This window comes from Roseovarius sp. TE539 (assembly GCF_003298505.1).
Taxonomy (GTDB): Bacteria; Pseudomonadota; Alphaproteobacteria; order Rhodobacterales; family Rhodobacteraceae; genus Roseovarius.
The window spans coordinates 110113-165904 of record NZ_QNGB01000005.1 but is presented as its reverse complement, the minus strand read 5'-3'; the positions used below and the strand labels follow the sequence as shown (position 1 = coordinate 165904).

Sequence of the window (55792 nt, the reverse complement as noted above, 5' to 3'; positions counted from 1 at the left end):
CTTTTCAAGAAAACGGCGTCTTATCGCCCTCCATCGCCAGTCTCTAAGGATTAGAAAAATGAACCAGGAACTCACGAACAACCCGTTCAATCCGAACGCCCCGGCCCAGGTCTTTGACGAGATCAAGGTCAGCCTCGCCAGCCCCGAGCGCATCCTCAGCTGGTCCTATGGCGAGATCAAGAAACCCGAGACGATCAACTACCGCACCTTCAAGCCCGAGCGTGATGGTCTTTTCTGCGCCCGCATCTTCGGGCCGATCAAGGATTACGAATGCCTTTGCGGCAAGTACAAGCGCATGAAGTATCGCGGCGTCGTGTGCGAGAAATGCGGCGTCGAGGTGACGCTCCAGAAGGTCCGGCGCGAGCGCATGGGCCATATCGAACTGGCCGCGCCCTGTGCGCATATCTGGTTCCTGAAATCGTTGCCGTCGCGCATCGGCCTCATGCTGGACATGACCCTGCGTGACCTCGAGCGTGTTCTCTACTTCGAGAACTACGTGGTGATCGAACCCGGGCTGACCGACCTGACCTATGGTCAGATGCTAACCGAAGAAGAGTACATGGACGCCCAGGACGCCTATGGCATGGACGCCTTCACCGCCAATATCGGTGCCGAGGCGATCCGTGACATGCTGGCCCAGATCGACCTTGAAACGGAAGCTGAACAATTGCGCGCGGATCTTGCGGAAGCAACCGGCGAGCTGAAACCAAAGAAAATCATCAAGCGCCTCAAGGTTGTCGAAAGCTTTCTGGAATCCGGCAACCGCCCGGAATGGATGATCATGACCGTAATACCGGTCATTCCGCCTGAGTTGCGCCCCCTGGTTCCGCTCGACGGCGGGCGCTTCGCGACCTCGGACCTCAACGACCTTTACCGCCGGGTGATCAACCGCAACAACCGCCTCAAGCGGCTGATCGAACTGCGCGCGCCCGACATCATCGTGCGCAACGAGAAGCGGATGCTGCAGGAATCCGTCGATGCGCTCTTCGACAACGGCCGCCGCGGCCGGGTCATCACCGGCGCCAACAAGCGCCCGCTCAAGTCGTTGTCGGACATGCTCAAGGGCAAGCAGGGCCGCTTCCGCCAGAACCTTCTGGGCAAGCGGGTCGATTTCTCGGGTCGCTCGGTCATCGTGACGGGCCCCGAGCTCAAGCTGCATCAATGCGGGTTGCCCAAGAAGATGGCGCTGGAACTGTTCAAGCCGTTCATCTATTCGCGGCTCGAGGCCAAGGGCCTCAGCTCAACGGTCAAGCAGGCGAAGAAACTGGTCGAGAAGGAGCGTCCCGAAGTCTGGGATATCCTCGACGAGGTGATCCGTGAACATCCGGTCATGCTCAATCGCGCGCCGACTCTGCACCGTCTCGGTATCCAGGCGTTCGAACCCACGCTGATCGAGGGTAAGGCCATTCAGCTTCACCCGTTGGTCTGCTCGGCCTTCAACGCCGATTTCGACGGTGACCAGATGGCTGTTCACGTGCCTCTTTCGCTGGAAGCGCAGCTTGAGGCACGGGTGCTGATGATGTCCACCAACAACGTGCTCAGCCCGGCCAACGGCGCGCCGATCATCGTGCCGAGCCAGGATATGATCCTGGGGCTCTATTACGTGTCGTTGATGCGCGAGGGCATGAAGGGAGAGGGCATGGCATTCGCCTCGATCGAGGAGGTGCAGCACGCGCTGGACGCGGGCGAGGTGCACATGCATGCGAAGATCACGGCGAGGATCCCGCAGATCGACGAGGAAGGCAACGAGGTGACGATCCGCTGCGAGACGACTCCAGGTCGCGTTCGTCTGGGTGCGCTGTTGCCGAAGAACACCAAGGCCCCCTTCGACCTGGTCAACAAGCTGCTGCGCAAGAAGGAAGTGCAGCAGGTGATCGACACCGTGTACCGCTATTGCGGCCAGAAGGAGAGTGTCATCTTCTGCGACCAGATCATGTCTATGGGTTTCCGCGAGGCCTTCCGTGCCGGTATCAGCTTCGGCAAGGACGACATGGTGATCCCCGATGACAAGTGGTCCATCGTGGGCGAAACCCGCGATCAGGTGAAGGGCTTCGAACAGCAATACATGGATGGCCTGATCACCCAGGGTGAGAAGTACAACAAGGTCGTCGATGCCTGGTCCAAGTGCAACGATCAGGTAACCGAAGCCATGATGGGTACGATCTCGGCCTCCGTGACCGGTGAGGATGGCGCCGAGGTGGAGCCGAACAGTGTCTACATGATGGCCCATTCCGGTGCGCGCGGCTCGGTCACCCAGATGAAACAGCTGGGAGGGATGCGCGGCCTGATGGCCAAGCCCAATGGCGACATCATCGAGACACCGATCATCTCGAACTTCAAGGAAGGCCTGACCGTTCTTGAATACTTCAATTCCACCCACGGCGCGCGTAAAGGCCTCAGTGATACTGCTCTCAAGACCGCGAACTCGGGGTACCTGACCCGGCGTCTTGTCGACGTGGCTCAGGACTGCATCGTGCGGGATCATGATTGCGGCACCGATCGCGGTATCACCGCGGAAGCGGCTGTGAATGACGGTGAGATCGTGGCCACCCTCGGGGAACGTGTGCTCGGACGTGTCGCGGCCGATGACATCCTTCGCCCGGGCACCGAGGAGGTGCTCGTGAAAGCCGGCACCCTGATCGACGAGCGCATGGCCGACATCGTGGAGGAAGCCGCGGTACAGACGGCGCGGATCCGTTCGCCGTTGACCTGTGAAGCCGAGGACGGCGTTTGCGCATTGTGCTACGGGCGTGACCTGGCGCGCGGGACGATGGTCAACACGGGCGAGGCTGTGGGCATCATCGCGGCCCAGTCAATCGGTGAACCCGGTACACAGCTGACGATGCGGACCTTCCACATCGGTGGCGTTGCGCAGGGGGGGCAGCAATCATTCCTCGAAGCCAACCAGGCCGGCACCGTGGTCTACGAAAACGCGCAGACGCTCGAGAATTCCAGTGGCGAAACCCTGGTGATGGGCCGCAACATGAAGTTGCGGATCATCGGCGAGGGCGACGCGGAACTGGCCAGTCACAAGGTCGGTTACGGCACCAAGCTTCATGCCCGCGACGGCGAACCTGTCGAGCGTGGTGACAAGCTTTTCGAATGGGATCCCTACACACTTCCGATCCTTGCCGAGAGAGGCGGCACGGCCAAGTTCGTCGATCTGACCAACGGTGTTTCGCTGCGTGACGAAACCGACGATGCCACCGGCATGACCCAGAAGATCGTCACCGACTGGCGCGCGGCGCCGAAGGGCAACGAACTGAAGCCCGAAATCCTGATCGTTGGCGATGACGGTGAGCCGGTGCGCAATGACGCGGGCAACCCGGTTACATACCCGATGTCCGTTGACGCGATCCTCAGCGTCGAGGAAGGTGATCGGATCGAGGCCGGCGATGTCGTGGCGCGAATTCCGCGCGAGGGTGCCAAGACCAAGGACATCACCGGCGGTCTGCCGCGGGTGGCCGAACTTTTCGAGGCGCGGCGTCCCAAGGATCACGCGATCATCGCCGAGATCGACGGCTATGTCCGGTATGGGCGCGATTACAAGAACAAGCGCCGCATCACGATCGAGCCGGCCGACGACACACTGGACCCGGTCGAATACATGGTGCCCAAGGGCAAGCATATCCCCGTCCAGGAAGGGGATTACGTGCTCAAGGGCGATTACATAATGGACGGCAACCCCGCACCGCATGACATCCTCAGCATCCTCGGCGTCGAGGCACTTGCAGAGTACATGATCAACGAGGTGCAGGACGTCTATCGCTTGCAGGGCGTCAAGATCAACGACAAGCACATCGAGGTTGTCGTGCGCCAAATGCTCCAGAAGTGGGAGATCCTTGACAGCGGGGAAACGACCTTGCTCAAGGGCGAACATGTGGACAAGGCGGAATTCGATGCCGCCAACGACAAGGCGATAGCAAAGGGCGGCCGCGCCGCGCAGGGGGAACCGATCCTTCTGGGCATCACCAAGGCCAGCCTTCAGACGCGCAGCTTCATCTCTGCCGCGTCCTTCCAGGAAACGACCCGCGTGCTGACCGAAGCGAGTGTTCAGGGCAAGCGTGACAAGCTGGTGGGCCTGAAGGAGAACGTGATCGTCGGTCGATTGATACCGGCGGGAACCGGTGGCGCCACCCAGGACGTGCGGCGTGTCGCGCAGAGCCGTGACAACGTCGTCATCGAGGCCCGGAAAGAAGAGGCCGAGGCTGCCGCGGCCCTTGCAGCGCCGGCTGAGGATGACGTGGTCGGTGGTGATGAGTTCGACACACTGGTGGAAACACCGGAAAGCCGCGACGACTGAACCGGCTCGGATACATGATCGAAGGCCCCGCTTCTGGCGGGGCCTTTGCTTTTCCGGGGGTGCGGTTTTGCGCTTGCCGAGGCTCGGGGCAGCTGTCTAACTCCGCGCGAACCGACAAGAGGTGAAGGATGCCACGTTCCGAGAATCTGACCGGCGCTTTGCTGATGATGGCCTCGATGGCCGCCTTCACGCTGAACGACACGTTCATGAAGGCGCTGGCAGGTGAGGTGCCGTTGTTCCAGCTTCTGTTCCTGCGTGGGGTGCTGACCTCTGTCGCGGTCGGGATCATGGCATGGCGCATGGGGGCCTTCGTGCGCGGGTTGCCGCGCAAGGATCTTCATGTGATCGCGCTGCGGACCCTCGGCGAGATCGGGGCGGCGTATTTCTTCCTGACCGCGCTTTTCAGCATGCCCATAGCCAATGTCACCGCGATCCTTCAGGCGTTGCCGCTGACCCTGACCCTGGCCGCGGCCGTGTTTCTGAAGGATCCGGTCGGTTGGCGGCGGATGGCGGCGATCCTTGCCGGTTTCGTTGGTGTCATGCTGATCGTCCGCCCCGGTGCCGAAGGGTTCACGATCTATTCGCTCTATGCCTTGACAGCGGTGGGTTTCGTCACTCTCCGCGATCTTGCAACCCGCCGTTTATCGACCGCCACGCCATCAATGCTGGTCACTTTCATCACCTCGGTGGCGGTCATGGTGTTCTTCGGGTTGGCCAGTCTTTCCGTCGACTGGGCGCCGATGGATGTCCGTGCGGCCGGCTTCACCATCGGCGCGGGCGTCATGATCATCGGGGGGTACCTGTTCTCGATCATGGTGATGCGTGTTGGTGAAATCAGCTTCGTCGCACCATTCCGCTATACAGGGCTGCTCTGGGCGCTGTTGCTGGGTTGGATCGCGTTCGGGGAATGGCCGGCGCCGATCACGCTGTTCGGGGCGGCAATCGTGGTGGCCAGCGGCATTTTCACCCTTTACCGGGAGGGACGGCTGGGGCGCCAAAAACCTCCTTTACCCGGCTCTCGTCCACGTTGAAGGCGCTCCGGAAGAGCGCACGCTTGTCGTCGGTCAGGGGCTCCAGCTCGCCGGGGTCGAACTTGTCCCCGGAATCGTTGTCGTCATGCTTGGCGCGCAGAAACATGTCCGGATCCGGATGAATGAGGGTCGGCATCTCGTGATGGAGCTTGTGATGAGCAAAGTTCATCACCGTCTTGGGATCGCCTGCCCGGAACAGGACCGCCAGCCCGCAGGCCCAGAATCCCGCAGTTACCGGAGCCGCGCGAATGCCCTGTGCTGACAGGATCACCGAATGCCCGCTGTTGAATTCCACTGCCATGTTTCTCGCATGACGGTGAATGCGTTCGCTCCGGCCCATCAGCTTGCGGCTCCTGCGCACGAAGTTCAAGTTCACCGCGTCGTCATCGTCCAGCCGGAATTGCAATGAGTCCGTCGTGTTGGACCCAAGCTCTTCCTGGATGGCCAATTGCATTGCCAGCCGGTGCTTCATGGGGGGGCTCGCGACCAGCCGGATCTGTGGCACCGGCGCGATCAGTGTCTCAAGCCGGCTACGCCAGATTTCCGGCAGGCTTTCTCCGACAAGAATCAGGAAGGTGAAATCCGGGTCCGACTGCGCGGCGATCGAAGGCAGGGTGAGGGTTTCGAAATGCCGGAACCGCAGATCCATGCGGGAGGACTGGTAGAGATAGGCTTCGCGGTCCTCGATGCTGTCATGCATGCGCCGGAACCCGCCGAGGGCAGGGTAGGAGAAGCGGCATATTCCGATCACGCGCATCAGAACCTCCCCGGCCTTATCCAGATGCGGCCTGTCACGTGGCGTAAAGCGCCCTGACATGCGCGGCGTCGATATTAAAGTTTTCCTTGAAATAGGCTTCGCCGCCCTTGTCGAGCAAGGAAACCCTTGGCGGTTTGAGGTCCCGGGTTTGGCGGGAGTCATTGAATTCGTTATGCCCGCGGACAAACATGAATTCGCCTGTCAGGCTCAGGACCGGCATGGACCGGCACAACTTGGCGTGGCTGAAATTCATCACCCCGCGAGAGGCCCGGGGCTTTACTGCCACCGCCAGCGCCGGGGTCCACAATGTTTCCACGACCGCCCGCACGCCGACGCCGTCCGCGCCGGGCCGCGCGACAAAACCCTGATTGAAATCAATTCCCACATAGCGGTTGCGTCGGATCAATGGCCGGATGTCATTTGCAGCCTCGCGCAGGCGCTCGACGAAATTTACCGAAACGGCATCGTCATCGTCCATCCTGAATTGCAGACTGGGCAGATCACTGGTTTCACGAACGGCATTGATCGCCGCCTTCATGACATCGCGGTGGCGTCCGGGCTCATGTTCCTGGATCACTGCTTGCGGCAGGTTGGCAAGCAATGCCGCAAGCCGTTGGCGATAGGGGTCCGGGAGGCTTTTTCCGATGATCACCAGAAAGGTGAAATCCGGGTCTGTCTGGGCGCGCAGCGGTGGAAGCGTAAAGGATTCGAAGGTTCGGAATCGTTCCTCCATACGTTCCGGCGCGTAGAGATACGCCTCGCGCTCGGGGACCGAAGCGTGCTCGACCTGGAAGCCCCCGATCGCGGGATAAGAGAACCGACAGAGCCCGATGACCTGCATGTTGCGACTGTTCATTTGTCGCCTTGCCCGATTACCTGTAACAGTCCGTGATCATTGCATTGCCGGCGATGCAAGGCAAGCCGCGGGGCCTGTTGACAACCCCGTCGACTCCGCCTATACGCGCGTCATCCCGGCCCGGGGCATTCCCCGCCGCCGATATCAGAACTGTAGTGGTCAAGATCCGGGCGCTCACGCCCCGATCCTCTGGAAACCCACCGCGTCGTGCCTGACGATCAGGATGCGGCGGCGGTGTTTGCGTTTTGCGGACGCGTAAGGCGCACGCTTAGATGAACCGCACGCGGCCGCGTGCAGACACATGTGTTGAGAGACGGGGAAAAACCGGAATGCCAACGATCCAGCAGCTGATCCGCAAGCCGCGGCAGCCGAAAGTCAGGTCACAGAAATCCATGCACCTGCAGGGATGCCCGCAAAAGCGTGGCGTTTGCACGCGCGTCTACACCACGACGCCGAAGAAGCCGAACTCGGCCATGCGGAAAGTCGCCAAGGTGCGTCTGACCAACGGTTACGAGGTGATCAGCTACATCCCCGGCGAAAGCCACAACCTTCAGGAACATTCGGTGGTCCTGATCCGCGGCGGACGTGTCAAGGACCTTCCGGGCGTGCGCTATCATATCCTGCGCGGCGTGCTCGACACGCAGGGCGTGAAGGACCGCAAGCAGCGCCGCTCCAAGTATGGCGCGAAACGCCCCAAGTGACGCCATTCGGCGTCATCCCCGCTAGGGTGGGGATCTCACTGGTTTGAGATTCTCGGGTCAGGCCCGAGGATGACAAGAGGAAAGAGAAACACATGTCCCGTCGTCATGCCGCTGAAAAGCGCGAGATTCTGCCCGACGCCAAATTCGGCGACAGGGTGTTGTCGAAGTTCATGAACAACCTGATGGTGGACGGCAAGAAGTCCGTCGCCGAAAAGATCGTCTACAACGCGCTCGATCGTGTCGAGAACAAGGTGAAGCGCGCGCCGGTGGAGATCTTTCATGAGGCGCTTGACAACATCAAGCCGTCCGTCGAGGTGCGTTCGCGGCGCGTTGGCGGCGCCACCTACCAGGTGCCCGTCGAGGTGCGCCCCGAGCGTCGCGAGGCGCTCGCGATCCGCTGGCTGATCGTCGCATCGCGCGGTCGCAACGAAAACACGATGGAAGAACGTCTGGCCGGTGAACTGCTTGATGCTGTCAACAGCCGTGGTTCCGCCGTCAAGAAGCGCGAAGACACTCACAAGATGGCGGAGGCGAACAAGGCCTTCAGCCATTACCGCTGGTAACCCTTCAGAGGCACACGACTCATGGCACGCGATTATCCGCTCGAACGCTACCGCAACTTCGGCATCATGGCCCATATCGACGCAGGCAAGACCACCTGCTCGGAACGGATCCTGTTCTACACGGGCAAGTCCCACAACATCGGTGAAGTGCACGATGGTGCGGCGACGATGGACTGGATGGAGCAGGAGCAGGAACGCGGCATTACCATCACCAGCGCCGCGACCACAACCTTTTGGGAGCGCACCGAGAATGGCAAGGAGCCTGACTCGGAAAAGCACCGCCTGAACATCATCGACACCCCCGGCCACGTGGACTTCACCATCGAGGTGGAAAGGTCGCTGGCCGTTCTCGACGGCGCCGTATGTGTCCTGGATGCCAATGCCGGTGTTGAGCCCCAGACCGAGACGGTCTGGCGCCAGGCGGACCGTTACAAGGTGCCGCGCATCGTTTTTGTCAACAAGATGGACAAGATCGGCGCCGATTTCTTCAATTGCGTGAAGATGATCGAGGATCGTACAGGCGCGCGGGCCGTGCCCGTCGCCTTGCCGATCGGCGCCGAGAACGAGCTTGAGGGCGTGATCGACCTCGTGACCATGAAGGAATGGGTCTGGCGCGGCGAGGATCTCGGCGCGACCTGGTTCCAGGAAGATATCCGTGCCGACCTCAAGGAGCAGGCCGAGGAATGGCGCGGCAAGCTCATCGAGAACGCCGTCGAGATGGACGACGACGCGATGATGGAATACCTCGAGGGCAACGAACCTGACGTGCCGACCCTGCGCAAGCTGATACGCAAGGGGACTCTCAGCCTGAGCTTCGTGCCGGTGCTGGGCGGATCGGCCTTCAAGAACAAGGGTGTGCAGCCGTTGCTGAACGCCGTGATCGATTACCTGCCCAGCCCGATGGACGTGGTCGATTACATGGGGTTCGCGCCGGATGACGAAACCGAAACGCGCGACATCCCGCGGCGTGCTGATGACACGATGCCGTTTTCCGGCCTGGCGTTCAAGATCATGAACGATCCGTTTGTCGGATCACTCACCTTCACCCGCATCTATTCCGGGATTCTCAGGAAGGGTGATACGATCCTCAACGCGACCAAGGGCAAGAAAGAGCGTATCGGCCGCATGATGATGATGCATTCGAATGACCGGACCGAGATCGAGGAAGCGTTCGCCGGCGACATCATCGCGCTGGCCAGCCTCAAGGACACCACCACCGGTGATACCATCTGTGATCCCAAGGCGCCGGTGGTTCTGGAAACCATGACCTTCCCCGACCCGGTGATCGAGATCGCGGTGGAGCCCAAGACCAAGGGCGACCAGGAGAAGATGAGCCAGGGTCTTCAGCGCCTCGCCGCCGAGGATCCGTCCTTTCGGGTGGAGACGGATCTTGAATCCGGGCAGACCATCATGAAGGGCATGGGGGAGTTGCATCTCGATATCCTCGTCGATCGCCTGAAGCGCGAGTTCAAGGTCGACGCCAACATCGGTGCCCCGCAGGTTGCTTACCGCGAGACGATCGGCCACGAGATCGAGCACACCTACACTCACAAGAAGCAGTCCGGTGGCTCGGGCCAATTCGCCGAGGTCAAGCTGATCATCTCGCCCACGGAGCCGGGCGAAGGCTATTCCTTCGAGTCCCGCATTGTCGGCGGCGCTGTTCCCAAGGAATACATCCCCGGTGTCGAGAAGGGTATCGAGAGCGTGATGGACAGCGGACCGCTTGCCGGGTTCCCGGTGATCGACTTCAAGGTCGCGCTGGTGGACGGCAAGTTCCACGATGTGGACAGTTCGGTCATGGCCTTTGAAATCGCCGCGCGCATGGGCATGCGTGAGGGGCTGCGCAAGGCCGGCGCCAAGCTTCTGGAACCCATCATGAAGGTCGAGGTTATCACGCCCGAGGAATATACCGGATCGGTCATCGGTGATCTCACCAGCCGCCGTGGCCAGGTTTCCGGACAGGAGCCGCGCGGCAACGCCATCGCCATCGAGGCCAACGTGCCGCTTGCGAACATGTTCGGTTACATCAACACGCTGCGCTCGATGTCCTCGGGCCGGGCCCAGTTCACGATGCAGTTCTCGCATTACGAACCGGTGCCGACCAACATCAGTGAAGAGATCCAGGCGAAATTCGCATAGGCAGCGGTGCGGGGACGGCCCCGCACCCTACTCACCCGTAGGGTGCGTGCTTGCACGCACCGCAACGAAAACAAGGAGGCCATCATGGCAAAGGAAAAGTTTGACCGTTCTAAGCCGCACGTTAACATCGGTACTGTTGGTCACGTTGACCACGGCAAGACGACGCTGACGGCGGCGATCACGAAGTATTTCGGTGATTTTCAGGCTTACGACAAGATTGACGGCGCGCCCGAGGAGAAGGCGCGCGGGATCACGATCTCGACGGCGCATGTTGAATACGAGACGGATGCGCGCCACTACGCGCACGTGGACTGCCCCGGTCACGCCGACTACGTCAAGAACATGATCACGGGCGCGGCGCAGATGGACGGCGCGATCCTGGTCGTGAACGCGGCCGACGGTCCGATGCCGCAGACGCGCGAGCACCTTCTTCTGGCCCGCCAGGTTGGCGTTCCGGCGATCGTGGTCTTTCTCAACAAGGTTGACCAGGTTGACGACGAGGAGCTTCTTGAGCTCGTGGAGATGGAGGTTCGCGAGCTTCTGAGCGAGTACGAGTTCCCGGGCGACGACATTCCGATCGTGGCGGGCTCGGCGCTTGCGGCGATGGAGGGGCGTGACCCGGAGATCGGGGAGGAGAAGATCAAGGAGCTGATGACGGCCGTTGACGATTACATCCCGACACCGGAGCGTGCGGTGGATCAGCCGTTCCTGATGCCGATCGAGGACGTGTTCTCGATTTCGGGCCGCGGCACGGTGGTGACCGGCCGGGTCGAGCGTGGCGTGATCAACGTTGGCGACGAGATCGAGATCGTGGGTCTGAAGGACACGCGCAAGACGACCTGCACGGGCGTGGAGATGTTCCGCAAGCTTCTGGACCGCGGCGAGGCGGGGGACAACATCGGCGCGCTTCTGCGCGGCATCGACCGCGAGAGCGTTGAGCGCGGCCAGGTCCTGTGCAAGCCCAAGTCGGTGACGCCGCACACGAAGTTCGAGGCGGAGGCCTATATCCTGACCAAGGAGGAGGGCGGGCGCCACACGCCGTTCTTCGCCAACTACCGCCCGCAGTTCTATTTCCGGACCACGGACGTGACCGGCACGGTGACGCTGCCGGAGGGTACGGAGATGGTGATGCCGGGCGACAACCTGAAGTTCGCGGTCGAGCTGATCGCGCCGATCGCGATGGAGGACGGGCTGCGCTTCGCCATCCGCGAGGGCGGCCGCACCGTCGGCGCCGGCGTCGTCTCCAAGATCATCGAGTGACCGCAAACCGCGGGCTGTCCCGGGGTCCGTGCGGAAATCATGAGGTCCCGGGTCATCCCCGGGACGTCTTCCCCCGGAAGAGCCCGGGGAAAAGGTTCGACGAGGACGGCGGAATGATCCGGCCGGCCTCCTATCAACTCAAACGCCGCGAAAGGCTAAGAAAATGCAAAGCCAGAATATTCGCATCCGGCTGAAGGCCTTCGATTTCCGCGTGCTGGACGCCAGCACCCAGGAAATCGTGAACACGGCCAAACGGACCGGCGCCGACGTGCGCGGGCCGATACCGTTGCCGAACAAGATCGAGAAATTCACCGTTCTGCGTGGCCCCCACGTGAACAAGAAATCCCGCGACCAGTTCGAGATACGCACCCACAAGCGGCTTCTCGACATCGTCGACCCCACTCCGCAGACCGTTGACGCGCTGATGAAGCTCGACCTCGCTGCGGGTGTCGACGTCCAGATCTCTGTTTAAGGGAGGGCACCGAGACATGTTGCGCTCTGGAGTGATCGCGAAGAAGGTCGGCATGACCCGGCTCTTCATGGAAGACGGGCGGCAGGTGCCGGTTACCGTGCTGCAGCTGGACAAGCTGCAGGTGGTAGCCCGGCGCACGCCCGAGGAGCACGGCTATTCGGCGGTTCAGCTGGGTGCCGGGACGGCGAGGACGAAGCGCGTTTCGAAAGCGATGCGCGGACATTTCGCCACCGCCAAGGTGGAACCCAAGCGCAAGGTTGCGGAGTTCCGCGTCGCGCCGGAAAACCTGATCGACGTGGGTGAGGAAATCACCGCGAACCACTACTTCGAAGGACAGTTCGTGGATGTTTGCGGCACCTCGATCGGCAAGGGTTTCGCCGGGGCGATGAAGCGGCACAATTTCCGGGGGCTGGAAATGACCCACGGTGTGTCGATCAGCCACCGCTCGCACGGCTCCACGGGTCAGTGCCAGGACCCCGGGAAGGTGTTCAAGGGCAAGAAGATGGCCGGCCACATGGGCGCGGCGCGCGTGACCACGCAGAACCTGCAGGTCGTCCGCACGGACGCGGATCGCGGGCTCATCATGGTCAAGGGCGCGGTTCCCGGTTCCAAGGGTGGCTGGGTCACGATCAAGGATGCGGTGAAGAAGCCTTTCCCCGAAAACGCGATCCTGCCGGCGGCCCTGAAATCGGAGGCGGAAGCCGCCGCGAAGGCGGCTGAGGAAGCCGCCGCCGCTGCCGCCGCCGAGGAAGAAGCCGAAGCCAAGCGTCTTGCCGAGGAGCAGGCCGCCGAGGAAGCGGCAGCCGCAGCCGAGGCCGAGGCCGATATCGAGGCCGAGAAGAAGGATAGCGACGAATGAAACTCGACGTCATCAAACTGGACGGCGGCAAGGCGGGCTCGGTCGAGCTGGGCGAAGATATTTTCGGACTGGAACCGCGCGCCGATATCCTGCACCGTGTCGTCCGCTGGCAGCGCAACCGCGCCCAGGCGGGCACGCACAAGGTCAAGACGCGCTCGGAAACCAGCTATTCCAGCAAGAAGATCTACCGCCAGAAGGGCACCGGCGGCGCACGTCACGGTGACCGCAACGCGCCGATCTTCCGCAAGGGCGGGATCTACAAGGGGCCGGTGCCGCGCAGCCACGGACACGAACTGCCCAAGAAGTTCCGCAAGCTGGGCCTCAAGCATGCGCTCAGCGCAAAGGCAAAGGCCGGTGAGCTGGTGGTTCTGGACGAGGCCGAATCGCAGGGCAAGACCCGTGAATTGGCCAGGCAGGTAAAGGATCTTGGCTGGAAGCGGGCGCTGGTGATCGACGGTGCCGAGGTCAACGAAGGGTTTGCCCGGGCCGCGCGCAACATCGAGGGTCTCGATGTGCTGCCCAGTATCGGCGCGAACGTCTATGACATCCTCAAGCGTGACACGCTGGTGATCACGAAGGCGGGTGTCGAAGCACTGGAGGCTCGGTTGAAATGAGCGCGAAACCTCAACATTACGACGTTATCCGTAAACCGGTGATCACCGAAAAGGCGACCATGGCGTCCGAGCATGGCGCGGTTGTCTTCGAGGTGGCGATGGACGCGGCCAAACCCCAGATCAAGGAGGCCGTCGAGGCTCTCTTCGGTGTGAAGGTGAAAGCGGTCAATACCACGATCACCAAGGGCAAGACCAAGCGCTTCCGGGGTGTTTCCGGCAAACGCAACGACGTCAAGAAGGCCTATGTGACCCTCGAGGAGGGAAACACTATCGACGTGACCACGGGTCTTTGATAGGAGGCTGCATCCGCGGTTCCGGATTCGTCCGGGGCCGGATTTTCCGGGTGGGATCACCACCCGTCCGCCAGGCATGATGCCGGCGTTTTCACCGGGGACCTTCGGGGCCCTGTACCCAAGCCGGGATTGCCCCCGGCCACCAACATTGGCGGGGCGACCCGCCGCTTGCTAAACGGAAGACAGAAAGCATGGCACTCAAGTCGTACAAGCCGACGACGCCGGGCCAGCGCGGGCTGGTGCTGATCGACCGTTCGGAGCTGTGGAAAGGACGTCCCGTCAAATCCCTCACCGAGGGTCTGACGAAATCGGGCGGCCGCAACAACACCGGGCGGATCACCTCGCGGCGTCGCGGGGGCGGGGCGAAACGCCTCTATCGCGTTGTCGATTTCAAACGCAACAAGTTCGACGTATCGGCAATCGTCGAGCGTATCGAATACGATCCCAACCGGACCGCTTTCATCGCGCTTGTGCGCTATGAAGATGGCGAGCAGGCGTATATCCTTGCTCCGCAGCGCCTTGCTGAGGGCGACAGGATCGTCGCCGGGCACAAGGTGGACATCAAGCCGGGCAACTGCATGCCGTTCTCGGGCATGCCGATCGGGACGATCGTCCACAACATCGAACTCAAGCCCGGCAAGGGCGGCCAGATCGCGCGCGCCGCGGGCACCTATGCGCAGTTCGTTGGCCGTGACGGAGGTTACGCCCAGATCCGGCTCAGTTCGGGCGAGTTGCGCATGGTGCGCCAGGAATGCAAGGCGACCGTCGGCGCGGTGTCCAATCCGGACAACTCGAACCAGAATTTCGGCAAGGCCGGACGGTCGCGCCACAAGGGTGTTCGGCCTTCTGTACGCGGTGTCGTGATGAACCCGATCGATCACCCCCATGGCGGCGGCGAGGGCCGTACCTCGGGCGGGCGTCACCCGGTCAGTCCCTGGGGCCAGCCGACAAAGGGTATGCGCACCCGCAACAAGAACAAGGCGTCGCAGAAGATGATCCTGCGCTCGCGTCACGCCAAGAAGAAGGGCCGCTGATACATGGCACGTTCTGTTTGGAAGGGCCCCTTCGTCGATTCTTACGTCCTCAAGAAGGCCGAAGCATCGCGCGAGTCGGGGCGTAACGAAGTTATCAAGATCTGGTCGCGCCGGTCGACGATCCTGCCCCAGTTCGTGGGGCTGACGTTTGGTGTCTATAACGGGCACAAACACATCCCGGTTCTCGTCTCCGAGGATATGATCGGCCAGAAGTTCGGTGAATACTCGCCGACCCGGACCTATTATGGCCACATGGCCGACAAAAAAGCGAAGCGGAGGTAAATCTGATGGGCAAGGAAAAGAACCCCCGCCGCGTGGCCGAGAACGAGGCGATGGCAAAGCTGCGCATGCTTCGCACAAGCCCGCAAAAGCTCAATCTGGTGGCGGCAATGATCCGCGGCAAGAAGGTGGATACGGCTCTCAACGATCTCACTTTCTCGAAGAAGCGGATTGCCGAGGACGTGCGCAAATGCCTGCAGTCCGCGATCGCCAATGCCGAGAACAACCACAATCTCGATGTGGATGAACTGGTCGTTGCGGAAGCCTATGTCGGCAAGAACCTTGTGATGAAGCGTGGACGGCCTCGTGCGCGAGGCCGCTTCGGCGCCCTGCGCAAGCCGTTCTCGGAACTGACCATCAAGGTGCGTGAAATCGAGGAGCAAGCCTAATGGGTAACAAAGTCAATCCGATCGGCATGCGCCTGCAGGTCAACCGCACCTGGGACAGCCGCTGGTACGCCGACACGAAGGATTACGGCAATCTTCTTCTCGAGGATGTCGCGATCCGCGAATTCATCAATCGCGAATGCAAGCAGGCCGGCGTCAGCCGGGTGATCATCGAACGGCCGCACAAGAAGTGCCGTGTTACGATACACACGGCGCGTCCGGGTGTCATCATCGGCAAGAAGGGCGCTGATATCGAGACGCTGCGCAAGAAACTCTCGAAGATGACGGACAGCGAACTGCATCTCAACATCGTGGAGGTGCGCAAGCCCGAACTTGATGCGGCACTCGTCGGTGACAGCATTGCCCAGCAACTCGAGCGGCGGGTCAGTTTCCGTCGTGCGATGAAGCGTGCGGTTCAGAACGCCATGCGCATGGGTGCGCTCGGCATCCGGGTGAACGTGGCAGGGCGACTTGGCGGTGCCGAAATCGCCCGGACCGAATGGTATCGCGAAGGCCGTGTGCCGCTTCACACCTTGCGTGCGGATATCGACTACGCCCATTCCGAGGCCGAAACCCCTTACGGGATCATCGGTATCAAGGTCTGGATCTTCAAGGGTGAGATCATGGAGCACGATCCGTCGGCCCGTGATCGCAAGGCCCAGGAGCTTCAGGATGGTCCCGCGCCCCGTGGCGCCGGCGGCCGCCGCTGAGGAGGGATAACAGATGCTTCAACCAAAGCGTACAAAGTTCCGCAAGCAGCACAAGGGGCGCATCAAGGGCGTCGCCAAGGGTGGCTCGGATCTCAACTTCGGGTCTTACGGCCTCAAGGCGGCCCAGCCCGAGCGCGTGACTGCGCGTCAGATCGAGGCGGCCCGCCGTGCCATGACCAGGCACATGAAACGTCAGGGCCGGGTCTGGATCCGGATCTTCCCCGATACGCCCGTGACCTCCAAGCCCACCGAGGTGCGGATGGGCAAGGGCAAGGGGTCCGTCGATTTCTGGGCCTGCAAGGTCAAGCCAGGCCGGGTGATGTTCGAGATCGACGGCGTCAGTGACGCCATCGCCAAGGAGGCCCTGCGCCTTGCGGCGATGAAACTGCCGATCAAGACCCGCATCGTTGTCCGCGAGGACTGGTGATCGGGAAGATGGGGGCAAGCACCCATCCTACGAGATGACAAACCCCCGTCGAGTGATCGGCGGGGGTTGTCCGATTGACAACTGCAAGGCGCATCGCAGGGAAGACACCATGGAAGGTATCGCCCGCCACGAGGCACGCACGGACCGGGCAGCGGATTCGCCGTCCCTTCGCCTTGAGGATCCCGGACGTCACTTGCACACTTTCCCTGTCCGGAGCTAGATCCTTCCCATGCCACGGATCGACTCACTCTTCGTCACCCGTCTCTACCGCGCGGCGCTTTCGGAACACGGCCCCGTCATTGACGCATCGGAATTCGAGGCGTCGTGTTATTCCATTGCCGAGGACGACGAGGCGGGGCAGGACTGGTGCGCGGAAAACGGCTATCCCGGCTACACCTCCTACGCTTCGCTCACCGATCTGCCCTGGCGCTTTCCGGTTTTCTCCGACCTGGTGAAATCGCTTGATGCCCATGTTGCGGCGTTCGCCGAGGATCTGGAATTCGACCTCGATGGCCGTGACCTGAAGCTGGAGGATATCTGGATCAACATATTGCCCGAGGGCGGCTCGCATTCATCTCATATTCATCCTCATTCGGTGATTTCGGGAACCACCTACGTGGCCATGCCGGAGGGCGCGGCGGCGTTGAAGCTGGAGGATCCGCGCTCGGCCCGGATGATGGCAGCCCCTGCACGGCGCCGGGATGCGCGGCGCGAGCAGCGGAATTTCGTATATGTTGCTCCGGCGGTTGGTGACGTGCTGCTTTGGGAAAGCTGGCTGCGCCACGAGGTGCCCATGAACATGGCCGAGGATGACCGGATCAGCGTGAGTTTCAACTACGGATGGGGCTGAAAGGGCCGGGGCTTGCGCAGCATGGCACATGGCCGAAACTATTCCTTGCCCTCCCTGCCGATGTCCCTTATAGAGCGCCAATTCGCGCAGCCCCGGAATGCCCGGGGATTCGCGTATCTGCAATTCATCCACCAGGTGCCGGGTGACCCTGAATGAACCGTCAGGGGCCTGCTGGTGTTTCGAGAAGGGAAAGAGGCGATGAACGCCCAGGAACTACGTGACAAGACCCCGGATCAGCTCCGCGAGGAGTTGGCGAGCCTGAAGAAAGAGCAGTTCAACCTGCGCTTTCAGTCGGCCACCGGGCAGCTGGAAAACCCCGCCCGCATGAAGATCGCCCGCCGTAACGCGGCGCGTGTCAAGACGATCCTCAACGAAAAGGCCGCCGCGGCGGCCGGCGACCAGTAAGGGAGCGAACGCGATGCCCAAGAGAATCCTGCAAGGCACCGTGACGAGCGCCGCCAACGACCAGTCCATCACGGTCTCGGTCGAGCGCCGCTTCACGCACCCTGTCCTTAAGAAGACCGTGCGCAAGACCAAGAAATACCGCGCGCACGATTCCGAGAACGCTTTCAAGAAGGGGGATTTCGTCCGTATCATCGAATGCGCCCCCTACTCGAAATCGAAACGCTGGGAGGTGTTGGAAGCCTGACCGGGCGTTCGCCGGGCCCCAGCCCGGATGAACGGACCAGAAAGCGGAAAACACATTCCGGTTTGATCGAAACCCTGGGGTCGTTACCCCAAAGGTCGGGAGAAACCTAATGATCCAGATGCAGACCAATCTGGATGTTGCTGACAACTCCGGCGCGCGCCGGGTTCAGTGCATCAAGGTCCTGGGTGGTTCCAAGCGCAAATATGCGTCCGTCGGCGACATCATCGTCGTGTCGGTGAAGGAAGCCATTCCGCGCGGCCGCGTCAAGAAAGGCGACGTCCGCAAGGCCGTTGTCGTGCGCACCGCCAAGGAAGTCCGCCGCGAGGACGGCACCGCGATCCGTTTTGACCGCAATGCAGCTGTCATCCTCAATAATTCCGGTGATCCCATCGGTACCCGTATTTTCGGGCCGGTGGTGCGTGAATTGCGGGCCAAGAAATTCATGAAAATCATCTCGCTCGCCCCGGAGGTGCTGTAAGATGGCCGCAAAACTGAAAAAGGGCGACAAGGTCGTCGTGCTGGCCGGCAAGGACAAGGGCAAGGAAGGCGCGATCCAGTCCGTCGATCCCAAGTCCGGCAAGGCCGTGGTCGATGGCGTCAACATGGCGATCCGTCACACGAAGCAGAGCCAGCAGAGCCAGGGCGGCCGCATCCCGCAGCCCATGCCCATCGACCTTTCCAATCTCGCCATCGTCGACAAGAACGGCAAGCCTACGCGAGTCGGCTTCCGGATCGAGGACGGCAACAAGGTCCGCATTGCCAAGACAACGGGGGACGTGATCGATGCTTGATACTGCCGCATATGTCCCGCGCCTGCGCGCGCAGTTCCGCGAGACGATCAAACCGGCCCTGCGTGAGGAGTTCGGCTATACCAACGACATGCAGATCCCGCGCCTGGACAAGATCGTCCTGAACATCGGGTGCGGTGCCGAGGCGGTTCGTGATTCCAAGAAGGCCAAGTCGGCCCAGGAGGATCTTTCCACGATCGCTGGCCAGAAGGCCGTGATCACCAAGGCCAAGAATTCCATCGCCGGTTTTCGCGTCCGCGAAGGCATGCCGATGGGCGCCAAGGTCACTCTGCGCGGTGATCGAATGTACGACTTCCTTGACCGTCTGATCACGATCGCCATGCCGCGCATCCGCGACTTCCGTGGTGTCCCGGGCAACAGCTTCGATGGTCGGGGAAACTACGCCATGGGCATCAAGGAGCATATCGTTTTCCCCGAAATCGAGTACGACAAGGTCGACGAGGTCTGGGGACTCGACGTCATCATCGCAACCACGGCGCAGACCGACGCTGAAGCCAGGGCGCTGTTGAAGCATTTCAACATGCCCTTCAACAGCTGATCCGGCGGGAGAGAGTATTATGGCTAAGAAAGCAATGGTCGAACGCGAGAAGAAGCGTCAGCACCTGGTGGAGAAGTATGCTGCCAAGCGCGCGGCCCTGAAGGGAATAATCAACGACGAATCCAAGCCGATGGAAGAGCGTTTCCGCGCCTCCCTGAAGTTGGCGAAACTGCCTCGCAACAGCTCGGCGACGCGGCTTCACAACCGCTGCCAGCTGACGGGTCGTCCGCATGCGTATTATCGCAAGCTGAAGGTTTCGCGGATCGCCCTGCGCGATCTGGGGTCGAACGGTCAGGCTCCTGGCCTGGTCAAGTCGAGCTGGTAAGGGAGAATTGGAATGAATGATCCTATCGGCGATATGCTCACCCGGATCCGCAACGCGCAGATGCGCGGGAAATCCACCGTGATGGTGCCCGCCTCCAAGCTTCGTGGCTGGGTTCTCGACGTGCTCGCGGATGAAGGCTATATCCGCGGTCACGAAAAGATCACCGGCAAGAACGGCCATCCGGCCTTCGAGGTGAGCCTCAAATACTTCGACGGCGCCCCCGTCATCCGCGAGATGAAGCGGGTTTCCAAACCCGGTCGTCGCGTCTATGCGGGCGTCAAGGACATCCCCTCGGTCCGTCAGGGCCTCGGGGTGTCGATTGTCTCCACACCCAAGGGTGTGATGTCCGATGCAGCAGCCCGCGCCGCCAATATTGGTGGTGAAGTGCTCTGCACGGTATTCTGAGGAGGTCTGGAATGTCTCGTATCGGAAAACAACCCGTGGCGCTCCCGGACGGTGTCACCGCCGAGATTTCGGGCCAGACCGTCGCGATCAAGGGGCCGAAGGACACCAAGTCCTTCACCTTTACAGACGATGTCACCCTGGCGGTGGAAGACGGGCAGATCACCGTGACGCCGCGCGGCAACTCCAAGCGTGCGCGCCAGCAATGGGGCATGACCCGTACGGTTGTGGCCAACATGGTGCATGGTGCCAAGGAGACCTTCAAGAAAGAGCTGGAAATCCGTGGCGTGGGTTATCGCGCACAGGTCCAGGGTGACATACTCAAGCTCAATCTCGGCCTGAGCCATGACGTGGATTTCCCGATCCCGGATGGCATTACGGTGACGGCTGCCAAGCCCACCGAACTTGTGGTCGAGGGAACCAACAAGCAGCTCGTCGGAGAAGTCGCGGCCAACATCCGCGATTGGCGGCGCCCCGAACCCTACAAGGGCAAGGGCATCCGCTACAAGGACGAGTATATCTTCCAGAAGGAAGGCAAGAAGAAGTAAGGAACGCGAGAGATGGCAAACAGCAAGAGACAACTGTTCCTCAAACGCCGCCTGCGCGTTCGGAGCAAACTTCGCAAGGTCAATGCAGGGCGTCCGCGCCTGAGTGTTCACCGGTCCAGCAAGAACATGAGCGTCCAGATCATCGACGACGTGAACGGTGTGACCCTGGCTTCGGCGTCCACGCTCGAAAAGGATCTGGGGTTCTACGGCAAGAATACCGTCGAGGCTGCCACCAAGATCGGTGCCACGATTGCCGAGCGGGCCAAGAAGGCCGGTATCACCGAGGCGCAGTTCGACCGGGGGGGCTTCCTCTTTCACGGGCGCATCGAGGCGGTGGCCGACGCTGCCCGCGAGGGTGGCCTGAAAATCTGAGTGCAGGCGGCCGGGCCTGGCTTTGGCCGCCTCGATGATCCGGGTTCGCGCAGGCGTGCGGGAACACCAGGGTTGACACGCTGAAGGCGCCGTCGTGTGCCGCAAGGAAAGGATGCCAAATGGCAAGAGATGACAACCGCCGTGGAGGTCGCGACCGCGACGAAGCGCCGGAATTCGCCGATCGCCTCGTCGCGATCAACCGCGTTTCGAAAACTGTTAAGGGCGGCAAGCGGTTCGGCTTTGCGGCACTCGTTGTCGTGGGCGATCAGAAGGGTCGTGTCGGTTTCGGCAAGGGCAAGGCCAAGGAGGTCCCGGAGGCGATCCGCAAGGCCACCGAACAGGCCAAGCGCCAGATGATCCGCGTGCCCCTGCGTGAGGGCCGCACGCTGCATCACGACGGCATGGGCCATCACGGCGCCGGCCGGGTGGTCATGCGCTCCGCGCCGCAGGGTACCGGAATCATTGCCGGTGGCCCGATGCGTGCCGTTTTCGAGATGCTGGGCGTACAGGACGTGGTTGCCAAGTCGAACGGGTCTCAGAATCCCTACAACATGATCCGCGCCACGCTTGATGCACTGCAGTTCCAGTCGAGCCCGCGCATGGTTGCTCAGCGCCGTGGCAAGAAGGTGGCGGACATCCTCAAGAAGGACGAGCCCGCCAAGCCCGAGGCCCCTGCCGAGACGGCAGCGGAAGCGTAAGGAGACAAGCACATGGCAAAGACCATCGTCGTCAGACAGATCGGTTCTCCGATCCGCCGCCCCGAGAAACAGCGCCAGACGCTGATCGGGCTGGGCCTGAACAAGATGCACAAGACCCGCGAACTCGAGGACACGCCCGCAGTGCGTGGCATGATCGCCAAGATCCCGCACATGGTGGAAATCGTCGAAGAAAAGGGCTGATCCGTTTTCTTGAAAAGAAAACGGACCGGAAATTTTCAAAATTTCCGTCGCCACCGTTCAAGCGCCCCGGTCAGCGATGGCCGGGGCATTTTCATGGGCTGTCACCGGCTCCACCGGGGCCGCACGGTGGCCGGCGCCGATCACAGCACAGCCCAGCGTTTCGCGGAGTGCCGCCACCAGCTCGTCCACCGTGTCCGTCGAAACATATTTTCCACCTGTCCGGTCGGCCAGGCATTTCGCCACCGTGCGGCCTTCGCCGTAACTTTCCTGTTCCGGGGTGTTCCAGCCGAAGAAATCGACATTCACCCGGAAACCGATCACATGCACGGTCAGGTCGCGCGCTTCTGTCATCAGCGCCGCGCCCAATGCGCAGGGGCGCCCGCCACAGGTCTCGTTGCCATCCGTGACGAGCACCACGATGCCGGGCCGCGTACGGTAGTCCAGTGCCTGTGCCGCCGCGAGGACCGAGTCCGCGATCGGCGTCAATCCGCCCGGTTGCAGCGCCTGCGCGCCGGCGATCACCGGTTCCGCAGCATCCGCTACAGGACCGAAGCGCAGGTCGATCCCCGAACACGCATCGGCGCCTCCCGGTCCGTAAACGAGCAACCCGACCCGGCGCAGCGGCGCGATCTGCGGCATCGCAAGGCGCAGGGCTGCCCGCGCTTCGATAATTCTTGTGGGCGCCGCAGGGTCATGCCCGACCTCCGCCATCGAGGCGGACCCGTCGAGCACGAGCATCGCATCCCGCGCGCAGGCCGCCGCAGCCGGGTGAACCAGCGACAGCACCAGGGCCGGCATGCAGCAGAGGCGGGCAAGGGGATGGCGAATGAAACCCGTCATGAATGGAATGTCACACGGGCCGGGCGGAAAAATCAATCCGCGCGGCCGGAGCTGGACACTTGCACCGGCCCGGCGCAACGTCTATACGCCACCGGTGCCCCCGCAGGGCGCATCTGAATCACATCAAGAAATGCCGTGGTCGGCCACTCCCGTCGCTGGGGGCTGCATCCGGCTCAGGAGAAGCGACATGAAACTGAATGAACTGCACGACAATCCGGGCGCGACAAGACCGAAGAAACGGGTCGGGCGCGGCCCCGGCTCGGGTATGGGCAAGACCGCCGGGCGCGGTATCAAGGGGCAGAAATCCCGCTCCGGCGTTGCCATCAAGGGCTACGAGGGCGGCCAGATGCCGATCTATCAGCGCCTGCCCAAGCGTGGCTTCAACAAGCCCAATCGCAAGAAATACGCGGTCGTCAATCTGGGCCTGATCCAGAAATTCATCGAGGCGGGCAAGATCGACGCGGGGCAGCCGATCACGGAAGACGTGCTTGTCGCAAGCGGCCTGGTCCGTCGCAAGCGCGACGGTGTGCGCGTGCTTGCAAAGGGCGAAGTCAGCACCAAGCTGGATCTCCACGTGGCCGGCGCATCGAAATCCGCCGTCGACGCGGTCGAGAAAGCAGGCGGGTCTCTTTCGGTCACAACCGCGCAGGCTGCCGATTAATAGGTTGTGAGCGGCGCGCGTGCCGCTTACATACCTTTGAGTTTTCCGAAGATGCCGCCTGAGCTGGAAAACGGCTCCTGGCGGCGTCGTCATTTAAGAAAAGAGACCGCGCATGGTATCTGCAGCAGAACAAATGGCCGCCAACACCAGCTGGTCCGCGTTAGGCAAGGCGACCGACCTCCGCAAAAGGATCCTTTTCACGCTCGGGCTCTTGATCGTCTACAGGCTGGGCACCTTCATTCCTGTGCCCGGAATAGATGGCGCCGCACTCAGGGAATTCATGGAAGGGGCGCAATCGTCGATCGGCGGCATGTTGTCGATGTTCACCGGTGGCGCCTTGGGGCGGATGGGAATCTTCGCCCTTGGCATCATGCCCTATATTTCGGCCTCGATCATCGTGCAGCTTCTGACGGCCATGGTACCCAAGCTTGAACAGCTCAAGAAAGAGGGTGAGCAGGGGCGCAAGAAGATCAACCAGTATACCCGCTATGGGACGGTGGCACTGGCCACGCTGCAATCCTACGGCCTCGCTGTCAGCCTTCAGTCGGGCGATCTGGTCACCAATCCCGGGCTCTTCTTCATCGCCTCGTGCATGATCACGCTGGTCGGCGGTACGATGTTCCTCATGTGGCTTGGCGAACAGATCACAGCGCGCGGTGTCGGCAATGGCATTTCGCTGATCATCTTCGTCGGGATCATCGCCGAGGTTCCAGCGGCATTGGCCCAGTTCTTCAGCCAGGGGCGGTCCGGTGCGATAAGCCCGGCCGTGATCATCGGGGTTCTCCTGATGGTGGTGGCCGTGATTGCCTTCGTTGTGTTCATGGAACGGTCCCTGCGGAAGATCCATATCCAGTATCCGCGCCGTCAGGTGGGGATGAAGGTTTATGATGGCGGGTCTTCGCACCTGCCCGTCAAGGTCAACCCGGCAGGCGTGATCCCGGCGATCTTCGCGTCCTCGCTCCTGCTCCTGCCGACGACGATAAGCACGTTCTCGGGCGGCAACGAGGCCAGTCCCTTCATGTCGACGCTGCTGGCCTATTTCGGGCCCGGTCAGCCGCTCTATCTTCTGTTCTTCACGGCGATGATCGTGTTCTTCACCTTCTTCTACACCTATAACGTGTCGTTCAAACCCGATGACGTGGCCGACAACCTTCAGAAGCAGAACGGTTTCGTACCCGGAGTAAGACCGGGCAAGAAGACGGCGGAATACCTGGAATATGTCGTCTCCCGAATCCTTGTTCTCGGATCGGCTTACCTTGCGGCAGTTTGTCTCCTTCCGGAGATTCTGCGTAGCCAACTGGCCATACCTTTCTATTTTGGCGGCACTTCGGTTCTCATTGTGGTATCGGTGACAATGGACACGATCCAGCAGGTGCAATCGCATCTTCTGGCGCATCAGTATGAGGGCCTGATCGAGAAATCGCAGCTGGGCGGCAAGGGCAAAGGCAAAAAGCGCGCCCGCAGAAAAGGGACAGGACGCAAATGAACATCATTCTTCTGGGACCGCCGGGCGCGGGCAAGGGCACGCAGGCGCATTTCCTCGTCGAGGATCGGGGCATGATCCAGCTTTCCACGGGCGACATGCTTCGCGAGGCCAAGGACAGCGGCACCGAGATGGGCAAGAAGGTGGCCGAAGTGATGGCGCGCGGTGATCTGGTGACCGATGATATCGTCATCGGCCTCATCCGCGAAAAGCTGGAAGGCGAAAATGCCAGCGGCTTCATATTCGACGGGTTTCCGCGCACCCTGGCGCAGGCGGACGCGCTTGATACCCTGCTGTCGGAGACCGGCGAAACACTTGATGCCGTGATCGAGATGCGGGTCGATGACGAGGCGCTGGTCAGCCGGATCACCGCACGTTCGACCTGCGGTGGCTGTGGCGAGGTCTACAACGACATCACCAAGCCTTGGCCGGAAGACGGCAAATGCGCAAACTGCGGCAGCACCGACATCAAGCGCCGCGCGGATGACAACGAGGAAAGCCTGCGCCAGCGCCTGATGGAGTACTACAAGAAAACCTCGCCGCTGATCGGCTATTACTACGCGAAGGGCAAACTGCGCAGCGTTGACGGTCTGGGTGAGATTGACGAGGTCAAGGCGGCCATTGCCGACGCACTTGCGTGAGGCACCTGGCGCGGGGTGTAAGCATGGTCCGAGATCGGCCGCCCCGACCCGTGAAATCGGCGTTTCCCGCTCCGCATCCACAAAGTGCTTGACACGGGGTTGACGGCGGGTGCGCCACCCAATAAATAGCGGCATCCCGCAAGGGGGTCCGGGAATCGCCACAGCTTCCGGCGTCCGGACGAAATCACCTTAATGACAGCGGCCCGGCGGATCATCCATCGGGCCTCCGTTGTGAAAAAAGGGTCTGGAGCTACGGACCCGCAACGAAAGGACATGACACTTGGCACGTATAGCCGGCGTTAACCTGCCCACCCACAAGCGGGTTCCCATCGCCCTCACTTATATTACCGGAATCGGGCCTTCCAGCGCGAAGTCGATCTGCGACGCGGTCAACATCGACGGCAGCCGCCGCCTGAACGAGTTGTCGGACACAGAACTCGTCGCGGTCCGCGAACACATTGATTCCAACTACACGGTCGAAGGCGATCTGCGTCGCGAAGTTCAGATGAACGTCAAGCGCCTGATGGATCTTGGCTGCTACCGTGGCCTGCGCCACCGTCGCAACCTTCCGGTTCGCGGTCAGCGCACCCATACCAATGCCCGCACCCGCAAGGGCCCGGCGAAACCCATCGCCGGCAAGAAGAAGTAAGGGAGGGCACAGAGAATGGCACGAGATACCCGCAAGGCTACCCGCGGCAAGAAGAAAGTCTCCAAGAACATCGCCACGGGCGTGGCGCATGTCAATTCCTCCTTCAACAATACCAAGGTTCTCATTTCCGACGTTCAGGGCAACGCGATCGCGTGGTCCTCGGCCGGCACGATGGGTTTCAAGGGGTCGCGCAAGTCCACGCCGTATGCCGCGCAGCTCGCGGCCGAGGATGCAGGCAAGAAGGCGCAGGATCATGGTATGCGTACCCTCGAGGTCGAAGTTCAGGGCCCCGGTTCCGGGCGTGAATCCGCGCTGCGCGCATTGGCGGCGGTGGGGTTCAACATCACTTCGATCCGCGACGTGACGCCGATTGCTCACAATGGCTGTCGCCCGCCGAAACGCCGTCGGGTCTGAACGGGATTTTCCAATGCGGGGCCCTGCCGTGGTGCAGGGCCCCGCAATCGTCATTTTAAACCTCGGGAGTTCCGGACCTTCGGACATGGGGACGGGACAGGAATGGAGGGACGCATGATCCACAAGAATTGGGCCGAACTGATCAAGCCGACGCAGCTTGACGTGAAGCCGGGCAATGACCCGCTGCGTCAGGCGACTGTCGTTGCGGAACCCTTGGAACGGGGTTTCGGCCTGACGCTCGGCAACGCGCTGCGCCGCGTTCTGCTCAGCTCGCTTCAGGGCGCCGCGATCACCAGCGTGCAGATAGATAACGTCCTGCACGAGTTCTCGTCGGTTGCGGGTGTGCGCGAAGACGTCACAGACATCGTACTCAACCTGAAGGGCGTGGCCCTGCGCATGGAGGTCGAAGGGCCCAAGCGGCTGTCGATCAATGCAAAAGGGCCGGGCGTCGTCACCGCGGGTGACATATCCGATAGTGCCGGAATTGAAATCCTCAACAGAGACCATGTGATCTGCCACCTCGACGAGGGCGCGGATGTTTACATGGAACTGACCGTCAACACCGGCAAAGGCTATGTCGCGGCAGACCGCAACAAGCCGGAGGATGCACCGATCGGAATGATACCCGTCGATGCGATCTACTCACCGGTCAAGAAGGTCAGCTACGATGTTCAACCCACCCGTGAGGGGCAGGTTCTCGATTATGACAAGCTGACCATGAAGGTTGAAACCGACGGCTCGCTCACCCCTGACGATGCCGTTGCATTCGCCGCCCGCATCATCCAGGACCAGCTTTCGATTTTCGTCAATTTCGAGGAACCCGAATCGGCGGGTCGGCAGGACGAGGATGACGGGCTCGAATTCAATCCGCTGCTGCTCAAGAAAGTGGACGAGCTGGAACTTTCGGTTCGCTCCGCCAATTGCCTCAAGAATGACAACATCGTTTATATTGGTGACTTGATCCAGAAGACCGAGGCCGAGATGCTGCGCACGCCGAATTTCGGCCGCAAGTCGCTCAACGAGATCAAGGAAGTTCTTTCGGGCATGGGCTTGCACCTGGGCCTTGATGTCGAGGACTGGCCCCCCGACAATATCGAGGAACTGGCCAAGAAATACGAGGACCAGTTCTGAACCATGACCTGATGGCAGGCGCGTGTGCGCCTGGCATATCTATCCTTGCCGAACGCGGGCCTGATCCCGTATCCGGCTCATCAAACCCCGGGCATCCCGCCCCAAGGAGAGGGTGAGACACGCATCTCGCCCCTGACAAAGCATAAACACGAAGGAGAAAGAAAATGCGTCACGCCAGAGGTTACCGGCGCCTGAACAGAACCCACGAGCACCGCAAGGCGCTCTGGGCGAACATGGCCGGTTCGCTGATCGAACATGAACAGATCAAAACCACCCTGCCAAAGGCGAAGGAGCTTCGCCGCGTCGCCGAAAAGCTTGTGACCCTTGGCAAGCGCGGCGATATTCACGCCCGCCGCCAAGCCGCGTCTCAGCTCAAGCAGGACGCCCACGTGGCCAAGCTCTTTGATGTTCTGGGCCCCCGCTACAAGGATCGGCAGGGCGGATATATCCGCGTTCTCAAGGCCGGGTTCCGTTACGGCGACATGGCCCCGATGGCCATAATCGAATTCGTGGATCGCGACACCGATGCCAAGGGTGCGACCGATCGTGCCCGGGTTGCCGCCGAAGAGGCCGCGGAAGAGTAACAGCGCCCTGCATCAGCAGCGTTACGGACCCCCGGCCGGGCCTCGGCCGGGGGTTTTTCGTTTTCGGTATACCGCTTTGCCGCTTCCGGAGGGATTGCAAGCGGATCATACCGAGGATCCGCCTGCCGCGGCAGGCGGCCGATGTGGCGCGCTTGCAATCAGCCGGGCGGTTCCGCATATGCTGTGGCAGGTTCACAATCGGGGGCGCCATGATCCGTGCAATCCTCGTCTTCCTCGCCCTGGCCGTCTTTCCGGCAACCGCCGAGGAAATGCGCGTGCCGCAAGGTGAAGCGGAAATCAGGACGGGTTTCGTTCCGGTGGTTCGCGTTACGGCGCCGGCGGTCGTAAACATATACGCCAAGCGGATCGTGCGCGGGCGCCGCAGCCCCTTCGAGGATGACCCGTTTTTCGAAGGTCTGTTCCGCGATTTCAACGAGCCGAGGCCACGCATCCAGAACTCCCTTGGTTCGGGTGTCATACTCGGGGAAGACGGACTCGTGGTCTCGAATTTTCATGTTGTCGGGCGGGCAACTGATATTCGCGTCGTGCTCAACGACCGTCGCGAATTTTCCGCGCGAGTGCTGCTTTCGGATGAGGAAAGTGACCTTGCAGTCCTGCAGCTCGAAGACGCCGGACAGATGCCGGCCCTTGAGCTGCGTGACAGCGACACGGTGGAGGTGGGCGAACTTGTACTGGCCATCGGCAACCCGTTCGGCGTTGGCCAGACGGTTTCCAGCGGGATCATTTCCGGTCTTGCGCGGTCGGGTACCGCAACCGGCAATGCACGCGGATATTTCATTCAGACGGACGCGCCGATCAACCCGGGCAATTCGGGCGGCGCCCTGGTCGATGTGAACGGGCGACTGATCGGTATCAACACATCGATTCTGACCCGGTCGGGCGGCTCTGACGGGATCGGGTTTGCGATACCGTCCGCTTTGGTGCGTCAGGTCCTGACGCAGGCTCGGGCCGGCAATACGCGTTTTGAAAGACCATGGGCAGGGCTTGGTGGCCAGACTGTAACATCCGACATGGCAGATGGTCTGGGTCTTGATCGGCCCGGCGGCGTTGCCGTTTCCCAAGTGCATCCGCAAAGCCCCTTCCGTGACGCCGGACTCCGCCCCGGCGACGTGATCACCGAGGTGGATGGCGAACCTGTCAATACACCTGCCGAGATGATCTTCAGAATGTCCGTCGCGGGGCTGGGCACAGATGCATCGGTGTCGTTCTATCGGCAGGGTCGGGTCCGGACGGTTTCAGTTTCAATGATCGCGCCACCGAACATCCCGCCGCCCGATAAGGTGGAGACCGGGCCGGCGGCTGCCATCCCCGGGCTGGTTCTGTCGAGGATCAATCCGGCCATCGTGGCGCGGTACGATCTTCCGCTGAGTGCCGAAGGCGTCGTGGTTGAGGATCCCGGCGCAATCGGCACGCGCGCCGGTCTGCGAGAAGGCGATGTGCTGCGCGCGATCGACGGCGTACCAGTCCGCACCCCGGCTCAGGCCGGTGAGCTTCTGACCGAAGCGCGTGGGCGGCTGGCGCTCGAGGTGCAGCGCGGGACCCGGCGGGCGGTCCTGCGATTCAGGTTATAGCAAGTGACTGATCTGTTCGATACCGCGCCGGGAACCCCGACCGCCGGCAAGGCGCAGGACGACGGGCATCAGCCGTTGGCGGACCGGTTGCGCCCCGGCAGTCTGGGCGAGGTGATCGGTCAGGACCGTTTGCTGGGATCGGATGCGCCGCTTGGTGTGATGCTCGCGTCCGGGCAGCTTGGATCGCTGGTTTTCTGGGGACCGCCGGGTGTTGGCAAGACCACAATCGCGCGCCTGCTGGCCAAGGAGACTGATCTCCATTTCATCCAGATCAGCGCGATTTTCACCGGTGTGCCGGAGCTCAAGAAAGTGTTCGAAGCTGCCCGCCACCGTCGCGCGAACGGGCAGGGCACGCTGCTTTTCGTGGATGAGATTCACCGCTTCAACAAGGCGCAGCAGGACGGGTTCCTCCCGCATATGGAGGACGGCACGATCCTGCTCGTGGGGGCGACGACCGAAAACCCGAGTTTCGAACTGAATGCCGCGCTGCTGTCGCGTGCGCAGGTTCTGGTGCTGGCGCGGCTGGAACTGGCGGACCTGGAGCTGCTTGCGCAACGCGCGGAACAGGAACTGGGCCGCACCCTGCCGCTTGACGGAGAGGCACGCGAGGCCCTGCTCTGCATGGCTGACGGCGACGGGCGCGCCCTTTTGAATCTGGTCGAACAGATTGCCGCCTGGAAGGTCGAGGGGCGGCTAGGCACGGATGCCCTTGCCGAAAGACTGATGCGGCGCGCCGCCAAATACGACAAGAGCGGCGACGAGCATTACAACCTGATTTCCGCACTTCACAAATCGGTGCGCGGATCAGATCCGGACGCGGCGCTTTACTGGTTGGCGCGGATGTTGAAGGGGGGTGAGGACCCACGGTACCTCGCGCGCCGGATCACGCGCATGGCGGTGGAGGACATCGGACTTGCGGACAGCCATGCGCAAACCCTCTGCCTTCATGCCTGGGAACTCTATGAGCGCCTGGGAAGCCCGGAAGGAGAGCTGGCGCTGGCCCAGGCGGTGATCTACCTGTCACTGGCGCCCAAGTCCAACGCGGGATACGCCGCCTTCAAATCCGCGATGCGCGCTGCTGAAGAAACCGGCTCGACCCCTCCGCCAAAGCATATCCTGAACGCGCCAACCGGCCTGATGAAACAAGAGGGCTACGGGGCCGGCTATGCCTATGATCACGATGCCGAAGACGGTTTCTCGGGACAGAACTATTTCCCTGACGGGATGACACGACCGGTGCTGTATCAACCCGTGGAGCGTGGGTTCGAACGTGAACTCAGGAAACGGCTGGACTATTTTGCGAAATTGCGCACGCGGCGCGGTTGATCCCGCTGTCGGGTTTAAAGACGCTTGAGCATGGGCGCCGGCGAAGGCGACAAGAAAATCTGTTCCGATGTGTGCAAGTGCATACCGAATGAAATGCGCGGTATTCATAACCGGCAAGGTCAAAACGTTGCTGATCCCGAAACAAATCTCCGTGAACGACCGACATAAAATTTTCTGAATCGCCAAACTAGAGGGTAGCAGCATCACGGATTTCGTGTTTTGTTACTGACATGTCGCAAACAAGCTGCTCAACACTGCGATGAACGTGGAAGCTTATGACGAGCCCCGCAAGACGCTGCGGTCTAATGGCCAATAAGCAACAACCTCAGGGAGATAACATGACCAAGAAATCCGATCCGATCCTTATTGACAAGCTGGCCGACGCGGCCAGGAGAGGCAGCATTTCCAGACGATCTTTCATGCACCACTCCCTGGCTGCAGGGATGACGGCTTCGGCCGCCACCGGCCTGTGGACACGCAGCGCGAACGCGCAACCCCGCAAGGGCGGAACCTTCAAGGTCGGCATGCATGACGGGAACTCCTCGGATACACACGATCCGGGCACATATGTGTCGCGCCAGCAGATCTATCTGGCGCATCAGTACCGCAGCTATCTGACATTGATCGAACCCGACGGGACGCTGGGCCCGGATCTGGCAACCGACTGGAGCGCCAACGAAGACGCCTCCGTCTGGACCTTCGAGCTTAACCCGAATGCAACGTTCCACAGCGGCAAGCCGGTCACGTCGACGGATGTGGTGGCTTCACTGAACCACCACCGCGGTGATGATTCGACTTCAGCCGCGAAGGCCCTGCTGACATCGGTGACCAACATCGAGACCGACGGCGACAACACCGTGGTTGTCTCGCTCGAAAGCGGACTGGCCGATCTGCCTTGGCTGTTGACGGACTATCATCTCGCGATCGTTCCGGCCAACGAGGACGGCACGGCCAACTGGCAGAGCGGGGACGGCTCCGGTCCTTACCGGATTGATGACGGCGAATGGGGTGTGAGCTGGAAACTGAGCCGGCACGAAGGCTGGCACCTGGAAGGCGCCTATTTCGACAAGCTGGAAATGCTTGTCCTGAACGATCCGAACGCGCGTCAGACCGCCTTGGTGACAGGGGATGTGGATGCGGTGTCGCTGATCGATCTCAAGACATCGGCCCTGCTTCAGCGCGATCCCAACATCGAGGTCGAGAACGTACCGTCCGCCGCGGCGATCACCATGCCGATGTTCTGTGACACCGCGCCCTATGATGACGTCAATGTGCGCAACGCGCTGAAACTTGCGATGGATCGTGACGAGATCATCGAGAAGATCGCCTTCGGTGCGGCCACGAAGGGCAATGATTTCCATCATTCGCCGGCGATGCCTTACTGGCCTGAAGATATCCCGCAGCGCGAATATGATCCCGATCAGGCGAAATCACTGCTCAAGAAGGCCGGTCATGACAGCCTGTCGGTCAACATTCACACCGCCGACAGTGTATTCTCCGGTGCGGTGGACATGTGCGTGCTTTATTCGGAGCAGGCCAAGCAGGCCGGGATCGATGTCAAGGTCATTCGTGAGCCGAACGACGGATACTACTCGGATGTCTGGCTCAAGGAGTCCTTCACGGCGGTTTCCTGGGGTGCAAGGCCCACGCCGGACGTTATGTATTCGCTGGCCTACAAGTCCGATGCTGACTGGAACGAGAGCCGCTGGCAGAACGAACGCTTCAACGAGCTGCTGATCCAGGCCAAGGCGGAACTGGACAACGAACTTCGCGCGGAAATGTACCGTGAGATGGCCCTTCTGGCCCGCAATGACGGCGGGACGATCATCCCGATGTTCAACAACTTCGTCTATGCGCGCCGCAGCAATGTCATGCGGGGCGAAAGCCTTGCGGCGAGCTGGGAGCTGGACGGTGCCCGCGCGCCAAGCCGCTGGTGGTTTGCCGGCTGATACACGAGCGCCAATGCGCAGCGCGGCCCCCGGATCGGGGCCGCGCGATCGCGGGTCAGGTTTCGGAAGAAATGTTACCGCAAGAACATGGGACCAATTGAAACAACGTCATGGCATCACTGCACCGCATCAGAAAAAGAAAGCCGTGCCTTACGGGATTGCCATGCAATGAAATTCCGGGCCACCGGGGGCCTGGAACAGAAATGATCCACGAAAACTCAGGGAGAAGTTATGACAAAGATCAAGGACCAGGTACTCATTGACCGGTTGGCGGATGCTGCCCGCGAAGGCAAGATCTCTCGCCGGTCGTTCATGAACTATTCGATGGCGGCAGGCCTGAGCGCCTCTGCCGCGACCGGGCTGTGGGGCACATCGGCAAAGGCGGCGCCGTCGCGTGGGGGCCATTTCCGCCTCGGGTCGCATGACGGCAACACCGGCGACACGCATGATCCGGGCACATACGTCACCTACTCGACGATCATGCTGGCGCACACATTCCGCAGTTACCTAACGCTGATCGAGCCCGATGGCTCCCTGGGGCCGGACGTGGCAACCGAATGGTCGGCGACGCCGGATGCGAAGGAATGGACCTTCAAGCTCAATGACAGGGCGACCTTCCACAATGGCAACAAGGTTACCGCGAATGACGTCATCGCGTCGCTCAACCACCACCGCGGCGAAGACACGACCTCGGCAGCGGCGGCGCTGGTCTCGGACATCGAGGAGATCGTTGATAACGGCGACCATTCGATCACCGTCAAGCTTGCGGGCGGCAACGCGGACCTGCCCTGGTTGATGACCGATTACCACCTGGCAGTCTGCCCTGCCAACGATGACGGTTCGATCGACTGGAAGTCGGGTCAGGGCTGCGGTCCGTACAAGCTGATGGAGACCGAGTTCGGCGTTCAGTATCATCTTGTGCGCCACGACGACTGGCACCTTGACGGGGCCTATTTCGACGAGGTCACCATTACCGTACTGAATGACCCGAATGCGCGCCAGACCGCGTTGGTCACAGGCGACGTGGATGCGATCACGCAGCTCGAGCTCAAGACGCTCAGCCTGCTGGAACGCGATCCCAATATCGCCATCGACAACGTTCCATCGGCGTCGGCCATTACTATGCCGATGTTCTGTGATCAGGCCCCCTTCGACAATGTTGATGTCCGCAATGCCCTCAAGCATTCGATCGACCGCGAAGAAATCATCAAGAAGATCACCTTCGACACGGCGACGATGGGTAACGACTTCCATCACTCACCGGCCATGCCTTACTGGCCCGACGATATTCCGCAGAACGACTATGACCCCGAAAAGGCCAAGTCTCTGCTGAAGAAGGCGGGCGCCGAGGGGCTGAGTACCGAGATCAGCGTCGCGGATTCGGTCTTTTCCGGCTCCGTGGACATGTGTGTTCTGTTTGCCGAACACGCCAAGGCCAGCGGGATCGACATCAATGTCAAGCGCGAACCCAATGACGGATATTATTCGGACGTTTGGCTGAAGAAACCCTGGTGCGTGGTTCAGTGGGGCGCGCGTCCGACGCCGGACGTGATGTATTCGTTGGCCTATAAATCGGATGCGGCCTGGAACGAGAGCCATTGGCAGAACGAACGGTTCAACGAACTGCTTCTGAAGGCCAAGGCGGAACTGGATGACGAAAAGCGCGCTGAAATGTATCGCGAGATGGCCATGCTCGCCAATAACGACGGCGGCACCATCATCCCGTTCTTCCCCAACTTCGTCTATGCACGCCGGAAGAATGTGCAGCACGGTCCCGAGCTGGCGGCAAGCTGGCAGATGGACGGTGCCCGGGCTACCAGCCGCTGGTGGTTCGAAGGCTGAAGAATCGAGATCGGCCCGGCGCCCGTTGCGGCGCCGGGTTATCGCATTCCGGAACGGCGCGATCGCAACTGTCGCCTGCTTCGGAACAACTGCCGCGAACGATGGGCCGGTTTCGTCCAGTCATGCGTGAACGGCCAAAAAAACTGTAAGGCTGGCAAGAGTCAGGGACAAACGCCCGAGAATTGCCGGCATTTCAGCAGGAGGGACAAATGGGAGACATTCTAGGGCTGATCGGACGAAGGCTCGGCCTTGGCCTGATCATTCTTTTGGTGATCTCGGTCATCATCTTTTTCATGGTCGAGTTGCTGCCGGGCGATATCGCCCAGGCCGTTCTCGGACAGGGTGCAACAGAGGAAAACCTGAGGGCGCTGCGCAAGGAAATGGGCCTCGATCAACCCGCGATCGTGCGTTACCTTGAGTGGCTCGGCGGGGCCGTGACACTGGATTTCGGCAACTCCATCGTGACCGATGAACGTGTTACAACCCTGATCGGCGACCGTTTCATGAACACGCTGTTCCTGGCGTCCTACGCGGCCGTGATCGCGGTCCCGTTCGCCATCATTCTGGGTGTTATCGTGGCGCTTCTGCGCAACTCGATCTTCGACCGGGTGGCGAACGTCATGACGCTGACGTCGATCTCCTCGCCGGAGTTCTTCCTCGGCTACATCCTGATCCTTTATTTCGCGGTCAAGTGGAGCATGTTCCCGGCAATCTCGAGCCTGAGCGAAGGCATGAGTTTCTGGGCGTTGCTGGAAAGGACGTTCCTGCCGGCACTTACACTGGTTCTGGTCGTGACGGCGCACATGATGCGGATGACACGTGCCGCAATCATCAATCTGCTGGCGTCTCCGTATATCGAGATGGCACGACTCAAGGGCACACCGCCCTGGAAAGTGATCGTCAGGCACGCGCTTCCCAATGCATGGGCACCGATCATCAACGTGGTCGCCCTGAACCTCGCTTACCTGATCACCGGCGTGGTGCTTGTGGAGGTCGTGTTTGTCTATCCCGGTATCGGTCAGGCGCTTGTTGACGCGGTCAGCAAACGTGACTTCCCGGTTGTTCAGGCCAGCTGTCTGATCTTCGCCGCGACTTTCATCCTGCTCAATCTTGCAGCGGATGTCGGCGCAATCCTGACAAATCCGCGCCTGCGGCATCCGAAGTAAGGGAGCAGACAGATGAGTTTTACAGTCTTCGTATTCGGCTACTACACCGTGCTTCTGGTCGCCTCCTGTATCGCGGCATACTTCAACAAGCGTGCGGTGTTCATGCTGTTGTTCTCGCTGACATTGGTGTCGTTCATTCTTGGCATCGTGGGTGGCGTCGGCGCATTGCAGACGGTGGCCGCCCTGGCCGGGCTGCTGGCATTGGCCGGGATGATTTCCTACGGGTTCCGTGAGTTCCTGGTCTATCTTGCGGAGGGCGATGTTGGCGCGCCACTACGTGGCAACAACACGTTGTTCCTGAGCGTAGTGGGCCTGTTCACCGTGCTTGCCTTCGCGTCAAGCGCCTATGGCTGGGGTCTGACCGAGATCTTCGTGTTCCTTGCGGTCGCGATGATCATCCTTCTTCCCCTGTCTCCGGACACGGCCAAGGAGCTTCGGACCGCGCCGATGACGGCTGCCTTCGGGCTGTTCGTGATCTTCACCTACCTGGTGATGGGCGTGTTCGCGTCCTATATCGCCCCGCACGGCGAGGCCGAGGTGATCTCCTCCGCATTCGCACCGCGGGGCGAGGACATGTTGCTCGGGGCCGATCAGCTGGGTCGCGACATGTTCAGCCGGATCATCTACGGCGCGCGCAACTCGGTCGGCCTGGCACTGGTGGCCACGGTCGCTGCCTTCATCCTCGGGGCCTCCGCAGGGTTGCTGGCGGCCACCAAGGGTGGGTGGCTGGATCAGTTGTTGGGCAGGATCGCTGACGTGATCATGTCGATCCCGTCCCTGATCTTCGCGTTGCTGATGCTGTCGATCTTCGGTCCTGACATCTCGGTCATCATCGTCGCGGTGGCAATCATCTATGCACCGCGCGTGTTCCGCCTGACGCGGTCCGTTGCGGGCAACGTGGTGGTCATGGACTACATCGAGGCGGCGAAATTGCGCGGAGAAGGCAATTGGTACCTGATCCGCCGTGAAATCCTGCCGAACTCGACAGCGCCCCTGATCGCGGAGTTCGGGCTGGAATTCTGTTTCGTGTTCCTGCTGGTGGCAGGCCTTTCGTTCCTGGGTCTCGGTATTCAGCCGCCCACGGCTGACTGGGGGTCCATGGTCCGGGAGAACGCGACACTAATCTCTTTCGGTGACATCACGCCCCTGATCCCGGCGGCGGCGATCGCCCTGTTGACCGTCTCGGTCAACTTCGTGGTCGACTGGATGCTGCACCGTTCCTCCGGTCTCAAGGAGTAATCAAAGATGAAGAGTAACAAGAAGGAAGTTCTGCTGGAGATTCACGATCTTCAGATTCAGGGCTACTCGGACGAGCAATGGGTCGATATCATCAAGGGTGTCGACCTGACCCTCCATCGCGGAGAGGTAATGGGCCTGATCGGTGAGTCCGGGGCCGGAAAATCGACCATCGGAGCGGCCGCGATGGGCTATGCCCGTGACGGCACGCGCATCTCCGGCGGCTCGATCGAATTCGACGGTATGGAGCTGTCGACCGCAACCGAGGCCGAGAAGCGCAGCTTGCGCGGGGCGCGCATTGCCTACGTCGCGCAATCCGCGGCCGCGTCTTTCAACCCGGCGCACAAGATCATTGATCAGCATACCGAAGCCCCTCTGCATTACCGCTTGCAGAAACGGACGGAAGCGCAAGAGGACGCCATGGTCCTCTACGAAAAACTGCGACTGCCCAACCCTGATGAGATCGGTTTCCGGTATCCTCACCAGGTTTCGGGCGGGCAGCTCCAGCGGGCGATGACGGCAATGGCAATGTCGTGCCGGCCGGACCTGATCATCTTCGATGAGCCTACGACGGCACTGGACGTGACGACCCAGATCGAAGTGCTTGCCGCTATTCGCGATATTGTGGACGAGTACAACACCGCTGCCATCTATATCACCCACGACCTCGCGGTCGTGGCGCAGATGGCGGACACGATCAAGGTGCTTCTGAAGGGCAACGAGGTTGAGGAAGCGCCAACCGAGCAGATGCTCAAGAGCCCCAAGGAAGACTATACCAAGAGCCTTTGGGCGGTCCGGAGTTTCAAGCGCGAGCAGAAGGCGCGACCGAAGGATTCCGTGCCCCTGATATCTGTCAAGAACATCGACGCTTCCTATACAGGCGGTGAAAAGGTTCTGGATGATGTCTCGTTCGATGTCTATGAGGGCATGACCGTTGCGGTTGTGGGTGAATCCGGTTCGGGAAAATCAACCACGGCACGTTGCATCACGGGCCTCTTGCCGCCGTCCAAAGGCGAGATCCAATTCAAGGGTGAGGCGCTTCCGCCCGACTACCGCAACCGCAGCAAGGACCAGTTGCGCCAGGCCCAGATGATCTACCAGATGGCGGATACGGCGCTGAACCCGAAGGTCAAGATCCATGAAATCATCGGCCGGCCGGCCCAGTTCTATCAGGGCCTGCATGGTGGAGACCTGAAAAGCCGGGTTGACGAGCTTCTGGATCTCATCGAACTGGAGCCCGCACAATACTACAACCGCTATCCTCCCGAGCTTTCCGGCGGCCAGAAGCAGCGGATCGGTATCGCAAGGGCCTTGGCAGCGAACCCGACCTTCATCATCTGTGACGAGGTGACCAGTGCGCTGGACCAGTTGGTTGCAGAAGGTATTCTGAAGCTGCTCGACCGGCTGCAGCGGGAACTGAACCTCGCTTACATGTTCATCACGCATGACCTTGCGACGGTCCGTGCGATCGCCGACGAGGTGGTGGTGATGCAGTATGGCAAGGTTGTCGAGCAGGGGCCGAAGGAGGATATGTTCACCCCGCCACACCATCCCTACACCGACCTTCTTCTGTCGTCGGTTCCGGAGATGGATCCGAATTGGCTTACGACGCTGCTGGAAGAGCGCGGAGTTGACAATGTGGGTGACGCGGCTTCGACCAAGATCGACCCGAATGACGAAAAGGTTCAGAGCTGACGGTCGAGGCTCCGGTGAAATGAAAACGGCGGATACCATTGGGTATCCGCCGTTTTGCCATTTACTTTCGGGACCACGGTCGTGCCACCGGGAGGAAGTGGCACCTATCCGTTAATGTGCGCCTGGATCAGGTGATGGACATCGCGGTCAGGACCATCGTTCCGATGATGAGCCCGTACACCACGAGGACCGCCGGCCAGGAAGCACTGTGCATACGAAGTTCGCGGTTCAGTTCGTCGCGGGTCATGTTTGCCTCCTGATTTTGAGGGTTGGGTTAGCGGCCAGAGCTTCGCGCTCCTGATTTCCATCTAATGGATCGCGGGAAAAACGCAAACACCAATCCGCAGTTTATCCATGCAGGGATTGCAATCCCGTTCTCCCGCGACGTCATGGCTGGCGGCGAGAGGGATGTCAGGGCATGCCCTGTAGCGGCGTGACGTGCACGGATCCCTCCAGACGCGTTTTCATCGCAAGGGCCGTGGCATGGGCACCGGCGGCGGTGGTATAGTAAGGGATCTTGTCGTAAAGTGCGACAGAGCGGATCTCGCGGCTGTCTTCAACCGATTGCGCGCCCTCCGAAGTGTTCATGAGAAGATGGATCCGCCCGTCCTTGAGCATGTCCACGACGTTCGGGCGGCCCTCGTAAACCTTGTTGACCACCTCGCAGGAGATGCCGTGACGTTCGAGAAACTCTGCCGTCCCCCGTGTTGCAATGATCGAGAAACCAAGGTCCACCAGCACTTGCGCGGTTTCGGCAAGTTGTTCTGTCTTGTCCGAGTCCCTGATCGAAAAGAAAACGTTACCGCCGTCTGGCAGGGTATTTCCGGCCCCGATCTGCGCCTTGAGGAAAGCCCGCGGGAAGGACACGTCCCAGCCCATGACCTCGCCTGTGGAGCGCATCTCCGGCCCCAGGATCGTGTCGACGCCCGGAAAGCGCGCGAAGGGAAGCACCGCCTCCTTGACCGAGAACCAGGGCATTGCCGGATCGGCCAGCGTCATCTGATCCGCCATCGGCAGGCTTCCCGGCGTCGCACCGGCGGGATATGGTCCGCGATGCGTGAACTGATCAAGGGTTTCCCCGGCCATGAGACGCGCCGCAATTGACGCGATGGCGGAATCCGTGGCCTTTGCAACGAAAGGAACCGTGCGCGAGGCCCGCGGATTGACCTCGATCAGGTAAATCTCGTCCCCCTTGACGGCAAATTGCACATTCATGAGCCCGACCACGTCCAACCCGCGTGCCAGCGCTATGGTCTGGCGTTCGATCTCGGCGATGGTTTCGGGGCCGAGCGAATAGGGCGGGATGGAACAGGCGCTGTCCCCCGAATGCACGCCGGCTTCCTCGATATGCTGCATGATCCCTGCGACATGAACGTTCTTTCCGTCGCAAAGCGCATCGACATCGCATTCGATCGCACCGGACAGATACCCGTCCAGCAGTACAGGACTGTCGCCGGAGACAATCACCGCCTCGGCGATATAGCGTTCCAGATGGGCCATGTCGCGAACGATTTCCATGGCGCGTCCGCCAAGAACGTAAGAGGGCCGGATGACCAGCGGAAAACCGATATCATCGGCAATGCTCAGGGCCTGGGAATCGGTGTAGGCCAACCCGTTCTTGGGCTGCCGCAGATCCAGTTGATTAACCAGTGCCTGAAAACGTTCCCTGTCCTCCGCGAGGTCGATCGCATCTGGTGAAGTTCCGAGGATCGGGATGCCTTCTGCCTCCAGAGCGTTGGCGAGTTTGAGTGGCGTTTGCCCGCCGAACTGCACGATGACGCCGTGAAGCGTACCGTTTTCCTGCTCTGCGTTGAGAATGCCCATCACGTGTTCGAATGTCAGCGGTTCGAAATAGAGTCGGTCGGACGTGTCGTAATCGGTGCTGACCGTTTCAGGGTTGCAGTTGATCATGATCGTCTCATAGCCGGCATCCGTGAGCGCGAAACATGCATGGCAACAGCAGTAATCGAACTCGATGCCCTGACCGATCCGGTTGGGTCCGCCACCCAGGATCACCACCTTCTTGCGGTCAGAGGGTCGCGCCTCGCATTCCGCCTCGCCCATCACCGGCGCCTCGTAGGTGGAATACATGTAGGGGGTCTGCGCCTCGAATTCGGCGGCGCAGGTGTCAATGCGTTTGAAAACCGCCCTGACACCCGCCGAAAGACGTGTTCTGCGGATGTCTTCCTCGGCAAAGCCGGTAAGCGCGGCCAGACGCGAGTCGCTGAACCCCATCATCTTGAGCGCGCGGAGGCCCTCCTGATCGGTCGGCAACCCGTGTTCGCGAACCTGTTCCTCGGCGTCCACTATTTCGCGTATACGAGACAGGAACCACGGATCGTAGGCGGTGGCGGCGTGAATGTCATCATTGCTGAGCCCGTGACGCATGGCCTGCGCTATGGTCCGCATCCGGTCCGGTGTCTGACGGCTGATGGCGCGGGTGACCGCCGCCTTGTCCGGCGCGCCATCGATGGCGATTTCATCGAAACCGCTAAGGCCGGTTTCCATGCTCGAAAGCGCCTTTTGCAGCGACTCGTGGATCGTGCGGCCTATCGCCATTGCTTCGCCAACGGATTTCATGGCGGTTGAGAGGGTCGGCTCACTGCCCGGAAACTTCTCGAATGCGAAGCGTGGAATCTTGGTGACGACGTAATCTATCGTGGGCTCGAAGCTGGCAGGCGTCACCTTGGTGATGTCGTTGTCGAGCTCGTCCAACGTGTAGCCGACCGCGAGTTTTGCCGCGATCTTGGCGATCGGAAAACCGGTTGCCTTGGACGCAAGTGCAGAAGAGCGGCTGACGCGCGGATTCATTTCGATCACCACCATGCGACCGTCTTCGGGATTGATGGCCCACTGCACATTCGATCCGCCGGTTTCGACGCCGATCTCGCGCAGGACGGCGATGGAACCGTTGCGCATAGCCTGATATTCCCGGTCAGTCAGGGTAAGAGCCGGTGCGACGGTAATGGAATCGCCGGTGTGAACCCCCATCGGATCGACGTTTTCGATGGAGCATACGATGATCGCGTTATCAGCCTTGTCGCGTACCACCTCCATTTCGAATTCCTTCCATCCCAGAAGGGACTCGTCGATCAGGATCTGGTTGACCGGCGAGGCGTCCAGCCCCGACTTGCAGAAGTGAATGTAGTCGTCGCGGTTATAGGCGACGCCGCCACCAGTTCCCCCGAGGGTGAAGGCCGGACGGATGATCGCCGGAAGCCCCACATGCTCCAGCGCGGCCATGCATTCATCCATGTCGTTCGCGATCGTGGCCTTGGGGTTCTCGATTCCCAGACGATCCATCGCCTCACGGAAAAGCTTGCGGTCCTCGGCCATCTCGATCGCCGCGCGGTTCGCTCCGATCAGTTCCACGCCGAATTTTTCCAGAACCCCCATATCAGCCACCGCCAGCGCGGTGTTGAGCCCGGTCTGTCCGCCCATTGTCGGCAGCAGCGCATGGGGCTTTTCCAGTTCAATGATGCGGGCCACGACCTCGGGCGTGATCGGTTCGATATAGGTTGCATCGGCCAGCCCCGGGTCCGTCATGATCGTTGCCGGATTCGAGTTGACCAGGATGACGCGGTAGCCCTCCTCGCGAAGGGCCTTGCATGCCTGCGCGCCCGAATAGTCGAACTCACAGGCCTGACCGATTATGATGGGGCCCGCGCCGATGATCATGATGGAAGAGATATCGGTTCTTTTCGGCATGGTTTTCCCCGGACAGCGGCAAAGGACGCGACATTCGCCGCGCACGCAAATTGAAGCGGGTTATATCCATCACGCGACGCGGTGCAAGGGGCATCGCAATTCTGTCGCGAAGGGACGTTTTGAGGATGGCGCGGGATGTGTTCGGCGCTAGTTTCCGGGCAACTGAGGAAGGATACGTTCTTGCAGATTCTCTTCGACAAGGGCCCGGACGGAGAGCCGTGCGGTTTCGACCGGCCGCAGCGCATGATCACGGCCATCGAACCCGATGAAGTGCCCGCGGCGCTGGCTGCGATCGACGACGCGCAAGCGCAGGGCAATTGGCTTGCAGGTTATGCGAGCTATGAACTTGGGTTCGCGCTGGAACCGCGGCTTCTGGCCCTCACGCCGCAGAGGCGCCGCCTGCCTCTTCTGCGGTTCGGTGTCTATTCGTGCCCGGACGATTCGCCCTCCGCACCGGGCGGTCGGGCGGCGCTTGCGGATTTCGTGCCGTGTTGGGACCGAGCACGTTATGCAGATGCCTTCGAGGCGGTGCATGATTACATCTCCGCCGGAGATATCTATCAGGCCAACCTCACCTTTCCGCTGAAGATGTGCGCAGACGGGGAGGCGGGGGCGTTGTATGCTGCGCTTTGCCGGGCGCAGCCGGTTCGGTACGGTGCCATGATCCGTCAGCCCGGCTTGCCCGACATCCTGTCGCGTTCTCCCGAGCTGTTCTTTCGCACCGATGCCGAAGGTCAAATCGAAACACGCCCGATGAAGGGAACGCAGCCCCGCGGCGAGACTCCGCAAGACGATGCCCGCCGGCGCGCATTCTTGATCCAGGACGAAAAGAACCGGGCCGAGAACCTGATGATCGTCGATCTGCTGCGCAATGACCTGTCGAGGATCTGCCGCCCCGGAACCGTTCGGGTTCCAGAGCTTTTCGCGGTCGAAAGTTTCAGCACCGTTCACCAGATGACATCGCTCATCTGCGGTCGGATGCAGGAAGATACCGGGCTTGCCGCGATCTTCCGGGCCCTGTTTCCCTGCGGGTCGATAACGGGAGCGCCCAAACTGAGGGCGATGCAGATCCTTGCCGGACTGGAAGACCATGCACGCGACATCTATTGCGGAACAATCGGATGGGCGGCTCCGGATGGACGCGCCGAGTTCAATGTCGCGATACGCACGCTTATGCTTGAAGACGGGCAGGCAACGCTGAATGTCGGCGGCGGTGTTGTCCATGACAGCACGGCCGACAGCGAATACGAGGAGGCGCTTTGGAAGAGTCGTTTCGCCTGCCGGCTGATCCCGGCTTTCGCCTGATCGAGACATTCCGCTGGACCCGGGCCGGCGGGATTAGGCATGGCGCGGAGCATATCGCGCGGTTCCGGCATAGTGCCGCCGCTCTGGGTCTGGATCCCTCGGGGGCGGAGGCAGAGCTTGACCGGCTGACGGGCGAAGGGCCGTTGCGGGTGCGATTGACCCTCGATGCACGGGGGCAGGCGGAGATTTCCGTGCAGAGCTTCGAAATCCTGCCTCCCGATACGGTTTGGCGGGTCGGCCTGGCCGAGGAAAGGCTGCGCGCCTGCGATCCCTGGCTCAGGCACAAGACCACCTGCCGAGGGGCCTATGACGCGGCGCGGGCCGCACTGCCCCCGCATCTGGACGAGGCGATCCTGCTGAACGAGGCGGGACAGGTCTGCGACGGGACGATCACCACGGTTTTCGCCGATCTCGGTGACGGCCTTCTGACGCCGCCGCTCCGATGTGGCCTGCTGCCCGGTGTGCTGCGGGAACGTTTGCTGGCCGCTGCCAAGGTCCGCGAAGCGGTGCTGACCCCGGATGATCTGCACCGGGCCACACGCCTTTTTGTCGGAAATTCGCTGCGGGGCCTCATACAGGCGGAAATGGCCTGAAAGGCGCTCTATTCCGCTGCATGCCGCCGAATTCCGGAGTCATCCTCGCGATAAAGGTAGTCGCGGGTCAACGGTACGGTATCCTGCACCGGCGAAAGCTGGAACTGGAAAACCACCTGACGATTCAGCCTGAAAGTAAGCTCGCTGGCCACAAGGTAGAAGCGCCACATCCGGCAGAACGTCTCGTCATAGAGCTCGCGTGCCCTGTCCACATTCGTCATGAAGCGGTCATGCCAATGGCGCAGGGTTTCAGCGTAGTGCAGCCGCCATATTTCCACATCCGTCGTATAAAGGCTCTGATGTTCAACGGCACGCAATGTCTCGGACATGGCCGGGATGTAACCGCCCGGGAAAATGTACTTGGCAATCCACGGGTTGGTGCTGCCGGGCGGGCTCGACCGGCCGATGGTGTGGATCAGCGCCACGCCGTCTTCCGTCAGCCGCTTGCGAACGTTGCCGAAGTATTCATTGTAATGGGGCACACCGACATGTTCGAACATACCGACCGAGACGATCCTGTCGAACTGCCCGGTGACCTTTCGGTAATCCGTGAGGTGGAAACGCGCCCTGTCCGCAAGCCCGGCCTCTTCGGCGCGGGCATTCGCCATGGCGTGCTGCTCACGCGACAGCGTCACACCGGTCACGTCGGCGCCGTAGTCCCGTGCCAACGTCAGACCCATGCCGCCCCATCCGCAACCTATGTCCAGAACCCGCATTCCGGGCTCGATCAGCAGTTTGCCGGCGATGTGATGTTTCTTCGCCTCTTGCGCCTCTTCGAGCGTCATTTCGGGATCGCGGAAATAGGCGCAGGAATACTGTCGGTCCGTATCGAGAAACAGGTCGTATAATTCACCGGACAGATCGTAGTGGTGAGCCACGTTTGACTGTGCCCTCGGGGCCGGATTGAACTGCGCCATGTAACGCATCAGATGCCGGATGGCCGTGATCGGCCTTTGATACCAGGTATATCCCTGCCGGGCGATGTTGCGGATCACCAAGGTCAGCAGACCGTAAAGATCGTCATCCTCGATCGTCAACTGTCCATGCATGTAGGATTCGCCCAGCGTGAGATCCGGCGTCAACACCAGTCGCCTCGGAAGATCATCGGGATGCAGCGTGATCGCAACACTGGGTCCCCTTGTGGAGTCTCCGTAATGCCCCGTGGAGCCATCAGGAAAGGTCACGCTCAATTCTCCGTCCTGTACAAGACGGTTCAGCATACCGTTCAGTGCTCTTGTCCACATGGGTCACCCCCTTCGCGTTGCGCCGCTGGCGGCGTATGATCGCGCTTATGCGAAACGTGCCAAATTGCTGGTGTGGCCAGCATTTCTGCTCGAGCGGGCATATTTTTGCGCAAATCCCGTCGCGTGTAAATGATTTTGCCATAACCAATATTTTACGACTTGTCGGCAAGGGCGGCTTGCTGCAGTGCGACACTTGACTTTAGGCCACAGGCAAGGTGTATCGGCGCGGATCAATACCTTCGTCCGCCGCACCCTGAGAGGACCCCATGCACGCATACCGCAGCCATACCTGCGCCGAGCTGACCAAAACCAACGTGGGCGAGATCGTACGCCTTTCGGGCTGGGTTCACCGCATCCGCGATCATGGCGGGGTTCTTTTCGTCGACCTGCGCGATCACTACGGCGTCACGCAGGTTCTGGCAGACCCTGACAGCCCGGTTTTCGCGGAAGTCGAGAACCTGCGCTCGGAATGGTGCGTGTGCATCGACGGCGAGGTCAAGGCGCGCGACGAGAGCCTGATCAACCCGCGTCTGCCCACCGGCGAGATCGAGGTTTATATCCGCGACGTCCGTGTCCTTGGCAGCTCGGCCGAATTGCCGCTGATTGTGTTCGGCGATCAGGAATATCCCGAGGAGACGCGCTTGCGCTACCGCTACCTCGATCTGCGTCGCGAGGCGATGCAGACCAACATGAAGCTGCGCTCCGATGTTGTCGCGTCGATCCGTCGCAGGATGTGGGATATCGGGTTCCGCGAGTTCCAGACCCCGATCATCACCGCATCGAGCCCGGAAGGCGCCCGCGACTTTCTGGTGCCCTCCCGCCTGCATCCCGGCCGTTTCTACGCGTTGCCGCAGGCGCCACAGCTTTTCAAGCAGTTGATCATGGTGTCTGGCTTCGACAAGTATTTCCAGATCGCGCCGTGTTTTCGTGACGAGGACCCGCGCGCCGACCGTTCACCCACCGATTTCTATCAACTCGACATGGAAATGAGCTTTGTCGAGCAGCAGGATATTTTCGATACCATCCAGCCGGTGATCGACGGTGTCTTCGAAGAGTTTGGTGGCGGGCACACGGTCGACAAGCATTGGCCTCAGATTTCCTATCGCGATGCGGCGCTGTGGTACGGAACCGACAAGCCGGACCTGCGCAACCCCATCAAGATGGCTGACGTGTCAGAGCATTTCCGCGGCAGTGGCTTTGCGATATTCGCCAAGCTCCTGGAACAGGATGGCACCCAGGTCCGCGCCATCCCCGCCCCGGGCGGCGGCTCCCGCAAGTTCTGCGACCGGATGAACGCCTTTGCCCAGAAGGAGGGCCTGCCGGGGATGGGATACATATTCTGGCGGGATGGTGACGACGGCATCGAGGCCGCCGGCCCCCTGGCCAAGAATATCGGCCCCGAACGCACCGAAGCGATCCGCCGGCAACTGGGCCTCGGCAAGGGCGACGCCGCCTTCTTCCTGGGGGGCAAGCCGCATGCCTTCGAAGCTGTTGCGGGCAAGGCCCGTGATGTCATCGGAGAGGAGCTGGATCTGACCGAAAAGAACCGCTTCGCCTTCGCCTGGGTCGTCGATTTCCCGATGTACGAAAAGGATGATGAAACCGGCAAGGTGGATTTCTCCCACAATCCCTTCTCGATGCCGCAGGGCGGGCTGGAGGCGCTCGAGGGTGATCCGCTGGATGTGCTGGGGTATCAATACGACCTGAGCTGCAACGGCTACGAGATCGTTTCGGGCGCGATCCGCAACCACCGGCTTGACGTGATGATCCGCGCCTTTGAAAGGGCGGGGTACGACGAGGCGGAGGTCAGGAAGCGTTTCGGCGGTCTTGTCAATGCGTTCCAGTACGGCGCCCCCCCGCATGGCGGCTGTGCAGCGGGCATCGACCGGATCGTGATGCTTCTCGCGGACGAGGCCAATATCCGCGAGGTCATCATGTTCCCGATGAACCAGCGCGCCGAGGACCTGATGATGAACGCGCCGTCGGAGCCCGGTTCGGACCAGCTGATGGAACTGGGCCTTCGGGTGATCCCGCAGGATTGACCGCGCTACCCGACCCGAAGGGCGGGGTCATCGGTGGCGCGTACCAGGCGGGTGAGATCGCTCAGTGCTTCGCGCTGCAGGCCCCGCTCGTCGAAGTTGGACGGGGCGAGCCAGAACCGGAACGCCTCGTCGAGCGCTGGCCACTCGCTGTCGATCGCGGCGAACCAGGCGGTGTCACGGTTGCGGCCCTTGACCACCGCCGCTTGCCGGAACACGCCCTCGTAGCTCAGCCCGAGCCTTTGCGCGGCGCGGCGCGATGCCGTGTTCAGCGCGTCGCATTTCCATTCAAAACGGCGATACCCGGCCTCGAAGGCCCATTTCATCATCAGGTAAATCGCCTCGGTCGCAGCGCGGGTGCGCTGCAGTCGCGGGGCCATTGCGATGAAACCGACCTCGATCGAGCCAGCTTCGGGCTTGATCCTGAGATAGGAGGCGAAACCACCGGGTGCGCCCATTTCGATATCGTCGATGGCGAAGAAAAGGATGTCGTCCCTGGCCGTTGCCTCGCGCATCCAGCGATGGAATTGCGCGGCTGACGCGAAAGGACCGACCGGCATGTAATCCCAGACAGTTTCATCCCCGTCGAAGGCATGGAACAGAAGCGCGGCATGGGCATCCGCCGAAAGCGGTTCCAGACGCGCATAACGGCCTGACAAGATCATGTGACCCGGCTGTGGGGGCACTTTCCAGTTCTCGACGATGGGTCCTCGCGGGTGGTCCTTGTGCGTCATCGGTCGATCCAGTTGCCATTGCAGCATCAGGATAAGCGGTGGCGGACTGCCTGCATAGCCCCGTGCTCAACGTGTGAGCCCCGGGTCGGGCCCCATGTCGGCACCGGGGAAGATCGCAGTCTCGATAACGCGCTTCTCGAACCCGAAAAGATCCCGCAAAAGCCAACCCAACGGTGCGCGCAGATCCCTTGTCGGGCGCAGATCGCGCCCCTGGAACAAATCCGCCTCGGCCAGTCCGGGCCAGTCCGTCAGCACCCTGCCGCCACGGACAGCCCCCCCGGCCAGCAGCATGGCACCACCTGTGCCGTGATCCGTGCCGCCGCTACCGTTGAGCCGTGCGGTTCGGCCGAATTCGGTCATCGCCGCGACGGTGGTGCGTTCCCAGACCGGCCCCAGATTGTTGCGCAGCGTCATGATCGCCTCCGCCAGCCGCTCAAGTGACCCTGGCAGGCTCTTGTCCTGACGCGAATGCGTATCGAACCCGTTGAGAGAAAAAGCCGCGATCCGGGTATCTTGCCTCAAACGATCTGCGGCAAATCGGGCAATGCTTGCCGGACGGGCGCCACCGCGTGCGGCCCGCATGTTTTCGCGCATCGCGTTCATCATGTCCCCGCCGCGAGGCGCGGACCTGCCGGGCTGCGCCGCCAGATCGGTCCCCGACAGGGCGATCGCTTCGATTGTCGCATCCCGAAAAAGTGGATCGTCGTGCATTACCATTTCCAGCAGTGATTGCGCCTGAGGGCTTAGGACGAGCGCCGCGTCCGGCGCCCAGTCGGCAACTTCGGCGGCGCCCCGTGTAAGCAGCATGTCGGAGCGGCCTATGGCGTAGGCCGTCTCTGACTCTGCACCCGGAAGTTGCTGCAGGACCCGGTTGAGCCAACCGTCGCTGCGTGTTTGCCGATCCTCAAGCCCGATCCCGGATTCCAGAACGTCCTGGCCGTCGAAATGGCTGCGCTTGCCCCGGTAGGGTGTTGAGACCGCGTGGAATGCCGCGAATTCCCCGGCCCGCCAAAGCGGCATCAGCCCCGCCAGGGCAGGATGCAGTGCAAAGAAACCGTCCAGATCCATGCCGCGGTCCGTTTCCTTCAGACGCAGGTCAGGGCGCAGGGTTGAAAACGCGGCATCGCCAAGGGGGCGGATGACGTCGAGCCCGTCCATCCCGCCGCGCAGGATGATCACCACGAGCCGATGATCATGTGGTGCACTGGCGAGGGTTACAGGCGTCAGTATCGGGCTGGCGGCAAGGCAGCAGCCCAAAGCGGCCCCATTTGAAAGAAATTCCCGTCTTGCCGGTGCGTGTCCTGCCATTTCTGCTACATCCTCTGGAAGGCTGGCGAGGCCAGGACAATGCCCACCCCCTCGGCCCGGGTTTCTGCGGCCCGTGCGGCGCGTATCACGTCTTGCGGCGGCGCGTGCCCAAGGGCGCCAAGTGCGAAATCTTCCGGGTTGGGCAGCACACGCCGAAGCGCGAATGGCGCGCTCATTGCCCATTGCAGACGTGCCGCGAGACGCTGCGGCGTGATCCACTCCTCGTTGGCCTCCGGCCACCCCTCCGGACTCGAGGGTCCGGTCCAGTCCTGTCCCATGAGAGCAAGCGGCATGATCAGAAGGTCCAGCATTTTCCGCGGATCGTTCTTCGGGATGTGGCGTGGCACGATATCGAGCGCACGAAGGGCGGAGCCGATGAAATCCACCGGTCGCTTGACGTTTTCGGCCGCCGGTTGCCAGGCGGCCGGATGCTCAAGCAAGGCTTCCGTCACTGCGGCCATATCGCCGTCCGTGTCACGGAACCGCGCAGCGATGTGAGCCACCAGCGCCTCGGCCGGTTCGTCAGAGACGAAATGCACGGCCAGTTTGCGGGCAACATGCGCTGCCGTGGACGGATGCGTTGCAATATCGTCCAACGCGGCATGAATGTCCTCAAGCCGGCCCTTGCCTTGTCCGTATGTCACGCCAAGGATGGTCTCGGGCCCCGGCTCCGCGAAGCTCGAACGATAGATGAAACCCTGCTTAAGGTTGTAGCTCAGCCCGGTAAGCAACCTGGCCAGTTGCCGGACATCCGACTGATCATAGGGGCCATCCACGCCGAGCGTGTGCAGTTCCAGCATTTCGCGGGCCAGATTCTCGTTGAGCCCGTCAAGCGTCCGGTTGACCTGTGCCACACGGCTCGTGGGACCGACCGACAGGTGCTGATCGAGATAGTGTAGCATCAGGGGTTGCATTGCCACGGCGCGCAGCATGTCAGCGAAATTCCCGGTGACATGGGGGCGGATCGCGGTTTCGACATAGGCTGGTCTGGCATGGCGCCACAGGACCCCCTTGCCACTGGCGGTGAAATGATCTCCCCAGAAGGCGCAGAGCCTTTCGCGCAACCCGTCCACGGTGAGCGCCCGGCGCAGGAAACCATTTGCCAGAGAGTCGAGTGCGAGGCGTTGCACCCTGCGCCTGACACTGCGTCGGGCGTCGCGGGCGTTTTCACGCGATTTTTCGGTGGTGGCCTTGCGGCGTTGCTGCCTCGCCGCTCGAGAGGCGCGGGCCAGTTCGAGGATTGTTTCGGTCTTTGGGATCGGGAAGACATCCGATGCCTCGTCCGGCCCCTTCAACTGGTCGATCATCTGTTGAATGTCGCGCGGCGGGGCAATGCGCGGAGACAATCCACAGCCGAACCGTATGTCTGCCTTTTCGCGATCGAAGCGCATGCGCACCCTCGCATCCGGAGCCCCGCAACAAGTTTGCATCATACGCGTGGCGCGCCCCGATGTCACCTTTAGGTCGCTGGAGCCTGCTTTCAGATAACCATGCGCTCCCCGAGCCTTTCCTGGACCAGCCCGGCAAGCCTGGCAACCTTGGCGGGTGCTGCGGGCGCCCCGGGGTCGCCGTGAAGGATTGCCTGCACGGCCTGTTCGAGCGGCCGGTCCCGGGCGGTGTGCGCCACTCCTTCGAGGAACCGGGCCACGTAATCCAGGACCGGTCCTTCGTGGCAATCTTCCAGAAGGCTTGCAGCATGGCTCATATCCTCGCGAAAGGCGATCGGATCGGGATCGATCATGTCCGTGCGCATGATTCTCGGCCCGGCCGGCCTCGTCTCGGGTGCACAGTTTTCCAGGATTGTCTGCTGAAACACCCCGAGACTTTCGACCGGTTTGGAGAGGAAACCATCGGCGCCGGCCGCGCGCGCCAGCTCCGCGCCGTTTTCCCTGGCGCTGGTGCCCAGAATCACATTCACGCGCGGTTCTCCGTTGCCGACCTCCTTTATCAGGTCCAGGCCGGACCCGTCCGGCAACCCCATGTCGACGATCATGACGCTTGGCCGATAGACCTGAAGATGCCTTCGCGCTGAACGCAGGCAATCCGCACGACGGATTCGTGCACCGCTGTGCAGGCAGAGCAGGCGCAACGCGTCGCAGAAGTAGAGGCTGTCCTCGACAACCAGAGCAGTCATGCCCAGAAGGGGGCGACCGGGCGTTGGTGCGGGCTGAGGAAGAAGGCTTTCTTTGTCTGTCATCGTGAATGTCCTTGCTGGCATTTCTGCGGCCTAGGGTTACGCAGGGTTGATGAATCGCGGGTTAATCCGCCCGCTGCGTCCCCCTGTCGCTTGTCACGGGATGCCGGTGAGGACATAACATTCGGGAAATGCAAAAGCCGGGGATCCGACCATGATAGGACGCCTAAATCACGTTGCCATCGCCGTGCCCGATCTGGATGCTGCGGCCGCACTCTACCGTGACGCGCTCGGTGCGGAGGTGGGGGCGCCGCAGGATGAGCCCGATCACGGCGTGACGGTGGTGTTCATCAATCTGCCGAACACGAAGATCGAATTGTTGCACCCCCTCGGGGCCGACAGCCCGATTGCCGGATTTCTGGAAAAGAATCCGTCGGGCGGGATTCACCATGTCTGCTATGAGGTGGAGGACATAATCGCGGCACGCGATAACCTTGCCCGGAGTGGCGCCCGTGTGCTTGGTTCCGGCGAGCCCAAGATTGGCGCGCATGGCAAGCCGGTGCTTTTTCTTCATCCCAAGGATTTCAATGGCACCCTGGTTGAGCTGGAGCAGGTTTGATGGGTATCGCCTCGGGTATCGTGCTGTTCCTGGTCATCTGGTCGATGACCTTTCTCACCATCATCCCCATCCGGATCCAGACCCAGGGCGAAGCAGGCGACGTCGTTCCCGGAACGCATGATGGTTCGCCTCAAAAGCACCATCTGAAAAAGAAGGCATGGCTGACCACCGCCATCGCCGCGGTTTTATGGGTGATAATCGCGGGGGTGATCTTCACCGGCGCGGTCACTGTGCGTGATATAGACATGTTCAAGCGGATGGGGCCGTCCGCGAGTGAATCGCATGAAACAGATGGGTGAACGTTGCGGCGCCGATGATCGGGATCACCAGGTTCATTACGGGAATCGATAACGGCAGCGCCATGAGGATACCGGCCAGCCAGATGGTTCCCAGATGTTGCCGCCTCATCGCCTTCGCGTTGGCGCGGCCTATCCGCCGCATCGCCGCGAGTTGGAAATACTCCATTCCCAGCAGGAAACCGTTGAGCGCAAAGAACAAGAATGGCGCAAAACCGGTCGCGAACGGATAGATCATCAGCGCCACGATATTGGCGCCTATCAGGATGCCGAGAAAATTCACGGTGTCGCGCAAGGCCTCACCGAAGGGAATGCGCGGCACGGGTGGGAGGTGCGGGTAATGTCGATCCTCGACCGCCTGTGCCACCTCCTCCAGGAACATCGAGGTTATCGCCGAGGCGACCGGGATCATCAGGAAAACCGAGAAGGCCAGCATCAGAAAAAGGCTGCCCCAGCCAAGAAGGTCATCAAGCCACCGCACCTTGCCGATAACCGGAAGCTGCGCTTCTTCGCCGAGTGACCACTGCAGGAAGGTCAGGAACCCGGCATAGGCGGCCACCAGAAGCGCAAGTGTCAGCAGGACGCCCAGCAAGAGCACCCGCCGGAATCTCCGGTCACCTATCTGCCCCAGGGCCTTGAAGAAAGATCCGAAAATCATTCTGAAACCCATGTAACCGTGGACTCCGTATCCGGACGGGGACGTTCCGGAGGTTCCGCCCGAGCCGTGCCTATGTGGACGAAACCCACCACGCGCTCGTGCCCCGCAAGGCCAAGGCCGCTGTCGACGAAACCGCGGTCATGCGCGGGCCAACCGCTGAGCCAGTTCGCCCCCCAGCCCGAGGCAAGAGCGGCGTTGAGCAGGCCGAGGCAAACTGCGCCGGCGGAATAGCTTTGCTCGATCGGAGGCACTTTGTCGGACGGCTTTTGAACCTCGATTACAGCGACAGCGAGATGCGAGTCGTTGAATTGCGCCCGCGCCTTGACGGTATCATTCTCATCGCGTCCAAGGGATCCGCCCCGCGCCGTGACCAAATCGGCGAGCCGTACAAGGGCCGCGCGTTCCAGAACGATGAGGCGCCAAGGCTCCAGCTTGCCGTGGTCCGGGCTGCGCAATGCAGCCCTAAGTATTGGCTCAAGTTCCGAGCGCGTCGGAACTGGCGGGGCCAGCATTTTGGCGGGCCGCGACCGGCGGGTCATCAGGAACTCCAATGCGGCTTGGTCGGTGATGGGCATTCCGGGGCTACCTTTTCTCCGTTCGGGATAGATGTCCTTCGGCGGGCGGCCGGGGTCAAGCCCTGCGCGCCTTGACATGATACCGGCATTGGCCGCCGGGCCCCGTAAGGATATGCTTGCGCCGCGACCCAGGAAAGGATCACGATGAAGTTTCCCGATCTGAGCGGACTTTATCCATCCGGAGCGGAAATCGCGGTTACCGTCACGCCCCGCGCCTCGCGGGACCGCATCGAGATGTCGGAGTTGGGCCTGCGTGTCCGGGTGAGCGCCGCACCGGAAAAGGGACGGGCCAACGAAGCGGTGCGCAGGATTCTGGCAAAGGCGCTCGGGTTGCCGAAATCCCGTCTGGTCCTGATACGCGGGCAGACGGCACGCCACAAGGTTTTCAGGATCGATTGACCTTGGCTCACGGACCCGTGGTTTTCAGTGTGTAAACACCTTCCGGCAAGTTCAGGGCGGCCGCGAGGTCTCGTACCTGAGACATCGAAAAGGTGATTCTCACTGTCCGGTCGTGATGCGCGTCGTATTGTTCAACGGTAATGCACTCTTCGAAGGCATTTACGACGACATCCTCGCCAAGTGGCGGCGGACCCTCATCAACAAGCGTGACGACCGTGGCGTCAAATTCGTGCTCGATAGAAAACATGACGGCAGCCTAGCGGGACGGCGGGCTTTTGCAATGCCTCTGATGCAATGCCACTGTGGGCTGGCGGCACTGGAAAAGCCTGATAAATATCGGGTTGTATGAATGCTGACTGATCGGAAACGTGCCATGCGCCGACAAATCTTTGCTCTATTCTGTCTTGTCGTCCTGTCAGCGGGTGCAGGATGCACGACCGTCCCGGTGCCACAGGACGCCGCACCGCAGCGTGCGCGGAGCATGACCGACGCGGAGGCCCGTACGGCGGCGCAGCAGTTTGTATCGGTCGTCAACACCGTGGAGCCGGTGGCGGAAAGGGAGTGCAGGGCCCGCACGCGCGGGCTTGATTGCGATTTCAGAATTGTCGTGGACGACCGCCCCGGCCGCCCGCCCAATGCCTTTCAAACGCTCGATGAATCCGGCCGCCCGATCCTGGCCTTCACGCTTCCGCTGATTGCGGATGTGCGCAACCCCGATGAGCTTGCTTTCATAATGAGCCATGAGGCCGCACATCACATCGAGGGCCACATCGCCCGACAGCAGCGCACCGCGCTGGCGGTGGGTCTGGGAACCGCAATCGTGGCCTCGGTTCTTGGTGGCGATACAGGCATCGTGAATCAGGCCGGTGACACCGGTGCCCGAATCGGATCGCGG

General features: G+C 61.3%; 60 protein-coding genes (1 of these 60 cut by a window edge). 48 read left to right on the top strand and 12 right to left on the bottom strand.

The window, feature by feature from the left end:
- The first annotated feature begins 58 nt into the window (after positions 1 to 58).
- Together rpoC and DQW77_RS05395 are read left to right on the top strand one after the other, a co-directional pair.
- Positions 59 to 4303 carry a DNA-directed RNA polymerase subunit beta' gene (gene rpoC / locus DQW77_RS05400; RefSeq protein WP_113257160.1) on the top strand — a complete coding sequence of 1415 codons (4245 nt, stop codon included), beginning with the start codon at positions 59 to 61 and terminating at the stop codon, positions 4301 to 4303.
- Between the two features lie 128 nt (positions 4304 to 4431).
- Positions 4432 to 5334 carry a DMT family transporter gene (locus DQW77_RS05395; RefSeq protein ID WP_113257159.1) on the top strand — a complete coding sequence of 301 codons (903 nt, stop codon included), beginning with the start codon at positions 4432 to 4434 and terminating at the stop codon, positions 5332 to 5334.
- Here the strand turns inward: DQW77_RS05395 and DQW77_RS05390 are convergent.
- A complete protein-coding gene (locus DQW77_RS05390; protein WP_113257218.1) occupies positions 5267 to 6091 on the bottom strand; it encodes a glycosyltransferase in 825 nt (274 codons plus the stop codon). The two genes, DQW77_RS05395 and DQW77_RS05390, sit on opposite strands and share 68 nt — an antisense overlap.
- 34 nt (positions 6092 to 6125) lie before the next feature.
- Positions 6126 to 6947 carry a putative rhamnosyl transferase gene (locus tag DQW77_RS05385; protein ID WP_113257158.1) on the bottom strand — a complete coding sequence of 274 codons (822 nt, stop codon included), beginning with the start codon at positions 6945 to 6947 and terminating at the stop codon, positions 6126 to 6128.
- Positions 6948 to 7276: 329 nt separating this feature from the next.
- Between DQW77_RS05385 and rpsL the strand changes: the two genes are divergently transcribed.
- From rpsL to rpmD, 25 genes are all read left to right on the top strand, one after another.
- Entirely contained in the window at positions 7277 to 7648 is a 372-nt protein-coding gene (gene rpsL / locus DQW77_RS05380; protein ID WP_113257157.1) for a 30S ribosomal protein S12, read from the top strand.
- Positions 7649 to 7740: 92 nt separating this feature from the next.
- Positions 7741 to 8211, top strand: a complete 471-nt coding sequence (gene rpsG / locus DQW77_RS05375) for a 30S ribosomal protein S7 (RefSeq protein WP_113257156.1) — start codon at positions 7741 to 7743, stop codon at positions 8209 to 8211.
- 21 nt (positions 8212 to 8232) lie between these two features.
- Complete coding sequence (gene fusA, locus DQW77_RS05370; RefSeq protein ID WP_113257155.1) at positions 8233 to 10350, top strand: elongation factor G; 2118 nt, start codon at positions 8233 to 8235, stop codon at positions 10348 to 10350.
- Between the two features lie 84 nt (positions 10351 to 10434).
- On the top strand, positions 10435 to 11610 hold the full coding sequence (gene tuf, locus DQW77_RS05365; protein WP_113257154.1) for an elongation factor Tu: 1176 nt from the start codon (positions 10435 to 10437) through the stop codon (positions 11608 to 11610).
- A 163-nt stretch (positions 11611 to 11773) separates the two neighbouring features.
- Positions 11774 to 12082, top strand: coding sequence for a 30S ribosomal protein S10 (gene rpsJ / locus DQW77_RS05360; RefSeq protein WP_113257153.1), 309 nt, complete (start codon positions 11774 to 11776; stop codon positions 12080 to 12082).
- 16 nt (positions 12083 to 12098) lie between these two features.
- The gene (gene rplC, locus DQW77_RS05355; RefSeq protein ID WP_113257152.1) at positions 12099 to 12941 is read left to right on the top strand and encodes a 50S ribosomal protein L3; all 843 of its coding nucleotides are present in this window, start codon (positions 12099 to 12101) and stop codon (positions 12939 to 12941) included.
- Positions 12938 to 13555 carry a 50S ribosomal protein L4 gene (gene rplD, locus DQW77_RS05350; RefSeq protein WP_113257151.1) on the top strand — a complete coding sequence of 206 codons (618 nt, stop codon included), beginning with the start codon at positions 12938 to 12940 and terminating at the stop codon, positions 13553 to 13555. The genes rplC and rplD overlap by 4 nt, the downstream gene beginning before the upstream one ends.
- Positions 13552 to 13848 carry a 50S ribosomal protein L23 gene (locus tag DQW77_RS05345; protein ID WP_113257150.1) on the top strand — a complete coding sequence of 99 codons (297 nt, stop codon included), beginning with the start codon at positions 13552 to 13554 and terminating at the stop codon, positions 13846 to 13848. Before rplD ends, DQW77_RS05345 begins: the two co-directional genes overlap by 4 nt.
- 191 nt (positions 13849 to 14039) lie before the next feature.
- Positions 14040 to 14882 (top strand): 50S ribosomal protein L2, encoded by an 843-nt coding sequence (rplB, locus tag DQW77_RS05340; RefSeq protein WP_113257149.1) that lies wholly within the window; start codon positions 14040 to 14042, stop codon positions 14880 to 14882.
- A 3-nt stretch (positions 14883 to 14885) separates the two neighbouring features.
- Positions 14886 to 15164, top strand: a complete 279-nt coding sequence (rpsS, locus tag DQW77_RS05335) for a 30S ribosomal protein S19 (protein ID WP_113257148.1) — start codon at positions 14886 to 14888, stop codon at positions 15162 to 15164.
- Between the two features lie 5 nt (positions 15165 to 15169).
- Positions 15170 to 15550 carry a 50S ribosomal protein L22 gene (gene rplV / locus DQW77_RS05330; protein ID WP_113257147.1) on the top strand — a complete coding sequence of 127 codons (381 nt, stop codon included), beginning with the start codon at positions 15170 to 15172 and terminating at the stop codon, positions 15548 to 15550.
- Complete coding sequence (gene rpsC / locus DQW77_RS05325) at positions 15550 to 16257, top strand: 30S ribosomal protein S3 (protein ID WP_113257146.1); 708 nt, start codon at positions 15550 to 15552, stop codon at positions 16255 to 16257. Before rplV ends, rpsC begins: the two co-directional genes overlap by 1 nt.
- A 13-nt stretch (positions 16258 to 16270) precedes the next feature.
- Positions 16271 to 16684: a 50S ribosomal protein L16 gene (rplP, locus tag DQW77_RS05320; protein WP_113257145.1), complete on the top strand. Its 414-nt coding sequence runs from the start codon at positions 16271 to 16273 to the stop codon at positions 16682 to 16684.
- 229 nt (positions 16685 to 16913) lie between these two features.
- Complete coding sequence (locus tag DQW77_RS05315) at positions 16914 to 17534, top strand: TIGR02466 family protein (RefSeq protein WP_113257144.1); 621 nt, start codon at positions 16914 to 16916, stop codon at positions 17532 to 17534.
- Between the two features lie 198 nt (positions 17535 to 17732).
- Complete coding sequence (rpmC, locus tag DQW77_RS05310) at positions 17733 to 17939, top strand: 50S ribosomal protein L29 (protein ID WP_113257143.1); 207 nt, start codon at positions 17733 to 17735, stop codon at positions 17937 to 17939.
- 13 nt (positions 17940 to 17952) lie between these two features.
- On the top strand, positions 17953 to 18183 hold the full coding sequence (gene rpsQ / locus DQW77_RS05305) for a 30S ribosomal protein S17 (RefSeq protein WP_113257142.1): 231 nt from the start codon (positions 17953 to 17955) through the stop codon (positions 18181 to 18183).
- A gap of 109 nt (positions 18184 to 18292) precedes the next feature.
- Positions 18293 to 18661: a 50S ribosomal protein L14 gene (rplN, locus tag DQW77_RS05300; protein WP_113257141.1), complete on the top strand. Its 369-nt coding sequence runs from the start codon at positions 18293 to 18295 to the stop codon at positions 18659 to 18661.
- Position 18662: 1 nt separating this feature from the next.
- Entirely contained in the window at positions 18663 to 18974 is a 312-nt protein-coding gene (gene rplX, locus DQW77_RS05295; protein WP_113257140.1) for a 50S ribosomal protein L24, read from the top strand.
- Positions 18967 to 19530, top strand: a complete 564-nt coding sequence (rplE, locus tag DQW77_RS05290; protein ID WP_113257139.1) for a 50S ribosomal protein L5 — start codon at positions 18967 to 18969, stop codon at positions 19528 to 19530. Before rplX ends, rplE begins: the two co-directional genes overlap by 8 nt.
- 19 nt (positions 19531 to 19549) lie before the next feature.
- Positions 19550 to 19855 carry a 30S ribosomal protein S14 gene (gene rpsN / locus DQW77_RS05285; RefSeq protein ID WP_113257138.1) on the top strand — a complete coding sequence of 102 codons (306 nt, stop codon included), beginning with the start codon at positions 19550 to 19552 and terminating at the stop codon, positions 19853 to 19855.
- Positions 19856 to 19867: 12 nt separating this feature from the next.
- Positions 19868 to 20260, top strand: coding sequence for a 30S ribosomal protein S8 (gene rpsH / locus DQW77_RS05280; RefSeq protein ID WP_113257137.1), 393 nt, complete (start codon positions 19868 to 19870; stop codon positions 20258 to 20260).
- Between the two features lie 11 nt (positions 20261 to 20271).
- Positions 20272 to 20805 carry a 50S ribosomal protein L6 gene (rplF, locus tag DQW77_RS05275; protein WP_113257136.1) on the top strand — a complete coding sequence of 178 codons (534 nt, stop codon included), beginning with the start codon at positions 20272 to 20274 and terminating at the stop codon, positions 20803 to 20805.
- 12 nt (positions 20806 to 20817) lie between these two features.
- On the top strand, positions 20818 to 21177 hold the full coding sequence (gene rplR / locus DQW77_RS05270) for a 50S ribosomal protein L18 (protein WP_113257135.1): 360 nt from the start codon (positions 20818 to 20820) through the stop codon (positions 21175 to 21177).
- Positions 21178 to 21296: 119 nt separating this feature from the next.
- Entirely contained in the window at positions 21297 to 21875 is a 579-nt protein-coding gene (gene rpsE, locus DQW77_RS05265) for a 30S ribosomal protein S5 (protein ID WP_113257134.1), read from the top strand.
- Between the two features lie 12 nt (positions 21876 to 21887).
- Entirely contained in the window at positions 21888 to 22076 is a 189-nt protein-coding gene (gene rpmD / locus DQW77_RS05260) for a 50S ribosomal protein L30 (RefSeq protein ID WP_113257133.1), read from the top strand.
- A 57-nt stretch (positions 22077 to 22133) separates the two neighbouring features.
- Here the strand turns inward: rpmD and DQW77_RS05255 are convergent, their stop codons facing one another.
- Entirely contained in the window at positions 22134 to 22916 is a 783-nt protein-coding gene (locus DQW77_RS05255; RefSeq protein ID WP_258523683.1) for a VWA domain-containing protein, read from the bottom strand.
- 187 nt (positions 22917 to 23103) lie between these two features.
- Between DQW77_RS05255 and rplO the strand changes: the two genes are divergently transcribed.
- The 14 genes from rplO to DQW77_RS05185 all read left to right on the top strand — a co-directional run bounded on the left by rplO (position 23104) and on the right by DQW77_RS05185 (position 39285).
- A complete protein-coding gene (rplO, locus tag DQW77_RS05250) occupies positions 23104 to 23577 on the top strand; it encodes a 50S ribosomal protein L15 (RefSeq protein WP_113257216.1) in 474 nt (157 codons plus the stop codon).
- A gap of 112 nt (positions 23578 to 23689) precedes the next feature.
- Positions 23690 to 25063 carry a preprotein translocase subunit SecY gene (gene secY, locus DQW77_RS05245; protein WP_113257132.1) on the top strand — a complete coding sequence of 458 codons (1374 nt, stop codon included), beginning with the start codon at positions 23690 to 23692 and terminating at the stop codon, positions 25061 to 25063.
- Positions 25060 to 25701: an adenylate kinase gene (locus DQW77_RS05240; RefSeq protein WP_113257131.1), complete on the top strand. Its 642-nt coding sequence runs from the start codon at positions 25060 to 25062 to the stop codon at positions 25699 to 25701. The genes secY and DQW77_RS05240 overlap by 4 nt, the downstream gene beginning before the upstream one ends.
- A 280-nt stretch (positions 25702 to 25981) precedes the next feature.
- The gene (rpsM, locus tag DQW77_RS05235; protein ID WP_113257130.1) at positions 25982 to 26350 is read left to right on the top strand and encodes a 30S ribosomal protein S13; all 369 of its coding nucleotides are present in this window, start codon (positions 25982 to 25984) and stop codon (positions 26348 to 26350) included.
- A 15-nt stretch (positions 26351 to 26365) separates the two neighbouring features.
- Positions 26366 to 26764, top strand: coding sequence for a 30S ribosomal protein S11 (rpsK, locus tag DQW77_RS05230; protein WP_113257129.1), 399 nt, complete (start codon positions 26366 to 26368; stop codon positions 26762 to 26764).
- Positions 26765 to 26878: 114 nt separating this feature from the next.
- Positions 26879 to 27895, top strand: a complete 1017-nt coding sequence (locus DQW77_RS05225; protein ID WP_113257215.1) for a DNA-directed RNA polymerase subunit alpha — start codon at positions 26879 to 26881, stop codon at positions 27893 to 27895.
- A 164-nt stretch (positions 27896 to 28059) separates the two neighbouring features.
- Entirely contained in the window at positions 28060 to 28479 is a 420-nt protein-coding gene (gene rplQ / locus DQW77_RS05220; protein ID WP_113257128.1) for a 50S ribosomal protein L17, read from the top strand.
- Between the two features lie 209 nt (positions 28480 to 28688).
- Positions 28689 to 30071 (top strand): trypsin-like peptidase domain-containing protein, encoded by a 1383-nt coding sequence (locus DQW77_RS05215; protein ID WP_113257127.1) that lies wholly within the window; start codon positions 28689 to 28691, stop codon positions 30069 to 30071.
- A 3-nt stretch (positions 30072 to 30074) separates the two neighbouring features.
- Positions 30075 to 31397: a replication-associated recombination protein A gene (locus tag DQW77_RS05210; protein WP_113257126.1), complete on the top strand. Its 1323-nt coding sequence runs from the start codon at positions 30075 to 30077 to the stop codon at positions 31395 to 31397.
- 338 nt (positions 31398 to 31735) lie between these two features.
- On the top strand, positions 31736 to 33346 hold the full coding sequence (locus DQW77_RS05205; RefSeq protein WP_113257125.1) for an ABC transporter substrate-binding protein: 1611 nt from the start codon (positions 31736 to 31738) through the stop codon (positions 33344 to 33346).
- Positions 33347 to 33577: 231 nt separating this feature from the next.
- On the top strand, positions 33578 to 35188 hold the full coding sequence (locus DQW77_RS05200) for an ABC transporter substrate-binding protein (RefSeq protein WP_113257124.1): 1611 nt from the start codon (positions 33578 to 33580) through the stop codon (positions 35186 to 35188).
- A gap of 209 nt (positions 35189 to 35397) precedes the next feature.
- Positions 35398 to 36354, top strand: a complete 957-nt coding sequence (locus DQW77_RS05195; protein ID WP_113257123.1) for an ABC transporter permease — start codon at positions 35398 to 35400, stop codon at positions 36352 to 36354.
- A gap of 12 nt (positions 36355 to 36366) precedes the next feature.
- Positions 36367 to 37593: an ABC transporter permease gene (locus DQW77_RS05190; RefSeq protein ID WP_220124947.1), complete on the top strand. Its 1227-nt coding sequence runs from the start codon at positions 36367 to 36369 to the stop codon at positions 37591 to 37593.
- A gap of 6 nt (positions 37594 to 37599) precedes the next feature.
- The gene (locus DQW77_RS05185) at positions 37600 to 39285 is read left to right on the top strand and encodes an ABC transporter ATP-binding protein (RefSeq protein ID WP_113257122.1); all 1686 of its coding nucleotides are present in this window, start codon (positions 37600 to 37602) and stop codon (positions 39283 to 39285) included.
- Positions 39286 to 39696: 411 nt separating this feature from the next.
- Here the strand turns inward: DQW77_RS05185 and carB are convergent, their stop codons facing one another.
- Entirely contained in the window at positions 39697 to 42993 is a 3297-nt protein-coding gene (gene carB, locus DQW77_RS05180; protein ID WP_113257121.1) for a carbamoyl-phosphate synthase large subunit, read from the bottom strand.
- 180 nt (positions 42994 to 43173) lie between these two features.
- Here carB and DQW77_RS05175 point away from each other — a divergent pair, with 180 nt between their 5' ends.
- Together DQW77_RS05175 and DQW77_RS05170 are read left to right on the top strand one after the other, a co-directional pair.
- Positions 43174 to 44298 carry an aminodeoxychorismate synthase component I gene (locus DQW77_RS05175; protein ID WP_113257120.1) on the top strand — a complete coding sequence of 375 codons (1125 nt, stop codon included), beginning with the start codon at positions 43174 to 43176 and terminating at the stop codon, positions 44296 to 44298.
- A complete protein-coding gene (locus DQW77_RS05170) occupies positions 44253 to 44891 on the top strand; it encodes an aminotransferase class IV family protein (RefSeq protein WP_113257119.1) in 639 nt (212 codons plus the stop codon). The genes DQW77_RS05175 and DQW77_RS05170 overlap by 46 nt, the downstream gene beginning before the upstream one ends.
- Before the next feature lie 8 nt (positions 44892 to 44899).
- Here DQW77_RS05170 and DQW77_RS05165 read toward each other — a convergent pair whose 3' ends face one another.
- Entirely contained in the window at positions 44900 to 46135 is a 1236-nt protein-coding gene (locus DQW77_RS05165) for a cyclopropane-fatty-acyl-phospholipid synthase family protein (RefSeq protein WP_113257118.1), read from the bottom strand.
- 266 nt (positions 46136 to 46401) lie between these two features.
- Between DQW77_RS05165 and aspS the strand changes: the two genes are divergently transcribed.
- On the top strand, positions 46402 to 48177 hold the full coding sequence (aspS, locus tag DQW77_RS05160; protein WP_113257117.1) for an aspartate--tRNA ligase: 1776 nt from the start codon (positions 46402 to 46404) through the stop codon (positions 48175 to 48177).
- Between the two features lie 5 nt (positions 48178 to 48182).
- Here aspS and DQW77_RS05155 read toward each other — a convergent pair whose 3' ends face one another.
- The 4 genes from DQW77_RS05155 to DQW77_RS05140 all read right to left on the bottom strand — a co-directional run bounded on the left by DQW77_RS05155 (position 48183) and on the right by DQW77_RS05140 (position 52413).
- Positions 48183 to 48908 (bottom strand): GNAT family N-acetyltransferase, encoded by a 726-nt coding sequence (locus DQW77_RS05155; protein WP_113257213.1) that lies wholly within the window; start codon positions 48906 to 48908, stop codon positions 48183 to 48185.
- 66 nt (positions 48909 to 48974) lie between these two features.
- Positions 48975 to 50216, bottom strand: a complete 1242-nt coding sequence (locus tag DQW77_RS05150) for a DUF1501 domain-containing protein (protein ID WP_113257116.1) — start codon at positions 50214 to 50216, stop codon at positions 48975 to 48977.
- Between the two features lie 5 nt (positions 50217 to 50221).
- A complete protein-coding gene (locus tag DQW77_RS05145; protein ID WP_113257115.1) occupies positions 50222 to 51607 on the bottom strand; it encodes a DUF1800 family protein in 1386 nt (461 codons plus the stop codon).
- 89 nt (positions 51608 to 51696) lie between these two features.
- Positions 51697 to 52413, bottom strand: coding sequence for a response regulator (locus DQW77_RS05140; protein WP_113257114.1), 717 nt, complete (start codon positions 52411 to 52413; stop codon positions 51697 to 51699).
- A gap of 151 nt (positions 52414 to 52564) precedes the next feature.
- On the opposite strand from DQW77_RS05140, the gene mce reads away from it, so the two are divergent.
- Positions 52565 to 52969: a methylmalonyl-CoA epimerase gene (gene mce, locus DQW77_RS05135; RefSeq protein WP_113257113.1), complete on the top strand. Its 405-nt coding sequence runs from the start codon at positions 52565 to 52567 to the stop codon at positions 52967 to 52969.
- The gene (locus DQW77_RS05130) at positions 52969 to 53268 is read left to right on the top strand and encodes a DUF1467 family protein (protein ID WP_113257112.1); all 300 of its coding nucleotides are present in this window, start codon (positions 52969 to 52971) and stop codon (positions 53266 to 53268) included. Before mce ends, DQW77_RS05130 begins: the two co-directional genes overlap by 1 nt.
- Here DQW77_RS05130 and DQW77_RS05125 read toward each other — a convergent pair.
- Both DQW77_RS05125 and DQW77_RS05120 read right to left on the bottom strand, forming a co-directional pair.
- A complete protein-coding gene (locus tag DQW77_RS05125) occupies positions 53219 to 53923 on the bottom strand; it encodes an EI24 domain-containing protein (protein WP_113257111.1) in 705 nt (234 codons plus the stop codon). The genes DQW77_RS05130 and DQW77_RS05125 overlap by 50 nt on opposite strands.
- The gene (locus DQW77_RS05120) at positions 53920 to 54498 is read right to left on the bottom strand and encodes a nitroreductase (RefSeq protein ID WP_113257110.1); all 579 of its coding nucleotides are present in this window, start codon (positions 54496 to 54498) and stop codon (positions 53920 to 53922) included. Before DQW77_RS05120 ends, DQW77_RS05125 begins: the two co-directional genes overlap by 4 nt.
- Positions 54499 to 54642: 144 nt before the next feature.
- Here DQW77_RS05120 and DQW77_RS05115 point away from each other — a divergent pair, with 144 nt between their 5' ends.
- Positions 54643 to 54897: a DUF167 domain-containing protein gene (locus DQW77_RS05115; RefSeq protein ID WP_113257109.1), complete on the top strand. Its 255-nt coding sequence runs from the start codon at positions 54643 to 54645 to the stop codon at positions 54895 to 54897.
- Positions 54898 to 54904: 7 nt separating this feature from the next.
- Here the strand turns inward: DQW77_RS05115 and DQW77_RS05110 are convergent, their stop codons facing one another.
- The gene (locus tag DQW77_RS05110; RefSeq protein ID WP_113257108.1) at positions 54905 to 55144 is read right to left on the bottom strand and encodes a hypothetical protein; all 240 of its coding nucleotides are present in this window, start codon (positions 55142 to 55144) and stop codon (positions 54905 to 54907) included.
- A gap of 126 nt (positions 55145 to 55270) precedes the next feature.
- Here DQW77_RS05110 and DQW77_RS05105 point away from each other — a divergent pair, with 126 nt between their 5' ends.
- On the top strand, positions 55271 to 55792 hold the 5' portion of the coding sequence (locus tag DQW77_RS05105) for a M48 family metallopeptidase (protein ID WP_113257107.1). The gene runs 192 nt beyond the window's last position; only the first 522 of its 714 coding nucleotides appear in the window; its start codon is at positions 55271 to 55273; the stop codon falls past the right edge of the window.

Excerpts from the sequence above, each read along its gene's own strand:
- DQW77_RS05255 (WP_258523683.1), bottom strand. The coding sequence starts at position 22,916 with ATGACGGGTTTCATTCGCCATCCCCTTGCCCGCCTCTGCTGCATGCCG.
- rplC (WP_113257152.1), top strand. The coding sequence starts at position 12,099 with ATGTTGCGCTCTGGAGTGATCGCGAAGAAGGTCGGCATGACCCGGCTC.
- rplB (WP_113257149.1), top strand. The coding sequence starts at position 14,040 with ATGGCACTCAAGTCGTACAAGCCGACGACGCCGGGCCAGCGCGGGCTG.
- rpsK (WP_113257129.1), top strand. The coding sequence starts at position 26,366 with ATGGCACGAGATACCCGCAAGGCTACCCGCGGCAAGAAGAAAGTCTCC.
- rpmC (WP_113257143.1), top strand. The coding sequence starts at position 17,733 with ATGAACGCCCAGGAACTACGTGACAAGACCCCGGATCAGCTCCGCGAG.
- rpoC (WP_113257160.1), top strand. The coding sequence starts at position 59 with ATGAACCAGGAACTCACGAACAACCCGTTCAATCCGAACGCCCCGGCC.
- DQW77_RS05150 (WP_113257116.1), bottom strand. The coding sequence starts at position 50,216 with ATGGCAGGACACGCACCGGCAAGACGGGAATTTCTTTCAAATGGGGCC.
- rpsH (WP_113257137.1), top strand. The coding sequence starts at position 19,868 with ATGAATGATCCTATCGGCGATATGCTCACCCGGATCCGCAACGCGCAG.
- DQW77_RS05155 (WP_113257213.1), bottom strand. The coding sequence starts at position 48,908 with ATGACGCACAAGGACCACCCGCGAGGACCCATCGTCGAGAACTGGAAA.
- DQW77_RS05215 (WP_113257127.1), top strand. The coding sequence starts at position 28,689 with ATGATCCGTGCAATCCTCGTCTTCCTCGCCCTGGCCGTCTTTCCGGCA.
- DQW77_RS05200 (WP_113257124.1), top strand. The coding sequence starts at position 33,578 with ATGACAAAGATCAAGGACCAGGTACTCATTGACCGGTTGGCGGATGCT.
- carB (WP_113257121.1), bottom strand. The coding sequence starts at position 42,993 with ATGCCGAAAAGAACCGATATCTCTTCCATCATGATCATCGGCGCGGGC.
- rplO (WP_113257216.1), top strand. The coding sequence starts at position 23,104 with ATGAAACTGAATGAACTGCACGACAATCCGGGCGCGACAAGACCGAAG.
- DQW77_RS05345 (WP_113257150.1), top strand. The coding sequence starts at position 13,552 with ATGAGCGCGAAACCTCAACATTACGACGTTATCCGTAAACCGGTGATC.
- DQW77_RS05395 (WP_113257159.1), top strand. The coding sequence starts at position 4,432 with ATGCCACGTTCCGAGAATCTGACCGGCGCTTTGCTGATGATGGCCTCG.
- fusA (WP_113257155.1), top strand. The coding sequence starts at position 8,233 with ATGGCACGCGATTATCCGCTCGAACGCTACCGCAACTTCGGCATCATG.
- DQW77_RS05240 (WP_113257131.1), top strand. The coding sequence starts at position 25,060 with ATGAACATCATTCTTCTGGGACCGCCGGGCGCGGGCAAGGGCACGCAG.
- rpsJ (WP_113257153.1), top strand. The coding sequence starts at position 11,774 with ATGCAAAGCCAGAATATTCGCATCCGGCTGAAGGCCTTCGATTTCCGC.
- DQW77_RS05125 (WP_113257111.1), bottom strand. The coding sequence starts at position 53,923 with ATGATTTTCGGATCTTTCTTCAAGGCCCTGGGGCAGATAGGTGACCGG.
- rpmD (WP_113257133.1), top strand. The coding sequence starts at position 21,888 with ATGGCAAAGACCATCGTCGTCAGACAGATCGGTTCTCCGATCCGCCGC.
- DQW77_RS05110 (WP_113257108.1), bottom strand. The coding sequence starts at position 55,144 with ATGTTTTCTATCGAGCACGAATTTGACGCCACGGTCGTCACGCTTGTT.
- rpsG (WP_113257156.1), top strand. The coding sequence starts at position 7,741 with ATGTCCCGTCGTCATGCCGCTGAAAAGCGCGAGATTCTGCCCGACGCC.
- rpsL (WP_113257157.1), top strand. The coding sequence starts at position 7,277 with ATGCCAACGATCCAGCAGCTGATCCGCAAGCCGCGGCAGCCGAAAGTC.
- rpsE (WP_113257134.1), top strand. The coding sequence starts at position 21,297 with ATGGCAAGAGATGACAACCGCCGTGGAGGTCGCGACCGCGACGAAGCG.
- rplF (WP_113257136.1), top strand. The coding sequence starts at position 20,272 with ATGTCTCGTATCGGAAAACAACCCGTGGCGCTCCCGGACGGTGTCACC.
- DQW77_RS05120 (WP_113257110.1), bottom strand. The coding sequence starts at position 54,498 with ATGCCCATCACCGACCAAGCCGCATTGGAGTTCCTGATGACCCGCCGG.
- rplP (WP_113257145.1), top strand. The coding sequence starts at position 16,271 with ATGCTTCAACCAAAGCGTACAAAGTTCCGCAAGCAGCACAAGGGGCGC.
- DQW77_RS05185 (WP_113257122.1), top strand. The coding sequence starts at position 37,600 with ATGAAGAGTAACAAGAAGGAAGTTCTGCTGGAGATTCACGATCTTCAG.
- rplN (WP_113257141.1), top strand. The coding sequence starts at position 18,293 with ATGATCCAGATGCAGACCAATCTGGATGTTGCTGACAACTCCGGCGCG.
- rplR (WP_113257135.1), top strand. The coding sequence starts at position 20,818 with ATGGCAAACAGCAAGAGACAACTGTTCCTCAAACGCCGCCTGCGCGTT.
- rpsQ (WP_113257142.1), top strand. The coding sequence starts at position 17,953 with ATGCCCAAGAGAATCCTGCAAGGCACCGTGACGAGCGCCGCCAACGAC.
- aspS (WP_113257117.1), top strand. The coding sequence starts at position 46,402 with ATGCACGCATACCGCAGCCATACCTGCGCCGAGCTGACCAAAACCAAC.
- DQW77_RS05165 (WP_113257118.1), bottom strand. The coding sequence starts at position 46,135 with ATGTGGACAAGAGCACTGAACGGTATGCTGAACCGTCTTGTACAGGAC.
- rplD (WP_113257151.1), top strand. The coding sequence starts at position 12,938 with ATGAAACTCGACGTCATCAAACTGGACGGCGGCAAGGCGGGCTCGGTC.
- DQW77_RS05390 (WP_113257218.1), bottom strand. The coding sequence starts at position 6,091 with ATGCGCGTGATCGGAATATGCCGCTTCTCCTACCCTGCCCTCGGCGGG.
- DQW77_RS05140 (WP_113257114.1), bottom strand. The coding sequence starts at position 52,413 with ATGACAGACAAAGAAAGCCTTCTTCCTCAGCCCGCACCAACGCCCGGT.
- rpsN (WP_113257138.1), top strand. The coding sequence starts at position 19,550 with ATGGCTAAGAAAGCAATGGTCGAACGCGAGAAGAAGCGTCAGCACCTG.
- DQW77_RS05315 (WP_113257144.1), top strand. The coding sequence starts at position 16,914 with ATGCCACGGATCGACTCACTCTTCGTCACCCGTCTCTACCGCGCGGCG.
- rpsS (WP_113257148.1), top strand. The coding sequence starts at position 14,886 with ATGGCACGTTCTGTTTGGAAGGGCCCCTTCGTCGATTCTTACGTCCTC.
- secY (WP_113257132.1), top strand. The coding sequence starts at position 23,690 with ATGGTATCTGCAGCAGAACAAATGGCCGCCAACACCAGCTGGTCCGCG.
- rplQ (WP_113257128.1), top strand. The coding sequence starts at position 28,060 with ATGCGTCACGCCAGAGGTTACCGGCGCCTGAACAGAACCCACGAGCAC.
- DQW77_RS05190 (WP_220124947.1), top strand. The coding sequence starts at position 36,367 with ATGAGTTTTACAGTCTTCGTATTCGGCTACTACACCGTGCTTCTGGTC.
- DQW77_RS05385 (WP_113257158.1), bottom strand. The coding sequence starts at position 6,947 with ATGAACAGTCGCAACATGCAGGTCATCGGGCTCTGTCGGTTCTCTTAT.
- mce (WP_113257113.1), top strand. The coding sequence starts at position 52,565 with ATGATAGGACGCCTAAATCACGTTGCCATCGCCGTGCCCGATCTGGAT.
- rplV (WP_113257147.1), top strand. The coding sequence starts at position 15,170 with ATGGGCAAGGAAAAGAACCCCCGCCGCGTGGCCGAGAACGAGGCGATG.
- rplE (WP_113257139.1), top strand. The coding sequence starts at position 18,967 with ATGCTTGATACTGCCGCATATGTCCCGCGCCTGCGCGCGCAGTTCCGC.
- rpsC (WP_113257146.1), top strand. The coding sequence starts at position 15,550 with ATGGGTAACAAAGTCAATCCGATCGGCATGCGCCTGCAGGTCAACCGC.
- rplX (WP_113257140.1), top strand. The coding sequence starts at position 18,663 with ATGGCCGCAAAACTGAAAAAGGGCGACAAGGTCGTCGTGCTGGCCGGC.
- DQW77_RS05130 (WP_113257112.1), top strand. The coding sequence starts at position 52,969 with ATGGGTATCGCCTCGGGTATCGTGCTGTTCCTGGTCATCTGGTCGATG.
- DQW77_RS05145 (WP_113257115.1), bottom strand. The coding sequence starts at position 51,607 with ATGCGCTTCGATCGCGAAAAGGCAGACATACGGTTCGGCTGTGGATTG.
- DQW77_RS05225 (WP_113257215.1), top strand. The coding sequence starts at position 26,879 with ATGATCCACAAGAATTGGGCCGAACTGATCAAGCCGACGCAGCTTGAC.
- DQW77_RS05195 (WP_113257123.1), top strand. The coding sequence starts at position 35,398 with ATGGGAGACATTCTAGGGCTGATCGGACGAAGGCTCGGCCTTGGCCTG.
- DQW77_RS05205 (WP_113257125.1), top strand. The coding sequence starts at position 31,736 with ATGACCAAGAAATCCGATCCGATCCTTATTGACAAGCTGGCCGACGCG.
- DQW77_RS05115 (WP_113257109.1), top strand. The coding sequence starts at position 54,643 with ATGAAGTTTCCCGATCTGAGCGGACTTTATCCATCCGGAGCGGAAATC.
- tuf (WP_113257154.1), top strand. The coding sequence starts at position 10,435 with ATGGCAAAGGAAAAGTTTGACCGTTCTAAGCCGCACGTTAACATCGGT.